The sequence below is a fragment of the Virgibacillus sp. LDC1 genome (assembly GCF_025792345.1).
GTDB classification, from domain to species: Bacteria; Bacillota; Bacilli; order Paenibacillales; family Paenibacillaceae; genus Paenibacillus_AQ; species Paenibacillus_AQ lautus.
In genome coordinates this window covers 403700-461370 of record NZ_JAOXLZ010000006.1, presented here as the reverse complement: position 1 = coordinate 461370, position 57671 = coordinate 403700, and the positions used below count along the sequence as shown (strand labels likewise).

Sequence of the window (57671 nt, the reverse complement as noted above, 5' to 3'; positions counted from 1 at the left end):
AACGAGAACATGATGATCTGGAGCCAGCGCATCCATTTCACCAGGAAGAAGAACAGGATCGCCGAGAATGCAACAAGCAGAATTGGGAATAACGGCTGCTCGGGATCCGCGTTACCCAGCTCTGCCTGACGCGTCAGCCAAAAACCGATGGCGAACTGAATCGGGAAAATCAGCCAAGCAAGCAAACCGGTTCCACGAAAGGCCGATCTTCTCTTTTGCAGCACCTCTTTGTATTCGAGGAGCTTCATCTCATATTCCAGTTGATTAAGCTCCTCCTCGGTCAATTCCCGGTCTTCCTCCTCATTCTCCTGTACCAAACGGTCCAGGTACGGCCGGAACTGCCGCTCCATATTGCCGTCAAATTCGGCACGCTCCAAATCCTCGTCCTCGCGAAGCAAAGACGCAACCGATTCATCGCTCAGATCTTGAATGATGATGGACGTCAGGTATAGGGGAATATCCCTTCTGCCGATAACCTCCAGCCAACGATTCGCCTCCATCGGATCCGTGAATGGAATGGCAACCGCCCGTTCCATCTGCCCTTCTCCAGCGACGAGGTACATAATGGGCATTAACTCCGCCATAGGCACGGATTCGGTCATTTTACTCTTCTTATAGGCATAACTGAATTGAAAGATATATCGCCCATAGTATATTTCCTTGATGTCACCGATCCTAAGGCTCCCCTTCAGGGAGTCTTTCGTTTCCGGGTCCCATCTCTCGTATTCAATATGATCTTCGTATAACAAATACTCGTCCAGATGCGTATTGTTCCAGATATGCCCTTTCAGGCTTCTGGACAGACGAATCATCATGAAGATACCGGCGGGTATAGCAGCCAAACTCATCCAGGTCCAGACATTGGTCCAGAGGTACAGCAAAATCAAGGGACCCAGTGTCAGCGCCAGGCCAAGCAGTATTCCCAGCACGTGCATTTCAAACGTAATCACCCAATAAAAAGGCTGCATTTTGGGCTTTCTCTGCTCATGAATCACCAGAGACATTCAGGCAACTCCCTCCTCATATTCTTTCGTTGTTTCTAAAGCTCTCATGAAAAAGACATTGGAGATCATATAAGGAGCAGTTCGCACGATCACCAAATAGTATGTTAGGCCAACGATAGAACGCGTCCGGCAGTGCGACAGAAGAGCGGTAATCGTAAGTCTTGCCGAGTGATGGAGCAGCGTCCTGCGTTCACTCGAAGTCTAACGGACTCAGGAGACCTTATTTCGCAGAAAATGGGTTTTGGAGCGAAACGAACGGACAGGAGATCCGTTATTCATCTGAAAAGGCGATATTTGGGCTGCTTCCAGGCTAAATAACGGCTGTGGTGTCCGTTGAACGATAAATGGACCCCCTAACAGGGAAATAACGTATCTGATGTCCGTTAGCTTCGGCGTTCGGCGGGGTTCTGGTCATCGTCATAGCCATTTCGTTGCACATAGATACCACTTCGTTGCACCTAGAATACCATTTCGTTGCACATAGATACCATTTCATTGCTCCTAGATTCCATTTCGTTGCATCTGGATTCCGAGGACGGGCGCGCACAAGCCGATCTAGATTGCATGTATATTATGTATAGAAATTTATATCCATCCCTACATCCTTACATCCTTATAAGTATGTTAATTACTACTCTTAAACCCAAAAATCCTTCCGCGGCAGGTCGGCCGGGAAGGATTTCCATCTCACGCTTTGCCTTATGGAGCCGTACGTTTCTGAGCCAGCTTCACAAGCAGATGAGCCAACTGATGCTGCTCCGCTTGGGTTCCAACCTTCCATAACTCCTGCAGAAGTTTCTCTTCGGAATTGCGGGGCTCCTCGTTTGCAGCCAAATAGCCAGCTACCTTCTCTGCTGCCTGCGCCAGCTGCTCTTCATTCAACCCAATGCTCTCGGCAAGCTGAATTCGCTTGTTCAAATAGGATTGGAAGGCATCAAAATCGGCCAGGATTCTCTCCTTCTCCCCATCATCAATCCGGTCCATTGCGTCACTGACCTTACTCACATCCAGCTCACCGTTCTTGTTCACTACATGATTATGTTCAGACATGGTAACGCCTCCTTGTCATTGACTGGGTAACGCTCTCTACTTAAACGGGATCTTCCGGCTTGAAACAGATGCTTTCCAAAAATCTCCTATACCTGCTAGCGGCTGCGGCCACCGCGCCGGCCACCACTCTGGCCTCTTGCACCGCGGCCTTCGGAAGATCGTGTACCGCCTTGTCCACCGCGACTGCCGTGATTCCCCCGACCCTCGGTTCTGGACTGTCCACGGCTGCTGCTGCCGCGTGTTCCGGCCTGTGACTGTCCACGGCCTTCGCCTGCACGCCCGCCGTCACGACTGCCGCTGCTGCGACCTCCAGCCGACGATGGTCCGCGTCCCTCGCCTGGACGGCCGTCACGGCTTCCCGTCCGTCCGGATCCACGCTCATCTCTGCGTGACGATCCGGCTCTTCCTCTACCCTGCTCGCTACCGCGGCTCCGCCCGGAACCCGTACCGCGATCTGCCCGGCTTCTGCCTTGACCACGTTCTTGATCAGATTCAAGCGAAGAGACGTTTCTTGCTTTTCCCGGTCTGCCCGTATCCCTGCCTGAGCCGCCGGTGCTTTCCCGAAGGCCTCCAGCACTGGAATCATAGCGCACGCGCTTCAAGCGAAGGGAGATTCCTTCCTCGATACGCTGTAGATCGTTAAGATCCTTACCGGCAGCGAACGTGATCGCCATTCCGTTCCCACCGGCCCGTCCGGTCCGTCCGATACGATGAATGTAACTATCAACATCATGAGGCATATCGTAGTTAAAGACATGGGTCACGCCTTCGACGTCAAGCCCTCTCGCGGCAACGTCCGTTGCCACCAGCAGCTGCAGCTTAGCTTCCCGGAATCGCTTCATTACCGCTTCCCGTTTTGCCTGGGACAGGTCCCCGTGCAGCTCGTCCGATTGATACCCATGGGCCAGCAGCGCCTCATTCAGAGTAGTTGCTCTGCGTTTCGTCCGGCAGAAGATAATCCCGAGAAAAGGGTTATGTTCCTCGATCATCGCTCGCAGGGCATCCTGCTTGGAGCGGTCCGTACACTCGACCACAACCTGCTGGATCTGCTCCAGCGGGATTGGGGAAGCCCCTTTGATGACGATATCGACAGGTTCATTCATATAATTGCCGGCAAGCTGCTTCACACCGGCAGGCATCGTGGCCGAGAAGAGCATCGTCTGGCGCCGATACGGAAGCGCGTGGATCAGTGCTTCGACCTCATCCAGAAAGCCCATGTGCAGCATCTGGTCGGCTTCATCCAGCACCAGCTGCTTCACGCCGCCCAGCTCAAGCGTGCCCCGGCGTAAATGATCCAGCAATCGGCCCGGTGTACCGATGATCAAATGCCGTCCGCCTTCGAGCTTTCGCAGCTGTTTCTCCACGTCCTGACCACCATAGACCGCCAGGATTTTGATCCCGTCCGGCTCTCCGGCTGTCAGCTTCTTGGCTTCTTCCGTAATCTGCAATGCCAATTCCCGCGTCGGCGCAATAATGAGCGCCTGCGGATACGCCCGCTTGGGATCGATATGCTGCAGAATCGGCAGCATGAACGCCAGCGTTTTACCTGTGCCGGTCTTTGCCCGGGCGATAACGTCCTTTCCTTGCAGCAGCAGCGGGATACTCTCTTGTTGTACCGGAGTCGGCACGGCAATCCCCTGCTCCTTCAGTTTCCGTACTCTTTGTTCGTCAATGCCCAGTTGTTGAAAGTTCGGCAAACGTTCCACCTCATTTAAATTATTTAGCATCTGTTGCGTCAAATCGATTGGATATAGCAAACCAACAAACTTACATAATAAGTCCGACAAAATGTCATTCGATTTCGTTCTAAGAAGAACGAACGTTTTCGTTGTATTTCTTTTCAACTGACAAAAGTCCCTGACTTTGGTAATGTCAATGATATAGATATCCAGTTTGCACCAGCGAAGGAGGTGTCCCCGATATGCATACCCTACAGATCATCCTGTCAGCACTTATCCTGATGATCCTGTTCGGCCTTATCAATCTGATGATGAATTATATTTCAAGACGCGACGGGGAGCCTATCGTCCCCTTCCGGAAGAAGCTGTGGCTTATCCCGCTGTTGTCGGCCTTTATCATTATACCGTTAGAGCTCTTTGCGATGTTATATGCAAGGTGGTTTCCCATGTCTGATCCATCAGGATCAGGTGAAATCCTGGCTTACGACGTTCAAGGCGCATGGCTCGGTTTCTCGCTCACGCTCCTGATTGGGCTCCTGATCTTCGAAGGTATCATTCATCCCTTGGTTATCGCCCTGCTAAGGCTGCTGCTTCGCAAGGATACCTCCATCTATATCAAACAGGCGGTTACAGTTGTAACCGACACGGTTCTGCTGTACATAGCGTCTCTGATTGTGCCCGGCATTCCTGTCGGCGGCTGGAAGCAAGCGCTTCTCATTGCCGTATTCTTTCACCTCATAGAATGGATCCTCATCGGAGTCCAGACCTGGGTACAGCAGCGCAAGCGGGCAAGAGGTGAGTCTACCGGCTAGAACCTGCCGGATTTGAAAATGGCATACAGCAGCCATGCAACCATGAGCAGGGCTACGATGAATCCGACTTCAATCACCGGGAAGCTCCATATCATCATCGGCTCCCGGCTGAGCGACGAACCGATAATCAGTCCCACCATGATGATGCTGAAAGCCAGAAGCACGATGCTGAAAGACAGCCGGTTACTGATCTGATCCATCTTGCGCATCAGCGTTTGCAGTTCTGGAACGCTGATCTCCACCCGCAGTTTCCCTTTGCTGATCAGAGCCGACAGCTGCCTGGCTTGTCCAGGCAGATCAAGCAAACTCTCGGCAAGCCCTGTTACCCCATCCAGCACCTTCCGGCTGATCCGGCGTGTATTATACCGCTTCTTCAGAAGCTTCCGTCCAAAAGGCTCCGCCATATCGATAATGCTCAGACTCGGGTCCAGCATCTCGATGACCCCTTCCAGGGTCAGCAATGATTTGCCTAGCAGCGTCATGTCCGGCGGCAGCATAATCCGGTGGCGCTGGGCAACGGCAAACAGATCGGTCAATGCTTTGCCGATGCGCACTTGAGCGAATGGCACGTCATAATACTCTCCCCGCAGACGGTCCATATCCGACCGCAGCGAATCCATATCGCAATCGTCCGGGATCAATCCCATTCTGGAAATCGCCCGGATCATCCCTTCCGAATTCCGCCGCATCAATGCAATAATGAGTCCGGACAGATGATCCTTCATATCTTCGCTGAGGTGACCCACCAGCCCGAAATCCAGAAAGACCAGCGTGCCGTCCTCCCTGACAAGCAAATTTCCCGGATGAGGGTCGGCATGAAAGAATCCCTCAATAAAGATCTGCTGCAGCATCCCATCGATCAAATGCTCGGCGATCGCCTTCAGATCATGTCCCTTGTCCACGATCTCCTGCCTCCGGCTTAAGGTGAGGCCATCGACATACTCCATCATCAGCACTTTGGATGACGTGTACTCCCAATAAATCAGCGGAACGCGGATAAATTCATGCTCCGGCATCTGGGAGGCAATCTTCTCTGCGTTTCGGGCTTCATGGCTGTAATCCAGCTCCGCCATCATCGCTCTGGCAAATTCGTCAACGATCCGGTCCACACGGTACTGCTTCACCCAGTCCCAGTGACGCTCAGCAATCGAGATTAAATCCCGCAATATCTCCAAGTCACGACCGATCATTCGGGCTACCCCAGGCCGCTGAACCTTGATCGCTACATGCTCTCCGGACTTGAGCTTCCCAGCATGGACCTGCCCGATCGAAGCGGCGGCCAACGGTTTATCTTCAAACTCACTCAACACTTCGTCGATCGGCATACCCCACTCTTGCTCAATCAGCTCCCTTGCACTCGCGGAAGAAAAAGGAGGCACCCGCTCCTGCAGCTTCACCAATTCCTGGATAATGTGGTCTGGCAGCAGATCCGATCTTGTACTCGCCAACTGTCCAAGCTTCACAAAGGCGGGGCCAAGATCCTCAAGCACTCGCCGAATGCGTTCCCCTAATGTAATCGTCTCCGGCTGTTCCCTGGAACTCCAGCGGACAGGCAGCGACAGAACATGGAACAGTCCCATCTCCTCCACCATATAGCCAAAGCCATGACGCATGAGCGCCATGGCGATTTCCCGGTAACGTCCGGCATGTCGGATTCGGACCGCCATCTATTCCTGCCGCGATCCTTCCAGTTCTACAACCTTCTTCTCCAGAGTAGCAATGCGCTGTTCCAGGCTGGCGACATCACTCTCTTTGGGAACATCCAGATCGGACAACACGCGCTGCACCTGCTCATAAATATATGTCTTGATCTGGGATTGCTCCTCTTCGCCGCGTTCGACAAGACGGTTCACCAGCGCTTTGGATTCCGCAGGAGCAAGCTCCCCGCGTTTGACCAGATCATCCACGATTTTCTCTACTTTTTCCTTGCTGACCACGGTAAGGCCCAATCCTAACGAGATGGCTTTCTTAAAAAGATCACTCATATATATCCCTCCCGGTCGTTGTCTGGTTCCATTATAACCTTTAACGCTGGTAAAAACATCTATCCTTGGACTTGCTTTCATAAGTATAGAGAAGCTCCCCTATCAATTTCCCCTGATTTCACATGAAATATGAGGGCAATCCGGAATCGGATAACAAGAAATTGCATTCCATCCATGCTTGTTATGTAAAATACAATGCAAAAAGCGAACAGGCGGGGAGAAAGTGATCCCGCCTGTTCGCTTATGATGCTATGCCATGCAGATGAAGAATGGCTTAGTCGTCATCCCCATCATGATCGTCTTGATCATCATGATCCCAATCATGATGGTCATCATCGTCATCATCATGGTCGTCGTATTTCTCAAACTCTGCCTTGATCACTTTCCCGCTGACCGCATGGACCTCAACATCGGATGATCCGTTTGCTGTCTTCACTTCGACGTCGTACACCCATCTGCCGTCATCTTGGTCCAGATCCACTTCCACAGCCGTCCCGCTCTTAACGTGTTTAACGGCAATAGCGGAGGCCTTGCCGGCACCGATCAGATTGCCTGGAAGGTTGTCACGATCATCATCGTCATCATCCCGGTCTACTCTTACGCCAAGGGATTTGCCTGTGTAGGCATCAATCCATACATCGACATCCCGGTTATTCTGCTGAATCTCCACATCGTAGACCAGCTTGCCCTTTTTGCGGTCGATATCCATGCTCTCCACTTTGCCGTTGGCAGCAGCCAGTGCCAATTGTTCGGCTTTTTCCATACCGATCAGCTGCTGCTGTTGCTTGGCCGCTCCCTGGGTTCCTGCTGCAGCTGTCTGTCCTGCTCCTGCCGCCTGTACGGCGTTATAGCCGTATACTCCACTTGCCGCGATAGCTACGGACAGTGCGCCTGCCCACCATATTTTCTTCTTCATCATCTTAGGCCTCCTCAATATTCTCTCCTGTTGATCTCTACAAACCCAATATACCCTCTCAACATGAGAGCTTTCGGAGAGAAAGATTAGAAAACGATGAGAAAACACGAACAAGACCTCTCATCTATTCATCGTCGTCCTCATCATCCCAAGTCACCGTCATGATCTTACCGGTAATCGCATGGACTTGAATGGTCGCTTCACGGCCGTCTTCCCGCTCAATCTCCACCAGGTAGTAACGGCTGCTCTTACTCTCGCGATATTCCACGTCTTCTACCGTTCCCGGTACCTTCTCTAAAGAAAGCTTGATCGCATACTCTTTGGTAATCATCGTTGCAGGCGGTTCCGAAGTTCCGCTTTCGCCATCGGTTGTTCCCTTCTCGCCATTCTCATTGGGCTTCGTGGGAGGCGTGCTCGGATCGTCAGTCGGCTCCTTGGTTTCGCCCGGCTCCGGCTCTGGCTTCACTGGCGCTTTGTCCAGCGGTTTGATGGACACGATATCCCCTTGACGGGCATCTACCGTCATTTCATACCTCCCGGAATCGGATTGCAGCTCCATCCGGTACATCTCACCTTCCAGCGTTGCCTTTGTAATCTCACCATCCGGATATTGTTTCAATACTCCACTAACGGCTTCCTCCTGCGACATCGCCTCCGTCGAACGGTTAAACGGACTCCATACCGCATTCACGATGATCATAACGGCGACCACGATGATGACACCCAGCAGCACACTCACTTTCTTACGCATTGAATCACCTCGCAAACACATTCTGTCTTTACCGTCAGTATAGCGCAGCATGGTTAGAATTCGATGAGAAAACAGTGGGCTGCTGCAGTTTATTTCGATTCTTTAAGCCGAATGGTGGCCGTTGTGCCCACGCCGGGCAGGCTGTCCAGCTCCAGATCAGCAGAGATGGCCTCTGCGATATCCTTCGCCAAGGACAAACCAAGGCCAGCGCCCCCGCCCCGGCGGGTACGAGCCTCATCCACCCGGTAGAAACGGTCGAAGACGTGCTCCAGCTCATCTTTGGCAATGCCGATTCCGCGGTCGATGACCCGAATATAAACCTCCGATGGCTTCCTGCCTACCTGGATGACGATATGTTCGTCACTGTATTTGCGCGCATTATCCAGCAGAATGAACAAAAGCTGCTTGAGCCTGCGGCTGTCCGTCCAGCCGAGAACCCCGCCATCGGCTTCGACCTCCACCGTGCGGTTATAAGCATCGCGAAATGCGCGTGCGGAAGACTCCGATAATGCCACGAGATCCACCTGCTCCAGTTCGACCTGCCATTGATCCTGATTGCGTGCTTGCAGCAGCAGCTGCTCCGTCATCTCCTTCATCCGGATCGCTTCCGAATGGATCGCTTCGACGGACTCCATGAATAGCTCCGGCCGGTCCAGACCCCGCCGCTTTAACAGACTTGCGTAGCTCTCGATGATGGTGAGCGGTGTCTTTAACTCATGGGAAGCATTGGACACGAATTGCTCCTGCCTCGCATGATTGCTCTCCAGCAGCGTGATCATGTCGTTGAACGCAGCCCCCATCTCTACCAGCTCATCCTTGGATTTTTCCTTCAGCTCGATTCGCCGGAATCGTCCGCTCTGCCGAATCTCCCGCATTGTACGGATTAAAGCCGTAATCGGCTGCACAATTAAACGCCCCAATATCCGCGTCGAAATGATGACCGGAACTAAAGCGATTGCGGTTACGGCGACCAGCACGATTCGCAGCACCTGCAGCGTCTCCATCGTGGCGGCAAGACTGCGGGAAATTTGGATGTTGTATACAGCCCCGTCGCTCCAAATGACCGGCAGTGAAACAAGCACATAACGCATTCCTTCATATAGGATCTGCTTTACCTGCTTATTCGTGTTATAAGGAAGCTTAAGCTCATCCATATCCTCACCGGAGGAGGTTACGTAAGGAGACTTCGCCTTGCTGTCAGCCGGGACGAATTGAATCTTTCCGTCAGCCGGGACATAACTTCGCAGCAGATCGTCAATGGGAATGGTCGCAGCAGAATGCGCGATACTTTTGACAATGCTTCCCGCCTCGGCTTCCGCTTGCTCCAGCTGGCTGTCCACCGTCATTTTGCTAAACACATAGTATACGGATAAGTTCATGACAATCAGAATGGCCGCCATCAGCACCGACGAATAGAGGTGGATTTTACTGCTCAGCTTCATGGGGTCTCTTTCAGCACGTAGCCGACACCGCGGACGGTGTGAATGAGCTCCGATGTGCTGTCATGATCGATTTTCTTGCGGACGTAACGTATATATACATCGACGACGTTGGTATCGCCGTAATAATCGTATCCCCATACGGCAGCGAGAATCTGCTCGCGGTTCAACACCTGCCGTTTGTTCTTCAGCAAATAGACAAGCAAATCAAATTCACGAGGCGTCAGATCGATCCTTCTGCCATCGCGAATGACTTCCCGCGTACCTTCGTTCAATTTCAAATCCGCTGCCGTAAGCCATTCTCCTGCCGCCGGCTCTTCCGGATCCTGCTTCCCCTGGAGCCGCAGCGCAGCACGAATCCGTGCCAGCAGCTCTTCGATCTGAAACGGCTTCGTGATGTAATCATTGGCTCCAAGATCAAGCCCCGATACTTTATCCTCAACGGAACTCTTGGCTGTCAGCAGCAGCACGGCTGTATGGGAATCATGGGCACGGATCCGCCGCAGCAGCTCAATTCCGCTCAAACCGGGGAGCATGACATCCAGCAGAATTAAATCCACGTCCTGACTGCGGTATGCCTCGAGCGCATCCAGCCCGTTATCCGCCTTGGTGACCTGATAGCCTTCACTCTCCAGCTCGATTTCAAGCAAACGGGATATTTTCGCTTCATCCTCAACAATTAGTATCTTCCCGCTCACGCGCGTCCCTCCTACCGATCATTTCGAAATGGCTGTTAACCCGGAACTCGCGCAGCCCACTTGGCCGCTTGCGTAATCATCAAACGCAGCTGGGGCTGGAGAAAGGACGGCTCGTGGTGACCCGGCATCAAGAAAACCACGCGTCCGATGCCATACGTATGGCACCAGGCGGCAGGCCACTGCTTACCTTCGTATTCATAATGCAGCAGCACCGTTTTTTCCGTAAACGGACTGAATATGAACCGGTAAGGCTCCTCATCCAGCACAAAAGGCTCCACGCCTTCCGTAATATCGTGTTCGGTCTCTCCCGGAACGAAATACAGCTTCTCCATGGGCGGGTGTCCGTCAAAACGGGCACCGATCAGCTGCGCCAGCTCATAACGATTGGCCAGCGTAACGCCGTTATGGATCACGAGCAAGCCGCCGCCTCCGCTTACATAGGACAGCAGACCTGCGGTCTGCCGTGGCGAGACTCGCTCGTCCCATAGGTCGCTGTAGGCGATGCAGAGTTCGTAAGGGTAGAGATTGCTTTCATGCAGCATTTTATGATTTTCCGTGCACTGCACGGTGAACATGTCGTTCAGCAGGTGTGTCACTTGTTTATCAATGCCTTGCAGCGGATGAAACTTCGGGTGGGTGTAGCTGCCAAGCAGCAATGCCTTTCTTTTATCCATCGGTCATCCTCCTATTTACTACTCAATATTTCACATGATCCTTAGGAACATGCATGAAGAAGCTGGTCTGGAATGAAATCTCCCCAACTTCATTACGTTATATCATGACATTATTCTTGATTTTGAGCAAAGTAGCGGCCAAGCGCCACCATCATGCTGCCCATTCGCTCTTCCTCGGGAACCACCATGCGTTCAATGCCTTCCTCGCGAAGCCCCTGAGCCGTAACCTTGCCGACAGCCGCTGCCAGGACAGGCCCGCGGAACGCCTCAAGCACAGCCTCCAGCTTGCCATGGGCACGTGCATAATCCGCAAGGAAACGAAACTGGGGCGCGCTTGTAAAAGCAACCGCGTCAACCTTGCCGCCAACAATTTCGTCAACGAGTTGCGAAACATCCTCCTCCAGCGGCTGAATGTGCTTATACGGCAGGATCTGCTCTACTATCGCCCCGCGACTCTCCAGCCACTCCACCAGCTTAGGGGCAGACTCGCCATGCAGCTGAAGAATGACACGTTTGCCCGACAAGTCATGCGGTTCCAAAGACCGGATCAGCCCCGACGTACTGCCGTCATCATCTCTGACGATCGGTGCCAGCCCGCGTTTTTTCAGCGCATTTGCCGTTTTGTACCCTCTTGCCGCAATCGAGGTGCTCTGCAGCGTTTCATTCAATGTATCCAAAAGGCCCATCTGTTCGGCCGTATCATAAATGGCCTCCAGGCCGATTCCCGTTGTAAAAATCGCCCACGGCGCAGGTGCTTTGAGCCAAGCTTCGATCGAACGGCGCAGTACTTCATCATCCAAAAATACGGTTCCCTGGGCCGGACGAAGCAGCGCAGTGCCTCCCATCTTCTCCACCAGCTTGGCCATGTCTGCCGCCTTGCGCGGACCAGCCAAAGCGACGATCCGATCTTTCATATGCTGTGCCATGTTATATGCCCCACTCTCATCATTTCTAGCTTGTTCATCGTTAATCTTACAGCTTCTAGCAGTTGACTCCAGTATAAAGGCCCGGCTCCTATAGATAAAGCCACTTTGGTCTTATTCTTCAAAAAGCCCCCCTTTCCTGCCACAAACCAAAAAGCAGCAAAGGAATATAAGTTCCTTTGCTGCTTCAACATGAAATATCAGGGCATACTGCACGCCATTGAATCTATTAAATCTAAATCTTAAAGCGTGTCACCATCTCCTGCAGTTCTTCGGCTAACCGGCTTAAATCTGCAGCAGACGCGCTCACTTCTTCCATGGAAGCCAGCTGTTCCTGAGAGGCTGCCGATATCGTCTGGGTCTGACTTGACGTTTGCTCCGACACCCCGCGGATATCCTCAACGGACTTTTTCGTGGAAGACGTATCTTGAGCCAATGCCTTAGCCGCCTTCGAAGTGGATCTTACCTGGTCGGACACCGTATTCACGGCCTTTTTGATCCGGGAGAAGGAGCGACCGGTCAGGTCCGCTGCATCAACGCCGTCCGACACCTTCTGCCTGGCGGCTTCCGTCACCTCGATGGTTCGTTCCACTTCTGCCAGTATCCCTGTAATCAGCCCCGATATGTAATCTGCCGAGCTTTCCGACCTTTGGGCAAGCTTGCGGATTTCCGCGGCTACAACCGCAAATCCTTTCCCCTGCTCCCCGGCTCTCGCAGCTTCGATAGAGGCATTCAGCGACAATAGACTCGTCTCCTTAGCAATGTCGGTAATGGCCGAGGCGATACCGCCGATCTCCTCAGTCCGCTCAGACAGCTGATGGATAACACCATTCAGATCGTTCATCGCATGATCGATATCCTGCATCGTCGCTGCTGCGGTAATCACCGTCTTGTTCCCTTCCTGGGCCAATTCCTCCGTCTGGTTCATGGCCGCTGTAACCTTCTCCAATACATCCGCAATATCGTCCGCATGCCGGGATACCTGAAGGATGCGCTTCAGAATCTCCTCCGCAGCGTTCAACTGGCGTTCGCTGCCGGCCGCAACCTCCTGAATGGAAGACGTGACATGCTCGACAGCGCTTATATTTTGTAGGGCGCTTGCGGACAATTGCTCGGAAGATGCGGAAACATTCTCCGTCATGGACTTGACCCCGTGAACCATGTCCCTGAGACTATCCACCATCTGCTGGAAGTGATCGGCCAGCTCTCCAATCTCATCACGCTTGAAGCCATTCAAACGAAGCGTCAGATCCCCCCCGCTAATGACTTCGGTCGCTTGGCGCATACGACGGATCGGTTTGATCACAGAGCTTACATTCCAAGTCACCAGGATTAAGGCGGCTAGCAGCGAAACGCTCATGACCACCATCAGCGTATGGCGGATGCCACTAACAGAGTCGTCGACTTCCTTAACGTACATGGTCCCGGCAATTTTCCAGCCGGTTCGTTCATTCGTAATGTAATTCAATTGTTTCTCGATACCGTTATGGACATAGTCAAAATGACCAGTCGGCTCCTCATACAGCTTGGAGATCCAGGTTTCTTCAGCCAACGCGTCCGTCCCCGCATCATAATCGGGGTGAAACAGATATTTGTGATTTTGATCCAGCACCATCGTATAGCCTTCTTTACCTACCTGCACTTCGACCAGGCTCCGGATGCTATGGAGGTTGAGATCAATGCCCACGACGCCTTTGCCATCAGGCAGCGTCTGGGATATCGTTACAACAATCAGTGAGCCTGCGTTCGATGCATAGGGGGCAGTAATAATCGGTTGGCCTGATGCATTCATTGCGTCTTGGAACCATCCGGTTTGTCTAGGATCATAGTCCGCCGGCAGCTTATCCCCCGATGCCTTGATAATTCCGCCCTGGTCTGTACCGATAAATACGTCCACTGTATCCGGATGTAGTCCCAAGTACTGCTTCAGTGCATTGATGGTTGACCCCGCTTGGGCTTCAAGTTCCTTGTCGATTTCCGCGGACTTCATCGTTGTACTTAAATAATTCAGATCATCGAACTTCGATTGCAGCGTGTGATTAATGATCTCATTCGCCGTATCGACGCTCTGCGATGCACTGCGCAGAATTTCATCCTCGACAGTTCCCTTGGCGTCACGATAGGTGATAATACCGATGGCGCAGCTGGGCACAAGAAGCACGAGGAGGAATGTGAGGATCAGGTTTCTTCTAATACGATTAGCTCTTTTTTTCTTCATGGGTTTCTTTCCTTTCTAAACTGCAGTGACTCTCGCCTGTCTTCTATAAAAATACTCCCTTCAACTTATCGGCATCTCTTGAACCATTCATTATGTAGTGCGTATAGGTAATTAATTCCATAAAAAGAGGGGCGCCCTTGTTAAAAAGGCACCCCTCTTGGCGGCGATCAGAGATCACCGTCTATATAAAGGCCATCCATCCTGCACAGCGGAAACAAAGATGGCTGGCTCTTATAGTTCTGATTACGTTACTTCGACTGATTGGAAGGTATGAATCCACTCAGGTCTACACCAAGCCCGGCAGCGAGTCTTGCGCCATATTCGGCGTCGGCACGGTAGAAATTGCATACGGCACGGAGCTGAATATCAGATTTGACCTGGCTCAGGTCGTCAACCAGATTGCGGAGCAGATGATCCTTCTCTTGCTCCGTAAACGAACGGTACAATTCCCCGGCTTGGGTGAAATCATCCGTTTTCTCGATGCGCTGGCGAACGACATGACCGGTCAGCGGAGCTTCGCTCTCATTAACGGACGGATCTTCCACAGGGCCCGTTGTATAGCTGTTCGGCTCATAGTTCACCGGCGACGGATCTTGATTCACATTCATCAAACCATCACGTTGATGATTACGCACAGGAGCATATGGACAGTTGATCGGGATCTGCAAATAATTGGCTCCCAGTCGATGACGCTGCGTATCCGGGTAAGAGAATAGCCGGCCTTGCAGCAATTTATCCTCGGACGGCTCAATCCCTGGTACCAATGCACTTGGGGAGAAAGCGACCTGCTCAACCTCTGCAAAGAAGTTCTGCGGGTTGCGATTCAAAGTCATGGTGCCGACCGTCACGAACGGGAAGCGATCCTCCGGCCAGGTCTTTGTAGGATCCAGCGGATCAAAGGATAACTCATCCATCTCCTCCGGGGACATCAGCTGCACCTGCAGCCGCCATTTCGGGAAATTCCCGTTTGCGATGTGCTCACGAAGATCACGGGTGGCGTGATTAAAATCCTTGCCCTGAACTTCGACTACTTCGTCTGCATTCAGCGTATTCACGCCCTGTGCGGATTCCCACTTATATTTGATGTAGGTTACTTTGCCTTCGCTATTCACCCACTTGAAGGCGTGGACGCTGAAGCCATCCAACTCCCGATAGTTCGCTGGTGTGCCATGATCGGAGAACACCCAGGTCATCATATGCGTGGATTCCGGAGACAGCGTCATGAAGTCCCAGTACCGGCCGGGCTCCTGAATGTTGGTCTCCGGCGAAGGTTTCAAGGAATGCACCATATCAGGGAATTTGATAGCATCCCGAATAAAGAAGACCGGAATATGGTTCCCTACAATGTCATAGTTGCCCTCCTCCGTATAGAACTTCACGGCAAATCCGCGCGGGTCGCGTGCCGTTTCGGGTGAGCCTGTTCCGTGAATCACCGTGGAGAAGCGAACAAACACAGGCGTTTCCTGACCGATTTCCTGCAGAAAGGCCGCTTTCGTATAAGGCTTCATGTCATTCTCCACAACAAATGTGCCGTGTGCACCTGCCCCGCGGGCATGAACGACGCGCTCCGGAATCCGTTCACGGTCGAAATGGGCGATTTTCTCGATCAGATGATAATCCTCAAGCAGCGTCGGTCCGCGGCGCCCTGCCGTTTTGGAATTTTGGTTATCTCCAACTGGAGCCCCTTGATTGGTTGTCATTCTATCCATATATGAACCCTCCATCATTTCTATAATTGATTTTAGACTGAATCTAAATTTATGAATTGATTGTATCATTGGAGAATCCATTGGATCATGATTGTCGCATGAGTGTTATATGACCCTTCTATGATCGTTATATGAAGTTCGGATGAATCCATTTTTGAGTTCGTGAATGGACAAAAAAAAGGAGGGGGATTAGTCCGCCAGGCGGTATCCCACTCCTCTAACCGTTGCAATGTATCGCGGGGCTCCCGCGTTGTCGCTCAGCTTTTTACGCAAGCTTTTGATATGGACGTCAACCACATTGCTGCCGCCCATAAAATCTGTATCCCAAATTTTGCACATCAGGTCCTCACGCGTGCATACGGCTCCTTCGCTGTCCAGCAGGAGCATCAGCAAATGATACTCTGTCTTGGTCAAATGAATAGGCGTGCTGCCCCGGTGGATGGTCATTTTATCCCGATCAATGGATAAATCTTTATAGACGAGGCCACGCATGACCTCTTCCCCACCCGACAATCCGGCAGCCGGAGAGAACAATCGAATGGTTCGCTGCACCTGATACATCATCGTATCTTTGGAACGGGCCGGCCATACCATAAGCTCTTCATTCAACAGGCTGGAGCCCGCTTTGCTCATGAGCTCCTCGCCAACCAGGTACAAGATCGGAATCGAGGAATGTTCCGGCAGCAGCAGCTCCTTCTCCTTATTGAACGCCGCCATGTTCCGGCAGCCCGTCATATCGGCGATAATCAGTCCCGTGTTCAGGGCTGACTGCAGACGCGGTTCCCATTTACGGAACATCATCACCTCGAAGCAGTTCTCCGTCAAGGTCATGAACATTTCGTTCACCCGTCCCGGGGAACGGCTGATCAATGCAGCCCGCAGCGTTGTGGGACAAGCATCCCCGATTGCCATCGGCGACTCCGGACGAACATACAGATTGCCGGATTGGAAATCCGGAAACGCATAGACCTTTCCCAGTTCCGTCATTTCTTCCGTTTGATTTGACATTCTGGACACACCCCCCCGAATACGACGTGAGCATGATGGATAACGTAGTTGGTTTCACCGGCTACCGTAGCAGCCCAATCCTCTGGCACCTCCGTCATGACCTCGTCCACTTTCCCGCAAACTTCACAAATAATATGTTGATGCTCGTCAGTACGGGCATCGTACCGACTCGCGCTCTCGCCCAGCTTCAATTCTCGGATCAGCTGCTTATCCGTCAAATAACGCAGGGAATTATAAACCGTCCCGTACGCCAAATTATAACCTTTCTCCACCAGTCGGTTCATGATATCCGCAGCAGTCGGATGATCATGCGATTCCCGAAGGACATCGTACACCGCTTGGCGTTGTGTCGTCAGATTTAAAGATTTCAAGGTATTCACCCTTTTAATTTATTTTTAGATCAAGTATAAATCCTATTCTCTCCAAGGTCAACAACCCGTGCCGAAATCGCTGCTGGTAATCTTTAAGATTTCTTTAGATTCAATTAAAAATTCCTTTAGCTTGTTTGGCTAGAATTAGAACATACATACACGATGAATTGTATAATCCGCCAAAGGAGGCGATCGAGCGCCATGGATTCCATAGCCAAGCATCCCCGTCAATTTCCGTCATCCCCTGATTTATCCCGGAAGCAAACCGGCACGCTTCGAACCAAACGAATACGCCGCAAGGGGCACGCACGTTTAAGTCTGCTCCTACTACTGTTTGTCGCCATTCTGTTGGTTGTGTTCATCGCAAGGATATTTATTCCGCCTCCCATCAAAGCCAGTTCGGCCATCCTGATTCATGCGGATACCGGCCGCGTGCTCTATGCGATGCATGCCGATCTCCCCTTACCTCCCGCGAGCATGTCCAAAATGATGACAGAGCTGCTGGTGCTGGACGCCGTCCAATCCGGGCAGCATGCTTGGGAAGAGAACGTACCGGTCAGCCGCTATGCGGCAGAGGTGCCCGGTTCAGGCATCGGTATGCATGAAGGCGAACGTTACACGCTGAAGCAGCTGTTCGAAGCACTCATTATCCATTCGGCCAATGATGCGGCCGTAGCTATTGCGGAGCATCTCAGCGGGTCGGAGGCCCGGTTCGCGGAGACCATGAATGAACGAGCGAAGGAAATCGGCCTTTCGGACCGCACCGTATTCGCCAATGCATCCGGTTTGCCTGCCGCTGACCTTCTTCCCTTTGCCGAAGCGGCCTCCGACGGCGATACCGTCATGACGGCCAGGGATTCAGCCATGCTGGCCAGATGGCTGGTCAACAAACATCCGGATCTGCTCGAGGTAACCAGCCAGCGCGATTTGCCTGTTCCGCAGAAGAAGCTTTCCCTGCATACCACCAATCTCATGCTACCCGGCGAACCGCATTCTTACGAAGGTAATGACGGATTTAAGACCGGATACACCCGCTCTGCCGGTTATTGCTTTACCGGGACTGCGTCGCGTGGCGGAAACCGGCTGATTTCCGTCGTGATGGGGACCGGGAATGCCGATCAGCGGTTTACGGAAACTCGGAAACTGATGGATTACGGATTTGAACGTCAAGGTATTCTTTCGAATCTCCTATCCGGCCTTTTTTAATCATCGTCATCATAGAACTCACGATTTTGAAGGCCAAGCTGCACTTTATGGGCTCCATTTAGGGTACACTGTTCGTAAGGAATGATCATTTCCAATGGGCGGATTTACTGGAGGATAATTTAATGAGAAGTATATTAATCGTAGATGATGATAAGGAAATTTCCGGGCTGATCTCCATCTATCTGGAGAATGAGGGTTACCGTGTGATCCAAGCCCATGACGGGGAGGAAGCACTGCTGGCCATGACCACCAATAACGGGACGGTGGATCTCGTAATCCTGGACGTCATGATGCCTAAGCTGAACGGGATTGACACCTGTCGCAGAATCCGGGAAACCTCGTCCATACCCATCCTGATGCTGAGCGCCAAGAGTGAGGACATGGATAAAATACTGGGGCTGATGACCGGCGCGGATGATTATATGATTAAACCGTTCAATCCGCTGGAGCTGACGACGCGCGTCAAAACACTGCTGCGACGCTCCACTCTGTACAATGCCGAACTGCATCGGGAGGACAGCGAGCGGATCGAGATTGATGGGCTCGACATAAACCGGACAACGCATGAAGTAACGGCCAATGGCAAAGCAATCTCTCTGACGGCAAGAGAATTCGAGATTCTGTATTTGCTTGCCCGCCAGCCGGGGAGAATCTTTAGCGCCGAGGATATCTTCCAGCAGGTCTGGAAGGAGAAATATTACGTATCCAATAATACAGTCATGGTTCACATCAGCAACCTGCGGGACAAGCTCGAGAGGGAGCTGGGTTATAAGCTCATTCAAACGGTATGGGGCGTCGGGTACAAAATCCATGCGTAAGCTGCAGTGGAAGATCATTACACTGTTCTTTGCCAGCGGAGCCCTGACCTTGGCCATACTGTTCATCGCGCAGCAGATCTTCCGATTGATCGGCCGGGAATACTGGAAGGAGCCCTGGGTAAACACCCTTTTCAGAGTTGATCGTACGTTGGAGGATTTCTTCGGTTTCCCCATCATCCCGACGATCATCGGCATCGTGCTGTTTATCTGTATGGTGCTCCTCCTGAGTCAAGGCACCATTCGTCAAATCAATCAGTTAATGGAGGGTACAAAGCGTTTGGCGAAGGGCGAATTGGATCAAGAGATTATCGTTAGCTCCAATGACGAACTGGGCCTGATGGCAACGCAAATCAATCAAATGGCCAAGCAGCTCAAGCTATCGCTGGCGGAGGAACGCATGGCCGTCCAGTCCAAGAACGAGCTTATCAGCAACGTATCGCATGATCTGCGGACCCCCCTCACCTCCATCATCGGGTACTTGCGACTGGTCAATGAAGACCATTACAAGGATGAGGTCGAGCTCCGGTATTATACCGATATCGCGTACGATAAGTCGCTGCGCCTAGGCGGACTCGTGAACGATTTGTTTGAATACACACGGATGGGATACTCCCCGATGAACCGGGTTGACATTAATTTGGTGGAGCTGCTCGCACAGTTGGCCGTAGACTTTTCACTAACCGGGCAGCAAGAAGGAGTTCAGGTCGTCTTCACACCTGAAACGGAGAAAATCATGATCTCCTCGGACGGGGATAAACTGATGCGCACCTTCGAGAATCTGCTGTCTAATGCGGTACGGCACGGACGGGAGGCCGGGCGGGTGGATTTGAAAGTATCTCAGGACCCGAAGTTTGCCATCGTACAGGTCATCAATTACGGTCCTCCGATCCCTCAGCACGCAATCCCCCATCTGTTCGAGCGGTTCTACCGGGCGGATGAATCGCGCACTGATCAAACCGGGGGCTCCGGGCTTGGCTTGGCTATCGTAAAAACCATCGTGGATGCCCATCACGGCACGATTCAAGTGACCAGTACTACGGAGCTGACGATGTTCGAGGTTCGTCTACCTTTAGAGGCGCCTGAGAATTAACAAAATAAAACATTTAATATTCGACATACAATTCCATTTTCCGATAAAATAGGGGGTGAATGTCTTCATCGCCTTGCCGCCCTTGCGCAAGGTACATGAAAGGAATGATCCCCCATGACCAATATACTTTTTACCAACTTTTGTATATTTGTGACTTTCTTATACTTATCCGGACTGCTGTCCAAAAAATATGTAGCAGGTGTTGTGACGCCGTCCATCCACGTTAAGATCAACGCCGGCCTCCTCTTTGGCATTTACGGGATCATCTTGATGTACTATTCTTTTCCGATTGACCCGCGGTTTTTTGCGGACTTGCGGCATCTAGCCATTGTCGTGATCGCCAGCTACTTAGGCTGGCTTCCCTCCCTGATTGCCGGCGTGCTGATTGCACTCGGGCGGCTGATCCTGTTCGGCATGTCAACTTCCTCTGCCATTGCGGGAGCCGGCATGCTGCTGATCGGCATCATCTGCGGGATGCTTTCTCGTATGCATTGGGAACGTTTAGGCAAAATGCTGCTCATGAGTATGTCGAGCATGCTGGTGCTCCTATGTATTATGTGGATGAATATCCCGGACCACCACAAGGTGTATACCGTCTTCACGCAGCACCTCATCATATCCATGCTCGCCACGGTGGTCATCTACATGCTGACCGAGTATATCAACACATCCAATCAACTATTTCTGCAGATGAAGAAAAATGCGGAGACGGATTACTTGACCAGTCTTCACAATCTGCGCCAGTTCGAGCAGCTGTTATCGGAACGTTTTCTCGAAGCCCAGCATTTCAGCGAACGGCTGGGTGTTCTTGTCGTGGACATCGATCATTTCAAAAAAATAAACGACACCTACGGCCATGCGGCCGGAGATGCCGTTTTGCAGCAGCTCAGCAAAGTGCTGAGGGAGCATTCCCGTTCTTTTGACGAAGTGTCCCGCAACGGCGGGGAAGAATTCTCGGTGCTGGTCCCGGAAGCGACCATCGACGAGACTGCCGCTATTGCAGAGCGAATTCGGGCGGCCGTAGCGGATCATATCTTTGTTTTGGAAGACGGAACCAAGATTCAGATCACGGTGTCGATCGGAGCTGCTGTGCACCCCGATACGATCCGGTCGAAAAATGCCAAGGAGCTGCTGCAACAAGCGGACCGCGAGCTGTACCGAGCCAAGGACAGCGGGCGTAACCGCGTATGCTCCGCCCCCGAGATCCATGATCTGATTCTTTCTTAATTCGGATCCGCCTTCAGTATTTCTTCAATGGCAGTCAGCGTATCCGGAGACAGCTTCATACCGGAGGCCTTCACATTCTCTTCCACTTGCTCCGGACGGCTGGCACCCACCAGCGCACTGGCTACATTGTTCTGACGCAGAATCCAGGCCAAGGCCAGTTGGCCGACGGTCATACCCAACTCGCTTGCAACGAGGCCCAGTGCCTGCACCTTCTGAATGCGGTCTTCACTCATTTTGAGCCGGTCGGCTCCAATCTTCGATGCGCGGCTGTTCTCCGGCACGGCTTGCTTGGAGGCGTACTTGCCAGTCAGAAGTCCTTGAGCAAGAGGAGAATAGACCACTTGACCAATGCCCTTCTTCTCGCCTAACGGGATAATTTCCTCTTCGATCTTGCGCTCGAACATGTTGTACAGCGGCTGATTCACCACGATGCGATCCAGCAAATAGCGATCCGCAACGGCCAGTGCCGCTTCCATCTGGGCAGCGGTCCACATACTGACTCCTATATAGAGCACCTTGCCTTGGCGGACAAGGTCATCCAGCGCCCGCAGCGTTTCCTCTAGCGGGGTTTCTTCATGATATCGATGACAGTAATAGATGTCGACGTAATCGGTACCCAGCCGCTTCAGACTCGCATCGCACTGCTCTCTAATATGTTTGCGGGAAAGTCCCTGATCATTGGGTCCGTCCCCCATCTTGCCGAATACCTTCGTGGCCAGGACATAGGATTCCCTTGGGAAGGCTCTTAAGGTTTCCCCGACAACCACTTCAGCCGCCCCCTGGGCATACACATTCGCCGTATCAAAAAAATTAACGCCGAGTCCATATGCGGTTTGAATCGATTTCACCGCATTCTCCCGTTCCACATATCCCCCGTACGTCAGCCAGCTCCCGAGACTGATATCGCTAACCTTCAATCCGCTACCGCCCACTCTTCTAAACTCCATATGTGAAACCTCCTTCATACAAGATAGATGCTTATTCTTTATTGTAACATCTTCCAGTACGATAGACAGTTGTGCCTTGTTTAACGTTTATAACCGGTCGACTTTATTTTAAACTTGACCGATACATTAAACTTGGCATGGGGATAAATGGTGCGCCACTCCTCCATCTCCGTCTGGTTGTTCCAGTGCGTACCTCCATACCGAAGGCCGAAACCTAACGGGTCCAGACCCGTTTTCTGAATTTTCTCCAACACGTTTTTCACAGCTTGCGATAGTTCCTTGCTAAACTGCTCTTCGATCTTACGCAGATCCTTCGGATCTAATTGCGCAGGGTTTTCTTTCTCTTCCAAAATCGCGGTTATCCGAATCTTGTAATCAATGGTTTCCTCCCCCGGTTTATCCGTTACGATCTTGTATCTTGCTCGGGTTCTATCCGTGTTGACTTCAAGCAATTGGCCGTCAATTTTCGTCCCGAAATTCGTGCTTAGATTACGACGATCCAACAGGTTAAACAGCCTGGTTTCATCCCGCGTCAGAATCACCTTCACCTTGTTCTTATCCATCAAGGCTAATTTGTCGATATTCAGGATCTTGTCAGCGGTAGTTTCCACAACGGGCAGGACCGGATCTTCCCCTTCCTCTAACATTCGGCGGGACAAATCGAAGGAGTATGCCTTAATAATGAAGGGAGATTCCGTCCCCTCCTCGCTGAGCGCCAGAAATATTGCGTTTCCGGCAATCCGCTCCGTTGGAGGATCCGTCTTTAATACGGCTTCTGCCGTAGGTACTGCGACGGCTGGATACATTAAGAGCTGCATGTCCCGCCTCCGAACGGTCCAGTCCTGGATTTTGCTGATATTTTTCCGTGCATAGGCCTCGCCGTACATGACCCCTTTGCAATGACCAAAGTCCAGCTCCTTATCCACCTTGGATTTGACCTCCCTGATCGCTTCCGCAATACTTGTCGATTCCTGCGTAATAAGCAGTGATTTTTTATCCCCGGTTTTCGGGTCTCCCGAAGGAATCGCCATTTTGAAGGTAAATCGGTTCATATCGGGACTTTTCTCAGAGACGTCAATACCGATGGACACAACAAAAAGCCTCAGATCGATATCCCTAAAATCACATCCCGACACCAACAGAAAAGAGCAGCACATGAGCCAGACCAGCCAGCGTTTTAGGTCTTTCATGCCTTCTTCCTCCTTTTCCTCCATACCGCATAGAATAACAGGGCAATGAGCAGAAATTCACCCGCGAACCGGACGTCCAGAAAGACAATCGCCATATCATTTAATATGTATTGATTCACGATAAACGACGTGCCAAAGGTAATCAGGGAAAAGAGGAGCAGCACCCACCATTCGATTTTCCTCCGTTTAGACATCGCTTCCCCCTTATCGACCTTTAATCCGAAGCTTCCCAGAATGAGTTCCTTACCCACATGCCAGTGGATGATGGAATTCACGAGGGAGAGACACATATACACCACGTAGAAGACATATATCATCCGTTCAATGATGAAATAACGAATCCGCAGCGAGTCCACCGTCGAGAAGGCAGGGTACACGTGTCCTCCTGCACCCGCAGCGCCTAATATGCCAATGGGTGCAAAGATCGAAACCAGAAGGGTAATTATACTGACCCCCACAATTGCCCAAACATGGCGCACTCTGAATCGGTGAAAGATCCGATTGAATACCACCATGTTCACGTAGCCCGTAAAAATAAAGGTTGCGGCCGCCACCGTTTCGTAATTGGGCATATTCCATGCATAGGTAATGATCTGCCTTACGGCATCCCAGCTGAAATAGGGGTTGCTGAAGATACGCCATGACATGTAGGCGATAACAGGAACACAGATGTACAGAATCATCTCCAGGGCATATATAATGGACTCGGAGTCAAGTCTGGCACTAAGTCCAACCACCACCAGAAATCCGATCAGAACGATATAGGGAGACACATCCGGACTAATGTAGCGAGAGGTAATATCAACGAAGCTTACCAAGGTAATGACGCTGGAGAAAAACCACGCGAGTCCGTATAAAAAAAGCAGAATACCCGATGTCCACTTGGACATAACCGAGCGAAAAATCTCCGGCAGCCCTTGCCCCGGAAATTTCTGAATCAGTTTCACGAAGGTAAACATCAGCAGCGTCCCAATCGGAATGGACACGAGAATCGACATCAGCGCACCGTCAAAGCGGTCCGTAATTAAAATCCGGGGGACATAATTAATCAGATTGATGGTTGCATTGAGCAGGAAGAGGTAATAAAAATATTTATTTCTAACCACTTCGCTGATCTCCTTTCTTCTTCCAATCCATAGCAAACATCTTTAAGTAGGGTTTGCCGAAGGATCGGAGGCTCGTAAGGTACATAATCATCGCCACCATGCCCAAAACGATGCCGACCAAGCCAAAGAAGGTGGCCAGGACAATGAACAAATACTTCGTGACGCGGATGCCGGAGCTCATCATCGTAATCGGGATCACGAAATTCGTTATCGCGACGGCGGAAACCAGAATGATCATGATGTTGCTGACTAATCCCGCCTCTGTTGCAGCGGTCCCCAGAATGAGACCCCCTACCGTCGTTGCGGTCTGACCAATCGCTTTGGGCAGACGGACACTTGCTTCCGTCAGAAATTCCATCGCCAGCAGCATGAAGATCACTTCGAAAAAGGATGGGTACGGCACCGTAGCCCGGCTTCCCGCAATAAGCAGCGTAACCTGCATCCTCAATATTTCCGGATTATACGACGTGAATGCCACGTACAGACTCGGCATAAGTACGGTCGTAAACAAGGCGATATACCGGATCCCCTTGAGAAACCAGCCGATCGGGGGAAGCTGTATTTTGTCATCCATCGCCGTAAAGAAATCATTGAAAATGGCTGGCAATAGAAGGGCATACCCCGTTGAATCCATCAACACGGCAATTTTTCCTTGATTTATATTCAATACGGCCCGGTCAGGACGCTCGGTCAGCATGAGTGTTGGATACAGACGAAATTTAGGATGCATCGTATGTCTCTCGATTTCGGCAGCCGATTGCACGATGTCCGCTTTGAGCTCGGACAATCGCTTTCTAAGCTCCTGCAATACCGTTTCTTCCACTTTGCAGGCATCATACATAATGATGATTCGGGTCTGCGATATTTTCCCGACGGTCATGAATTCCGTCTTCAAATTCGCAGTTTGGTAACGATGGCGGATCAGGTTCAGGTTCACCTCGATATTTTCCGTAAACGAATCATCGGGACCCTGAATGACGTTCTCTGTACTGGCGGGTTGAATGGGGCCTGCATTAACCAGTACGGCGTCAAACAGGAGCACGTTTTCCCCAATGAATATGGCTACGCAGCCCCTAAGCATATTACGAAGCAATTCCTGCTCATCTTTCGGCTCCAGGCTTGAGGGAAAGGATCGGATGAATTGGTCGTATAAGTCCAAGGAGTTCAGCTCATAGAAACGGTTAATCAAATTATCGTTAATCATGATAGGGTCACACATGCTTTTAAAATAAATCAGTAACGCATGGCCACCTTCATTTTTCAGCTCTCGATGTTCTATATCCCCGATATCATGGAAATGTTCTTGCAGACATTTCTTGGCCTGATCCGCATTTAGATGCTGTTCGCTGGTCATGATATACCACCCCTCTTTTTCACATAATCCCAAATCTCCGCGGTTTCTTTAGATTCTGCACAAATGTCCCAAAATATTTACAATCCTCCAGGAAACTTATGAATACCGAATGGAATTCTGCTCGTTTCTAATCATTCCCAAGTGGTAATAATGAAGACAAGAGTCTGTGTTTAAGGGCAACGCCCGTAGAAACTGAGGAGGAATCGTGAATGAACCCAACCAATTCATCGCATCAAGAACTACCGCAATATCCGGAGTCGCTGTGGAGAGGGACAACCGAACTGCCCGCTTTCCCCCGCTTAGCCGAGGATATTGAGACGGATGTAGCCATCGTCGGAGCCGGCATAACCGGCATTACGACCGCTTATCTACTTGCCAAGGCTGGTAAGGATGTCGTGCTGATCGAAGCAGGGCAAATCCTGAACGGAACCACCGGTCATACAACAGCTAAGGTTACGGCACAGCATGGGCTGATCTATCATGAGTTCATGAATCATTTTGGAGAGGAGAAAACGAGGCTCTACTACGAAGGAAATCGGGAAGCGATTGAATTCATTAGAGATATTATTGGCGGAGACGAAGAGAAATTTGGGCTGAAGCTGGAGGATGCCCATATTTACGCTCAGCAGGAGGACAAGTATCTCTCGAAGCTGGAAGACGAAATCAAGGCCTATGAGAAACTCGGCATTCCGGGAGAATGGCAGGAAAGCCTTCCCCTCCCTATGTCGATTCGGGGAGCCATTAAGATGCCCGGGCAGTATCGGTTCCATCCTCTGCAGTATTTGAAGCATCTGACAGAAGAGTTCCTAAGGCTTGGAGGACGGATTTACGAGAACACGACCATGGACGAAAAGGCCGAAACCGATGGACCGATCACGCTACTGACCAAACGGGGCGGTCACCGGATTACTTGCAATCACGCAGTATCCGCGTCTCATTTTCCGTTCATTGACGCCAAAGGATTGTTCTTCACGCGGCTGCATGTGGAACGCTCCTATGCCATTGCAGTCAAACCCGAAACCGCTTATCCGGGAGGAATGTACCTAAGCGTGGATCAGCCTACACGTTCCTTGCGGTCAGCATCTTATAACGGGCAGGAGTTGGTTATCGTCGGGGGCGAGAATCATCCGACGGGCCGCAGCATCTGTACCCACCAGCATTACGAAAACCTGGAGCTTTTTGCAGGAAATCTATTGGGCGCTTCCGCGATTCCTTACCGCTGGTCGGCCCAGGACCTGATTACATTGGACAATATGCCTTACATCGGGCCGATCACGTCCAATCAGGACCGGATCTTTGTTGCGACAGGCTTCCGGAAATGGGGCATGACAACAGGAACATTGGCCGCGAACATCATCGCGGATCAAATCTTGGAGAAGGATAACCGTTACGCCGACGTCTTCGACCCCTCCCGCTTCCACGCAGACCCGAGCATCAAAACGTTTGTCGTGCAAAATGCTTTGGTTGCCAAAGATTTCGTTGCCGGTAAGGTGGAGATGTCCCACGCCGATATAACCGAGCTGAAGGCCGGCGAAGGCGCCGTCGTCCGCCATAACGGTCAGCGTGCCGGAGCTTACAAGGATGATCAAGGGAATCTCCATCTCGTGGATACGACCTGTACCCACCTCGGCTGCGAAGTGGAATGGAATGAGGGCGAACGTTCATGGGATTGCCCGTGTCACGGATCACGCTACCGCTATAATGGCGAAGTGATCGAAGGGCCGGCCATTGAACCATTGAAGCAGTTGGATCCGGAGAGCTAAGCGGACGCAATCGCTCCCTCAGTGTCCCTAACCTAAAAAGAAGTGAAGCCCATGCGAGCTTCACTTCTTTTTTTATAGTATGGGACTCCATACCAGTTGCAGCCTAAATTCAACCAGAAATAACATATTTCTGGTATAATAAGCTTACAAATCGTTACGGGAGGGATAACCATGGTTCTAGGCCCTGAGTATTTGGATCGAATTAAAGAGGACGTCTCGGAGAAAAAAGCACAGGAGAAGCTGCGCGGTATCCGGCAACAGAGCCTGCTTACCGATTGTTTAATGACCCTTGCTGCTGCAGGTGCCTTCATTGTGGTGGCTGCCATCTTTGGTTTTATCTTGTATCACATACGATATTAGAAGCCATCTCCATGCCTCCCCCGATGGGAAGTCTCTGAAGTTTATCCTTTCTTACAATTTCAAAAAGGCACCCTGACGGGTGCCTGTGTCATGTTATGACCTGGGACTGGATTGCCTTTGTATGCCTAGGCGATTTCCGGTGCCGGCTCCTCGCGGTATGCCGCAAGCGACTGATCCACGATCACCTGTATGAAATCGGGATCGATATCCTGGATCCAAGGTATGGCGTTGTTCCAAGCATTTTCCTCAATTTGAAGCGCGATCTGCCTCTGATCCCATTCATCCATCGTTCGATCCATCCGGTCGCACAGCTCTGTCAGGGTCATGTCCATCGAATGGCCCAGCTCATGTGCAAATACCACCGCAAAATAGGCATGGAACGGCTCAAGCGTGCCAAACAGCTGCAAACACTGCTGGCGTATGACTTCGGTATACATCGTCACGCTGTGCGAATGCATGACATATTTTCCGCCGATTAACCGGCCCCCTGGAAAATACGCCTCCATCTCCACGGTGACACTGCTGCCCGACCGACGTAGAAGCTCTTGCGTAATTCGGTTCAGTTCGGACTTATTCAATAATGATCATGGCTCCCTTTAAAGATATAAACATAAACATCATTATAAAAGAACCATATGAAAATGCAATATCAAATATGCCTGCCAGCTTACTCTCAACCTACCAAAAACCCTTCATTAATCTAAGAAAATCTAAAAAAAGAAGACCCACTCCGCACTCGAATGGGTCTTCTTGTGATGACAATCCTCGCCTCGCTATCCAGCCTCATGCTGGTCGCTGAATTGACTGTTATACAGGTCCGCATAGAAGCCGCCCTGAGACAGCAGCTCTTCATGGGTCCCCTTCTCGATAATGCTGCCCTTATTCATGACCAGAATCAGGTCCGCATCCCGGATCGTGGACAACCGATGGGCAATGACAAAGCTGGTCCGGTCCCTCATCAGCTCATTCATCGCTTTCTGGATATAGAGCTCCGTCCGCGTATCCACGCTGCTGGTTGCCTCATCGAGGATCAGAATCGATGGATCGGCCAGAATGGCGCGCGCAATCGTAAGAAGCTGCTTCTGTCCTTGCGATATGTTGGAGGCCTCCTCGTTCAGAACGGTATCGTAGCCCTCCGGTAATGTCCGGATGAAGTGATCCGCGTGAGCCGCTTCCGCCGCCCGGATGATCTCTTGCTCCGTGGCGCCTTCGCGCCCATACCCGATATTCTCCCGGATTGTCCCGTTAAAGAGCCATGTATCCTGCAGCACCATCCCGAACAGGCTGCGGAGTTCACCGCGCCGAAGAGCGGTAATATCGGTGCCGTCAATCGTAATCTTGCCCTTATTCAGCTCATAAAACCGCATCAGCAGATTAATGAGCGTTGTTTTCCCTGCGCCGGTCGGTCCGACGATGGCGACCGTTTGCCCGTGCTTCACGTCCACATTCATATCCTCGATCAGAAGCTGGTCCGCTTTATAGCCGAAACTCACATTCTCGAATGACACATCGCCAAGCGGCTTCTTGAGCGCTGCCGGAGCTGTATGCTCCGACACTTCTTCTTCCTCATCGAGCACTTCAAATACGCGCTCTGCCGATGCTATGGTGGATTGAATGACGTTCGCGATATTCGCAAGCTGGGTAATCGGCTGCGTGAATTGGCGTGAATATTGGATGAATGCCTGAATATCCCCGATCTCAATCGCTCTGCGGGTAACCAACACACCGCCGACAACACTGACGATCACATAACCGATATTTCCGACAAAACCCATCAGCGGCATAATGGTACCCGATATAAACTGGGCTCTCCACCCCGCATCATAGAGCTTGTCGTTGACCTCATCAAATTGCTCCATGGACTGTCGTTCCCGGCCAAAGGCCTTCACGACTTTATGGCCCGTGTACATTTCTTCCACATGTCCGTTCAGCTCACCCAAATGCTTCTGCTGCGCCACAAAATGCTTCTGCGAGCGCTTGGCGACCACAATCGTGACCACCACGCTAAGCGGCAGGGTCAGAATAACCACCAACGTCAGCAGCGGACTGATCGTGAGCATCATCACGATGACGCCGACCAGCGTGACCACGGAGGTAATCATTTGCGTCAAGCTCTGCTGAAGCGTGCTGCTGATATTGTCCATATCGTTGGTCACCCGGCTCAGCGTTTCCCCATGCGTCCGGGCGTCGAAATATTTAAGCGGCAATCGGCCGAGCTTGTTGTAAACATCTTTTCGCAAATCATACACGGTACGCTGGGCCACACCGGCCATAACATATTGCTGGATGTAAGCAAACAGCGAGCTTAAGAGATATAGCCCTGCAAGCCAGAGCATGATCGTCCGAATAGCGTCAAAATCGATGCCGGCCCCCGGCACGCCCTGCATCTTGGCCAGGAAGCCTTTGAACAGGATCGTGGTCGCATCCCCCAATATTTTCGGGCTCACGATGCTGAATATCGTACTGAGAATAGCTGCGATCAAGACGATCAGCAGCTTGCCGGTATGCGGTTTGAGATATCGTGTTAACCGGCGAAAAGTGCCTTTGAAATCCTTGGCTTTCTCCCCCGCCATTCCAGGTCCGTGCGGGCCGCCGCCAAAGGGACCGCCCGGTCCCCGAGGATGTCCTCCCCGTTTCTTCTCACTCATGCGATCTCCTCCTCTGACAGCTGCGAAGTGACGATTTCACGGTACACATCGCTGGAAGTCATAAGCTCCTCATGCGTGCCGATGCCGGCAATGCGTCCCTCATCCAGCACGATAATCCGATCAGCGTCCATGACAGTGCTTACCCGCTGAGCGACAATCAGAACGGTAGCTTCCGTCGTTTCCTCGCGGAGCGCTGCGCGAAGATTGGCATCCGTCTTGAAATCAAGCGCCGAGAAGCTGTCGTCAAACACATAAATCTCGGGTCTCCGAACCAGCGCCCTTGCAATCGAGAGCCGCTGCTTCTGACCTCCGGATACGTTGCTGCCGCCCTGCGAAATCTCGGCATCGTACCCGCCCTCCATGGACGAGATGAAATCGGCCGCCTGGGCAACCTTCGCTGCATGCCGGATCTCCTCGTCTGTTGCATCCTCTTTACCATAGCGGATATTCTCCGCGATGGTACCGGTGAAGAGCAGCGCCTTCTGCGGTACGAATCCGATTCGGCTGCGCAGCTGCTCCTGAAGCATGTCCCGAATATCCGTACCATTGACAAGAATCCGTCCCGAGGTTACGTCATAGAAACGAGGGATCAGGCTGATGAGCGTTGATTTTCCTGAGCCGGTTCCGCCGATAATCGCGGTGATTTCACCCGGCCCGGCACGGAAGGAAATATCGGATATGGCCGGCTCCTCTGCACCCGGATAATAGAAGGTTACATCCTGAAATTCAATCGAGCCGTGCTCCACGCCGGTTTCGCCCGGCTGCTTCGGATCATGGATCTCCGGCATCATGTTCAATACCTCATTGATCCGAACCGCCGATGCCTGTGCACGCGGAATCATGACAAACATGACGGATAACATGATGAGGGAGAACATGATCATCATCGCGTATTGGAGAAATGCCATAAGGTCACCGACCTTCATATGCCCGCCCTCTATGCGATGGGCTCCGAACCAAACAATCGCCAGTGTCGCAAAATTCATGACCAGCATCATGACAGGCATCATCGCACCCATGATTTTATTCACTTTGATGGAGGTGGCAGTCAAATCCTCGTTCGCATCATTAAAGCGGGCGGTTTCATGATTCATCCGGTTAAATGAACGAATGACCCGGATTCCTGTCAGATTCTCCCTCAGCACGCGGCTCAGCGTATCGATCTTCACCTGGATCGCTTTGAAGAGCGGAATCCCCTTTTTGGCGATGAGGAAAATGGCCAGCGCCAGAATAGGCAGGACGATCAGCAGCACCGTGGTCAGTCCCGGGTCTCTCGACACGGCCATCACAATGCCCCCGATACACATCATCGGCGCAATCGCCATCATGCGAAGGATCATGATCGTGACCTGCTGTACCTGCGTGATATCGTTCGTTGTACGGGTAATCAGGGATGCCGTACCGATCTTGTCAAATTCCTGCAGCGTGAAATTCTCGACATGGGAGAAGACGCGGCCCCGAACAATCTTCCCGAATCCCGTAGCTGATTTGGATGCCAAATAACTAGCGGCAATGGAGCACACCATGCCCCCTGCTGCTACGAGGAGCATAAAGCCGCCCACACGCCAAATGTAAGGCACATCTCCCTCAACGATGCCATAATCCACGATGTCTGCCATCAAGGTCGGCAGGTAAAGATCAGACAGACACTGGAAAAATGTGAACAGCAGGACAAAAATGACCGCTGTCCGGTACGGCTTCATGTAGTGAAACAGTTTTAACAAATCCCCCACCCCTACTCGTTGTCTGATGTCGTTTCGCTTCGTTTGCGTTTTTGCTCGTGAAAATGATACACCTTCGTTAACAGCTCGGTCAGTTTGACGCTGTCCTCTTCTCCCAGAAAATCCACCAGTTCGTTAAAGTTGTTCCTGACGTTCTGGTAGGTTTCCTGGACAACGCGGTTCCCTTCCTCGGTAAGCTGTACGCGCACCGCACGTCGATCCCGTGCATCCATCACCCGTTCCACCAAACCTTTGCTCTCCAGAGCGTTGATAAATTGGGTGATCGTCGGTGACGTAACATTCATCATGCTGCTGATTTCGGACACTTTCATGCCGGGACCATCAGGCTCGATATGATGTTTGATTCCCATCAGAACGCGAATCTCGCCGGGCGTGTAGCCGGAAATCAAGTGCTGATCCCATTCCTGCTTGTGGAACATGCGAATGCTGTACAAGAGCCTGCCGGCGACGCTATCTTCTCGCCTGCCGCCCTTCATGCACAGCCCTTCTCGCGAAGCCCTTTCCTCTGACCGGTTGTTCTCTTTATGTAAATCTGGATGTATATCCTCTTCCATGGTCCACCTCTTTTCTGCAACCTCTCGAATAAATAGATAGTCTGCCAATTTAATTGGTTACCTAACTATATACCCGGAGAAGACCGAAGTCAAATCGACTTCGGACCTCCGTAACATTCATTATTCGTCATCGTACAGAAGCTGCTGGTACGTCCCTTTGCGGTCTCTGTCGCTCTTACGCGAGGACTTGCCTGAGCTCTTATTCTGGCGGCGGGTGCTGACCTTCTCTTTACGGGCGATATGGGCCAGCTCCCGCTCCGTCTTCTTGTAATTCGCATATCGTTTCGCATCCAGGGTTCCGTCCTGCAGCGCTTCCTGAACTGCACAGCCGGCCTCCGTCTCATGGCGGCAATCATGGAACCGGCACTGCTGGGCGAGCGTGGCAATGTCCGCAAAGGTCGCCTCGAACCCTTCTTCCGAATCCCACAGCTGCAGCTCCCGCATGCCCGGCGTATCCACCATAATCGCGCCGCCCGGCAGCACGAAGAGCTCCCGGTGCGTCGTGGTATGCCGTCCCCTTGCATCCTCTTCGCGTATCCCTTGAACTCGCTGCATCTCCTGGCCCGACAACCAGTTCAGCAGGGTGGATTTACCCGCCCCGGAGGTACCCGTAATGGCAACCGTCTTCCCTTGCACCAAATAAGCCTGCAGCTGCTCCTTCCCTTGATCCATCAAGGAGCTTACCGCATGGACCGGCACACCTGGAGCAACCGCCTCTACCTCCGCGACGTACGCTTCCGGCGATTCACATAAGTCCGCCTTGGTAAGGAGCACGACCGGTGCGGCTCCGCTCTCCCAGACCGCAATCAGATAGCGTTCTATTCGGCGAACATTAAAATCCTTATTGAGCGCGTTAATGATAAACACGGTATCCATATTTGCGGCAATGATCTGCTCATCCGGCACGCTTCCTGCTTCCTTGCGCGTCACCGCCGACTTTCGGGGGAGCAGCTTATGAATGACGGCACGGGATTCCCCTTGCAGCGGCTCCACCATGACCCAATCGCCAACAGCGGGAAAGTCGCTTTTGCTGGCTGCTTCGTATTCGTATTTGCCCGTGACAATCGCGGACTGCTCTCCCTCTTGCGTAATAATGCGGTACTGCTTCGAGAATTGAGCCGTGATGCGTGCGGGTACCAGCGCTTTATCGTGCTGGGGCATCTGCTCTGCCATCAAACTCCATTCTTCATTCCATCCATAGGCTTGTAGCATGGTCATGTCTTGTTTAGTCAAATTCGTTATATCCCCTTATCGTTATTGGATTGGTTGTTATCAAACACAAAAAAAACCGCAGATTTGTATCTGCGGCTGATCTGAATCTACGCAAGAAGAAGGCATTAATCCCCATCAGCCAAGCCGATCATGGTCATACCACGCCCCTTGCATAGACACAAAAAACCCGCAGGATACCAAACACGGTCTCCTGCGGGTTCTTAGGTATAGAGATAAAGACACGTAAGGTCACATGCCTTACACCTCTGCTACCATTAGAATTTCCCGTCCAAAGAGACCAACGTCAATGCGACCCATCCACTATGCATCATAACCATCTGACATCAGCCTCCTTCAGCTTATTAATATATCCGTATTATAGAGTTCGTATTTCCAAGTGTCAACATCTCAAGAAAAAATTAGATGCGCCTGTAGTGCCTCCACTCCTCCGGCAGCAGCATCCCGTACTGGCGATTCAGAAAGCGGTCATCCACGAGCGTCAGCGTCCCGCTGTCCTGCTCCGATCGGATCAAGCGACCACCGGCCTGCAGCACTTTGTTCATGCCCGGGTACACATAGGCATAATCGTATCCCCTCTTGCCGGTGCGATCAAAATAATCCTTGATGATATCATTCTCGAAGGATAGCTGCGGTAATCCAACGCCGATGACCACAACGCTCGAAAGCCGTTCTCCTTTCAGATCGATGCCTTCGGAGAAAATACCGCCCATCACGGCAAAGCCGATCAGCGGATCTTCCGCATCCGCCTGGAAAGCATTCAGGAATGCCTCCCGCTCCTCCTCGCTCATCCCATGCCCCTGAAGCAAGGTACGCGCTCCCGGATTCATTCGGGCAAACGACTCATGAATATCCTGCATGTAGGGATAGGACGGCAGGAAGATCAAGGTATTGACCGGCTTCTCCTGAACCAGTGCACTCAGCATCCGGACGATGGCCTCGCTATTGCGCTCCCGATCCTTAAAGCGCGTCGATAACGGCAAAATTCGAACATCCAATTGCTCGGAAGAGAAGGGAGAAGGAATCGAGAGGCTGTAGTCCTCTTCCTCCGCTCCCAGCATGTCGCGATAATATCCGAGCGGCATGAGTGTTGCCGAGAAGAAGACGCTGGAGCGGTAGTTTTTTCCCGCTTGCTGGAGCAAATAAGAAGGGTCCAGACAAAACAGCTTGAGAAACACCTCGCTCTGACTCATCTCCGCATACGTGACAAAGCGGTCGTCATACAGCTTGGAGATGCGCAGATACCCCTGCACGGCAAAATAGCATTCCAGAAGCGCATCGGCCTCATCCCCGCTCTTGCCGGTCATCAGCTCGGCCTCTGCCTGGAGCGAGAAATCCTCCAGCAGCTCAACCATCATCTCCGGCTGCTGGGACCCGACAATCCGCTCTTCCTCCTCACTGACCTTGCGCAGCACTTTAAAGCGGTTATTCACCCGCTTCGCCGCGTTGTAAAGCGCGGGATTACTCTCCTTGTATGCTCGTTGCAGTTCCAGAAAAGCCGATTTATTCAGCTCGGCCGAGAACATTCCCCGCGCACGGTCTACCAGATTGTGGGCCTCATCAATGAGCAGCACACTGCGTTTCTTCAGATCCTCCGGCATCCGCTTGAAGGATACGCGCGGATCAAACACATAGTTATAATCGCAGATGACGGCATCGGCTGCGTACGCGGCATCCAGCGAGAACTCAAACGGGCACACCGTATGCTTCCGGGCGTACTCTTCAATAACGGGCCTCGTGATCATCGTTTCATTTGAGAGCAGATCCAGTATGGCGCCATTAATCCGGTCATAGTAACCCTCTGAGAACACGCAGCCCATCTGACCGCAGCCCTCGGCTTCACTGAAACAAATCTTGTCCTTCGCCGTCAGCGTGACCGTATGCATGCAGAGTCCTTGACGCTCCATACGCGCCACGGCTTCTTCCGCGGTCGTTCGGGTGATCGTCTTGGCCGTCAGATAAAAAATCCGCGATAACAGGCCTTCGCCGATCGCTTTAACCGAAGGAAACAGCGTGGATATGGTCTTGCCTATGCCCGTCGGCGCTTTGGCAAACAATCTTCGGCCTTCACCGATGCTTTTATACACGGCTCCGGCCAGCTTGCGCTGCCCCTCCCGGTAGGCGGGAAACGGAAACTTCAGTTCGCGGATGCTCCGATCCCTCCGCTCGCCATGCTCCCGCAGCAGGTTGGCATAAGGCGCATACGCCGCCACGACATCCAATACGAAGGATTCCAGCTGAGCGAAGCTCCATTCCTGTACGAACTGCTTCCGCTCTCCGCTCGGGACCTGGAAGTAGGTCAATCTCACCGCCATCGTCGGTATCTCATGCAGCTTCGCGTACATATAGGCATACATTTTGGCCTGCGCCCAATGAACCGGGTACGTGTGCTCCGTAATCTCGCCCAAATCGCCGGAGGTCGACTTGATCTCGTCAATCATGATCCGCTCTTCCTCTTGAATCAGACCGTCGCAGCGGCCTTCCACCACAAACAGCAGATCTTCGTAAGGAACCTCTACTTCAAGCTGAACTTCCTTCTGATCGTTCTCACCATAATCACGCTGTACCTGTTGATGCGCTCGGGTCCCCTCAGTAAGGGATGTCGCCGTGCGAAAACCTGAGGTAATGCTGCCGCTGCGAAAGACGTATTCCACCAGCGGCCTGACGGATATTTGAATAGTATGAGGCATGATGGTCTCCTTCGTTCATGTTCTATGAAGGATATTATACCAAACATTCGTTCCTGAAAGCGAAGCATCCAACTTCATTCAGCAACAAAAAGCGTGCAGAAGGCATCCTGACAGGATGGCGTTCTGCACGCTGTACGCGTAAGCAGCATGTGCTTACGGGGCTTTCTTCTGCATCTGATCCAAACTCTTGAACTCATAGCCCCGGTTCCTGGCTTCGTCAATGATCCGCCCAAGCGCCTCAGTGTTGTCCTTGGAGATCGAGTGCAGCAGGATCACAGCGCCCGGGTGAAGCTGCGCGGTTACCTTATCATAAGCATACTGCGCACCACGCTGGGACTTCACGTCCCAATCCATATACGCGAGCGACCAGAAGACATTGGTATAGCCCAATTGTTTGCTGGTCGCCAGCGACCGCTCATCGAAAATGCCGCGCGGCGTACGTAAATATTTCATATCCGGCTGGCCGGTTATGCGCATAACCTCTTTCTTCACCCGCTCCAGTTCCTCGGTCAGCTTCTCTGCCGAGATCGTGGTCACATCCGGATGATTCCAGGAATGGTTGCCGATAATATGGCCTTCCGCCGTCATCCGCTTCAGCAGATCTTCCTGTGTCTTTACGTAGTGTCCGGTCACGAAAAAGGTGGCGGGCACCTTCTTCTCTTTGAGCGTATCCAGGATACGGGAGGTATATCCGTTCTCGTATCCGTTATCAAACGTAAGATACAGCTCCTTCTGCTCGGCATCGCCCATAAAGATCGCGTCGTATTTTTGCAGGAGCTCCTTAAAACCCTCCTCGTTGATGGAGGGCAGCTGGCCATTGACGCTTTTTTTGAATCCAAAATGAAACGGACCGCTTCCTACCGCCAAAGCCGCCCCCGATATGGACAGCATCACCGCTAAGCACACCAGAAGCGATAAGGCCGGCCGAAGGATATCACGTTTCTTCATATCCGTTCTCTCCTTCTTTGTTGTGATATGGATTGATTCCCCCTCATGAAAAACGTACAAGGGTTGCATCACCTAATATCCCACAATTCGGAGTAAACTATGTGTTAATCAACGACGACCCGGGGACCAGATGCAGCGGCTTTTACGTAATCTTGATCAATCGGCCCTTCTGATAACTCTGCAGTGCATACTCAATCATGCGGATGACATTACGGGCTTCTTCAGGCTGAACGGGTAACGGGCCATCCTTAAGAATCGCTTCGGCCAACCCCTGATAAAAGGCCTGATAGCGTCCCGGCAGCGTCTCAATCTCGCCCTGAACCGCCAGCCCGCTCAGCTCGGTAGCAAGCTCCCCGTACTGGTCCGGCTGGTCTTCGCCCCAGCCCGCATCCCCCGGGTGCATTCCCTGCTTCAGCTGGCCTTCCTGAGGGTCTGTTCCATATTTCAGGAAGCTTCCTTTATCCCCGTGCAGCTCGAATTTCGGGCCGGCTTGCCGTACCAGCGAACCGGAATGCAGAATAACGCGAAACGTTTTGTAACCCAGCACCAGATGAAAATAATCATGGGTTTTGGACCCTTTGCGCTCCGTTCTCAAATCCGCCCACAGCGTCTCCGGCAGACCGAACAGGAACAGCGCCTGATCAAGCAGATGCGAACCCAAATCATACAGGATGCCGGACCCGGGAATTCCCTGCTCCCTCCACCGCTCCGATTGCACTTCCGGACGGTAGCGGCTGAACTGCGACTGATAAATCGAAAGCTTGCCGAGCGCTCCCGTCTCCAGCAGATTGCGGACCGTCAGAAAATCATTGTCCCAGCGGCGGTTGTGATATACCGTCAGCAGCACGCCCTTCTGCTTGGCCAGATCAATCAGCTGGTCTGCTTCTGCGGATGTTACGGTAAACGGCTTCTCGACGACCACATGCTTACCGGCCTCGATGGCTAACCGGGTATATTCGTAATGTGTTGCATTCGGACTCGTAATGATGACAACATCAATATCCGGATTAGACAAAAGCTCATCCACGCTATCGACAACCGCCGTATCCGGCAAATCCTTGTGAACCTTGTCCGGATCTGATGATACAATCGTGTGGACTTCGTAATCCGGCACGCTTCTCAGGATAGGTGCATGAAACACCGACCCGGACAGGCCGTAGCCGATGATTCCCGCTTGTATTGCCATAAAGCAAGCCTCCTCTTCCCATGGTTCTATGTTGATTCGATATGTATCGCTTGGTTTCCTTGCAACATCTTAACATTCCGCAAATATTTTACAACCTCAAATGGTAAAGCCGCCTGCACGTCCATCGCTGTGCAGGCGGCTTTCTTCTTGCCATTGCAAAAAATAACCTGGAGACCTCTTTCGACCTGGAAGATTTTAGTAAGGATCCGCCTCATGGCCCATGCGGTTTGCATCCTCTACCGCCTGCTCCCGGACCGTCTCGTTCGAGCCCTTTCTGGCCTGCTCGAGTCCTTCCCGCACGCGGCGTCCATAATCCTCATCCGCATTCGTAAAATATTCCACCATCTTGTCTTGAATCCGGATATCGCATTGGATGAGCGCACCCACCAGATTGCTAATCAGGTCGTTTCGCTCCCAGTCCTCAAAGGCTCTGTACGTATCCCCTGCCTGCTTGAAGTCCAGCGTACGGTCCAGCTTCTGCCGGACGAGGTTGGCATCATAATGGGGCTGATGCGGCTTCGCTGTCTGCGCGGCTTCCACCAGACCGTCGGTCATGGATGGCTCGTAATCCACATGCGGGCTTTGGCCTGGTGCCTTATCCACGTAATACGACATCTGTCCGCCGCGCTGGTTGGTAGCGACCCGCTTCTTCGGCGCATTGATCGGCAGCTGCAGATAGTTGGTGCCTACCCGATGCCGCTGGGTATCCGAATAAGAAAATGTGCGACCTTGGAGCATCTTGTCGTCCGAGAAATCGAGTCCATCCACCAGTACGCCCGTACCGAAGGCCGCTTGCTCCACTTCGTTATAGTAGTTCTCCGGATTGCGGTTCAGCACCATTTTGCCTACCTTCAGGAACGGGAATTGATCTGCCGGCCACAGCTTGGTTGCATCAAGCGGATCGAATTCCAGCTCCGGATGCTCATCATCGCTCATAATCTGAACGCATAGCTCCCATTCCGGATAATCCCCGCGTTCAATGGCCTCATATAAATCCTGTGTTGCATGGCTGTCATTCATAGCCTGGATCTTGCTTGCTTCTTCCTGCGTAAGGTTCTTAATGCCTTGCTTGAGCGGCTCCCAATGGTACTTGATCAGCACACTATCGCCATCTGCATTGACCCATTTGTATGTATTCACACCAGAGCCCTGCATTTGGCGGTAGTTAGCCGGAATGCCCCATGGGGAGAACACAAACGTGATCATATGCGTCGCTTCCGGGGAACGGGATACAAAGTCAAACATGCCGACAGGCCCCGGAACGTTGGATACCGGATCCGGTTTGAACGCATGGACCATGTCCGGAAATTTGAGCGGATCGCGGATAAAAAATATTTTCAGGTTATTGCCGACCAGATCCCAGTTGCCTTCTTCGGTGTAAAACTTCACGGCAAACCCGCGCGGATCCCGAAGCGTTTCCGGTGAGCCGGAACCGTGGATGACGGTTGAGAACCGGACAAACACCGGCGTGCGTTTGCCTTCAACCTGAAACAGCTTGGCCCGGGTATATTTCGAAACAGGCTCATCTCCCACTTTTCCGTAAGCTTCAAAGTAACCGTGAGCTCCAGCACCCCTAGCATGCACGACGCGCTCCGGAATGCGTTCCCGGTCAAAATGCGTGATTTTCTCCAGATAATGATAATTCTCCAAGGTCATCGGTCCCCGATTCCCTACCGTTCTCACATTCTGATTATCCGAAATAGGATGTCCCTGGCGGTTCGTCAGCGTATCCTCCCGCTCCGTTTCGCCGCGATTCTTGGCAAAATCCTCCCGTCCTGGGCTCGTTCCATTATTACCATCATGTTCTTGGTTACTCACGAATGTCATTCCTCCTTGGATATAAGGCTTGTAAAATGGGTTCTCTTACTATGGATATTATGTCCAAGTCGTGAAAATGTATGAAATGTCCATTCGTTTAAAACAAACTTAATCCTGCTCACCCAGCAGGGCGCGGGTAAAGCTGATCCATTCCCTGACGGCAAAGGACAGGTACCGGTCCTTCCTCCAGATCATTCCAAGCTGCCAGGGGATCGAGGGATTATCCAGTGGCAGTATCGTCACGCGAGAAGAATCGATTTCCTTACAGATCGTCTCCGGGAGCAGTGCAATACCCAGATTGGCGGCCACCATGCCGCTGATGAGATCCCACTGTGAGCTTTCATAGACCACCCTTGGCTCAAAGCCGGCGCTGACGCATTCGCGGATAATCCGGTCATGCAGCGTAAAGTCCTCTCGAAACAACACAAATGCCTCGTCGGCAAGCTCATTCAGGTGTACATGCTCTCTTCCTGCCAGCCGATGGGACGGATGCAGAAGCAGATTCAGCTTCTCTCTCACAAAGGAATAATAGTGGAATACGTCTTCATTGACCGGCAGCACCGCGACGCCGATATCCGTCTGACCGCTTTCCACATCCGCTTCGACCTTCTTGGCACCATCCTCAATCAGCTGAATGGTAATCTTCGGATATTCCCGGTGGAACTGCCCGATCACCTCAGGAAAAAAGCTTGAACCTACCATGGGCGGAAGCCCGATACGGAGGTGGCCGCGCTTCAGGTTCATGAGATCCTCCAGCTCGGCCGATACCCGCTGAAAGGAATCCACCATCTGCTGCGCCTGCTGATACATGATATGACCCGCATCCGTCAGCTCAATCTGCTTGCCCTGCCGGTAAAACAAGGTTACGCCCCACTCGTCCTCCATGTTGCGAATCGTTTTGCTGATCGTTGGCTGCGTAATATACAGCTTCTCGGCGGCTTTGGTGAAGCTTTGGTTCCTCGCTACCTCAAGAAAATACTCCAGGTGCCGTATATCCATCCGATACTCCTCCGGTTTCTTGTATGTATAGATAAATGGAATGCATATCATTCGATATATGCATTTTACCTATGAAAATTATCGTTGTAAAATTTCAATACCAATGAAAATAAAGGAGGCCGGTCATGATCAACATGCTGAAAGGAACGCTCCAAGTGGCCGGTTTCATGCTTCTCTCCTTAGGGATGGATCAACTGGCCGCTTGGCTGAATATAGGGATTCCGGGCAGCATTCTCGGAATCGTTGTTGTGTTTATACTTCTCGAAACCAAAGTCCTCCGCCTGGAGTGGATCGAGCTTGGCGCCAATTGGCTGCTCGCCGAATTGCTGCTGTTCTTCATCCCTGCTGCGGTTGGCATCATGAAATATTTCCCGATGCTGGAGGCCGAAGGGCTCCAGATTCTGGCCGTGGTTTTGTTCAGCACCGTCATTGTGATGGTCAGCTCTGGACTGACTGCCGGCTTCATCTCATCCAGAAAGGAGCGAAAAACACCATGAACATCCTGTTGACGGTCATTATCGGCTTGTTATTGACGGTCGGGATTTACGGGGGAGCCAAAAAACTGTATCGCCGTCTGCCAAAGGTCTATTTATCGCCGCTCCTTATCACCCCTGTACTGATTGTCGTGATATTGACACAAACGGGGATATCCTATGAATCATACAATGAAGGGGCGCAGTGGATCAGCAAGCTGCTCGGACCGGCTACGATCGCTTTCGCCGTGCCTTTGTACAAAAACTTCCAAACCCTTAAAAAGCATGCAGCCGAAATTATGCTCAGCGTGCTGACCGGATCGGTACTGGCGATGTTATCCTCTGCAGTCCTCGCCAAATGGATGCATCTGAACAGCTCGCTGGCCACCAGCCTCGTGCCGCGCTCCATAACAACCCCCATTGCCATGAATGTCTCCGAGGTCATTGGGGGCGTGCCGAACATGACGGCCGTCTTTGTCATTATGACCGGGATTCTGGGGTCCATGATCGGACCGGCGGTCATGCGAATTTTCCGGATTCGGGGCGATATCGCAAGAGGCGTGCTGTTTGGGACCAGCGCCCATGGAACCGGCACCTCCAAGGCATTTGAATTCAGCTCCCTTTCGGGGACAATCTCCAGCATTTCGATGATCGTCGCCGCTCTCTTCACCCTTGGAACCGCACCGCTGATCATGTCTTTTCTTTATTAATATGCTAAGGCCCTGACAAAACCGGCGATGGCCGGTTTTTTCGCTGTCTTTTTCATGTTGTTATAAGAAGCTTAAGGACTTACTTTAACTCTTTGACAACCTCCTCCGAAGAGGTCATAATAGTTCTGTTCATTCATTTTGTAAAATAAATGGTATACGGAATGTATATCAACAGTAAGAATAACGTCTATCGATTCTTAAATAACGGATCGCCGCTGCAGTTCTCAAAAATGGTGTACGGCGGCATTGAAAGGAAGGCGATACAGGTGTTCTCCACCTCGCGGTTTCGGTTAACGATTACGAAGCCTTTTATATTTTTCTCTGTCATTATGCTGCTCAAAAGCTACGTAGCCTGGATGGTCATTTTTGATGATGTCATGCCATGGAAACCGCTCATTACGGAAATTCCTTTTATTTGGCTTGTGTTCAGCTTGATCGAATGGTTCGCTTCCAAGCGAAAGCTCGCTGCCTATATGAGTGTTAACTTATTGCTGACCGCCATATTCTTTGCAGCCATTATGTATTATAAATATTACGGTGTCATTGTTACGTATCATGCGCTGGAGCAGGTCAATCAGGTAACCGCGGTAAGCAATAGCGTGTTCTCCTTGATGGACCCTTACTATCTGCTGATCTTCACGGATATCATCGGTATGTTTTTTCTATTATGGCGCAGTGACCGCGTTAAAAAATGGAAGATTCGGCATGCCAAGAAAGAAAAGCGCAAGATTATTCCTATCGTTTTTGTCGTTTCTTTAATGCTGTGCCTGTTCCAGATTATGCCGAACCGCGCCAGCATGAACGAAATCGTGAAGGCTCAGGAAATGGGCATTCTTAACTACGAAGCCTACACGATTTTCCAGCAGGAGAACAAAGAGCTCGTGGATGCCAAGACCATCACGCAGGATAAAGTCAATGAATTGAAGGGCCTCGGAGCGGCTGATCAGGAAGCCTTGCTCTCGGGTGCAGCCAAAGGGAAAAACCTGATTATCATCCAGATGGAGTCCTTCCAGAAGTTCTTAATCGGTTTGAACATTGATGGTAAAGAAATTACGCCTAACTTGAACAAACTCGCCAAAGAGAGCTTATACTTCCCGAACTTCTACCAGAATGTCGGTCAAGGGAATACCTCGGATGCCGAGTTTGTGGTGAATACGTCATTCTACATTCCGCCACGTGGTGCGGCAACGCAGCATTATGCAGACAGAGTTCTGCCAAGCCTGCCAAGACTGCTGCAAGTGGAAGGTTATGATACGGCCACTTTCCACACCAATGTAGTGGAATTCTGGAATCGCGGAGAGCTGTACAAGGCCCTCGGTTTCAACCGTTATTACGATAAAGCGTTCTTCGGTGATGAAGATAAACTGTTCTTCGGTGCCTCGGACGATGCCCTGTATTCCAAAACGGCGGCCGAGCTGAAAAAGATGGACGAAGCCGATAAACCGTTCTATACCCAAGTCATCTCCATGTCGGCTCACCATCCGTTTACGATTCCCGAAGATAAATATCGGATGACGCTGCCGGAGCGATATGAAGGCACCTTCGTCGGCGACTACATCCGCTCGCAGAATTATGCCGATGATGCGCTTGGTAAATTCATTGAGCAGCTGAAGAAAGACGGCGTGTGGGATAACAGCCTGGTTGTTCTCTACGGCGACCACCTCGGACTGCCGATTTATTCCTTGGACAACAAGGATAAAGAGCTGATGCACGAAATTTATGGCCGTGATTATAACTCCGGAGATATGATCAATATCCCGCTTATGATCCATGGAGAAGGTCTTCAGCCGGAAGTGAAGGAGCAAGTCGGCGGGCAGATCGACCTCTTGCCGACGGTGGCCAACCTCCTCGGCGTATCGATGGACCATCAGCTTCATTTCGGTCAGGATCTGTTAAACCACACCGATAATAACTTGCTGCCGGAACGGTACTACCTTCCATCCGGTACATTTATCAACAATACGACCCTGTACATTCCGGGAATCGGCTTTGAGGATGGGACCAAGCATCCGCTTCCGAACGCGGACGAGAAGAAGACCCAGGCGACCAAGGAAGAATTCGAACGCGCGCTGCAGCTGCTTCATCTGTCGGACAGCTATATCAGACAGCTGCCATACCATAAATAGCCCGTTGCTTAATAGGACAACTCTTTCGGATAATCGGAGGGTTGTCCTATTTTCACTTGGTAAAGTATCGCCGGAATCCCTTGATGTATAAGGGTTTATACAGCCGAAGGCAACGGTTATTTGACATAGTGGCTTACTTTTTCTTATGATTAATAAAATAGCCCCACAAAGTGGAGCCTTTGCTTCGATGCTTATTCCAAATACTTTGCGGGGACCCCAAAACTATAAATGCGATTAAAGAGTTACTTACGCTTCGCTGAAACTTGTAAATTTTATCATCTTAACAATATACCTTGTTTTGAAACCCGCATTCGTGGTGAAATTACGTACAACAACTCGAAAGACTTCATACTCATACGCTGACAATTAAGCCATATATTTTTTATGAACAAATCGATTATGAATTGTAGGAGTGACGATCCGACTTGGACCCCATACGAAGGATAAACAGAATTATATGTTCAACACTTGGCCTTCTTCTGATTGCTTTATTTACGCATGTTCCTCTGGTGGACATCACGGATTCCGCTGCCGCTATGCAGGGAATGGAAGCGTCTGAAGGGACTCTTCCATCGCCAACGCCGGTACCCAAGAGCCCGGAACCTGTTCGGTTGATGCCGGAGTCAAAACGCCATGTGTCTCTGCTTTCCTTGCATATCGTTACTTTCCGCACGGATACCGGTATGTTTCTGCTCCTCAAGCACATGATGCTAGACCCTTTAAAATTCCGGTCGAATTATGTTAGCAGCCATGCATAGTAAGTGATGGTTATTAAAAAACTAATTCGGATCAGATAAAAAAGGATGTGTTTTGTTTGGAAGACAGTATAGGCTTAAATTTATTCTTAGTCGCTGTGCTTATCGCAGCTACCGCTTTTTTCGTTATGACGGAATTTGCTATTATAAGACTTCGTCCCAGCCGGGTAGACCAATTGGTAATGGAAGGTCGCAAAGGCGCGCTTGCCGTCAAAAAGGTAACTTCGAATCTGGATGGATACCTGTCTGCGTGTCAGCTGGGAATTACCATCACGGCACTCGGTCTTGGTTGGCTCGGGGAACCGACCATCGAGAAAATTCTTCACCCGGTGTTTGATAGCTTTTCCATTCCTGCTGCTATCGCATCGCTCATCTCATTTTTGCTTGCATTCATTATCATGACTTATATTCACGTCGTTATCGGTGAACTTGCACCGAAGACGATTGCTATTAATAAAGCGGAAGCCGTGTCGTTCATCTGTGCGACACCTATTATCTGGTTTAACCGGATCATGTACCCGTTCATCTGGTTGCTGAACGGATCCGCCAACAAGATCGTTCGTCTGTTCGGCATGCATCCTGCCAGTGAGCACGAAGAAGCTCACTCGGAAGAAGAACTCCGCATGATTCTGAGCGACAGCTATGAGAGCGGAAAGATCAACCAAGCCGAATACGGTTATGTAAGCCGAATTTTTGCTTTTGATGATATGCTTGCCAAGGAGATTATGGTACCCCGTACCGATATGATCTGCCTGTATGTGGATAAGCCGCTTGCCGCCAATCTGCAGATCATCAAGCGCGAGCAGTACACCCGTTTTCCGGTTGTACGCGGTGACAAGGACCAGATCGTCGGTATGGTGAACACCAAGCAGTTCTTCCTGGAGTTCGATGACAATTCCAACATCGACTTGACCAAGCTGATTCATCCGGCCATGACGGTATCCGAAGCGATTCCGATCAAGAAATTGCTTCGCAAAATGCAGCAGGAAGGCACGCATATGGCCATCCTGATCGATGAATATGGCGGCACTTCCGGGATGATCACCATCGAGGATATTCTGGAGGAGATCGTCGGGGAGATCCGCGACGAATTCGACGAGGATGAAGAACGCGAGTTGACTCAACCTGAGCCGAACCGGATTATTGCCGACGGCAAGGTATCCATCAACCGGATCAACGACCTGCTTCATACCGACCTGAGCACCGATGACCTGGATACGATCGGCGGCTGGTTGTACGGACATAACTCCGAGCTTGCCAAAGGCGATACATGGAGTTACGGTGACCTGACATTTACCGTGATCGAGAAGAAGACTCACCGCTACACGAAGCTGCAAATCGTTAAAGAAACACCCGAAACAGCAGCGGAAGAAGCAGCTGCCGTCGCGGCCGCAAGCGAAAACAACGAATAGATACCAAATAGCCAAGCCGCCATGCAACCCTTACCAGGTTATGCATGGCGGCTTTTCGCATAACGGCAAAACATTTTAACACTTTAACAAGTTATAACTCTGCTGTAATATAGAAATAATCTAATTTCATACATATGGGGGGCTGCAAGTCATGAATCGTCAAATCGCTATCATTGGAAGCAGCGGCGGCAATCTGTACAATCTCGGCGGCAAAGACCCGCGCAAGCTGCTGGATGAGATATTGATGCAGTTGGAGAGCGCAGGCCTGTCCTGTGGGGCACTGCAGTTTATCGCTGCCCAGGTCTCCATGGATGCAGCTAAGGATACAACGCCTGCTGCTCTTTACAGCTGGAGCATTTCTCAAGGGGAGCCGGTCATTATCGCGGAAGGTACGCTTCGGCAGGTCAATCAAGCGGCTGAACGTCTGGACTTAGAGATTGCCGAGCAGATTGAACTCGGCGAAATTGACGGCATTATCGTCATGAGTGCCGACCCTGAGGGCAGCAACCGGCACGCCATTGAGGCTGCTGCTAAATTCCGACTGCCAGTGACCGGTACCGGCGGAACTTCCATGGCCATCATACAGACCAAAGGCGCGCATGTCATCGCCGCCTCGGGTACAACCGGAACAACCAACCGAACCCGCGCGGTCACCTTTGTTACTTCCCTCAGCAAGCATTGGCGGCTTACGTACCGGCCGGTCATCGGAAATGCAACCGCGAACCTTCACGGGGCGCCAGGAAGCTCGTCGCCATGGCGGAGAATCAATATTCGGGGCATTATGATGGCATCCCTCCCCGGTTTCATCGGCATGGCCCTGATCCTGGCAGTCAGCAAAATTCCGGGGTTATCCTCGCTGACCGAGGTGTTTGATCTATTGATCAAGGCGCTGCCGGTTATCGTCGCTGTTATCGCAGCCAAGCAGGTGTCCGAACTGGACGAGGTATCCATCGTGGCAGGCATCGTGGCAGGTGTCCTCTCCGTGGAAGGGGGCATTATCGGAGGCATCATTGGCGGAATTGGCGCAGGGATCATCGTCCATTACGTGTTCCGTCAATGCGTGGAGTGGCGTTTCCCCGCAACCACGGTCAACATCGTGGCAGGCGGTATATCCGGACTGATTGCCGGGTTGCTGGTTTACTTCCTTATTGCGCCGATTGCGCTGAGTGCAGGACAAGGCATCCGCTTCCTGATCGAAACGCTTGTTTCTTGGAGCCCGGCCATAGCCGGATTGATTGCAGGCCTGCTGATCTGGCCCGCGATCATTGGCGGCGTCTATCATGCGGCCATCCTGCCGATTGTACTGCTGGAGATGGAGACGACAAGCAACAGCTTCCTCGGGGCAGTCGATATGGTTGGTCTGGTGATGGTGTCCGCAGGCATCACGCTGGCCAACATTATCGCCCCTCGGGATAAGGGAGAGGCGGCCGTAGCGGCTCCCGGGTTTGCCATCAATATGGGTTTTGGCACCTTCGTTGAAGCCGCCTATCCCTTCATGTTTTCGAACAAGCTTGTGTTCGCTGGAGCGATTGCTTCCGCAGGTATTGGCGGCATGCTCGTCGGTTTATTCGGCGTTCGGGGAACCGCCTACGTGCCTTCCTTCATCGGTCCCATCACATCGAATAACACCATTGGCTTCCTGATCTCCATGGCAGCCAGCATGCTCTGCTCGTTCCTTATTACGTTCTTCGTAAACAAACTGTCCGGTTATCGAGATGCGAAGAACTCCGTCAGTATGTAGTACATGGTCAGTTCCAATATGCAGGATTTTAGCTAACCAATTGGCCTGAAAAAGAGTTTATATTATAGATAGGCTCCTGAATTCGATGCCTATACCTATTCGAAATAACGGAAGGAGGTTATTATGATCGTGAAATTCAGAAGAATATCGCTGTTCGCGCTGACAGGTGTCCTGCTAGCCGCTTCGCTAATCTGGAACAGCGAACAAGCAGCCGCTAACGACGCGGAAGACTATTCCGTGAAGGCGGCAGGCACCCTCATGACGGACGTGCAAGTTCACAAAGGCAAGGCGTACGTTCCGCTCAAGTCCTTAGCCGATGCAGTAGGGTATGAAATCTCTTATACGCTGAAGAAGGAGTTGGACAACTTTCATCAGTATGACTTGAAGGCTGCGAACAATCCCCCGGTATCGGTATGGGGCAACGACAGATGGGGATATACGATCGTCCGGCGTGCAACGCAAGAGATGAATGTGAACGATATCGACATTTATAAGCCGGCCAAGCTATGCCCTGAAGAATCGGACCATTGCAAGCTCGATGAGAGTAAGTACGACGGGCCCCTCTTCATAAAGAACACCCTCTACGTACCTGTCCGAGACATGGCTACAGCCTTAAATCTGAAGCTGACCATGACGCAGACCCAGAAAGGGCGCACCATTCACCTGTCCCTGCGCTGAAGCCCCCCATATATCTACTCCCCTTACGAATACTTAAAAAGCCAGGCAGAGTCACAAACTCCGCCTGGCTTTTAATCTGATTGGAGGCAATCCAATCTTTCAATCTTTCAAAACCTTCACATTCTTCATTCCAGTCCTCTGATTTCAATGTCATCCGTGGACGTGATTTTCGAAATATCAAACTCTCTGAAAATATGGGTGCTCTGTTTCCCGTTCATATCCAAATCCTGCTCTAGCTTCTTCACACGGTCCGGCGTCTTCAAATCCGCCCCATAATATTCAATGTGAAGGTCCGTCTCCCCCGGCACCGTCACCGAAGGCAGCCGCTGAATCAGCTCCAGCACCCGTTCCTTCTCCTGCGCCAAGTTATTCGCCGTCAAATCCGCGAATACGATTAAACGGATATTCTGACTTACATTTCCACCGGCATTTGCGAGTTGGTTATAATCACGTTCAACCGTGTCGATATCGGCGTTGACAAAGGCATCCGCAAACGCCTGGTCCGGATAAAGCTCAACCAGCAGAGGTTTCAACTCGTCTTTCAGCTGTTGCCCCCACAGCAGGTTCAGATATATATCATTCGATATGGTTGGGGGGCTGCTATCATTACTGTTAAGAGTGAACACCAGCTCAGGCTCCTGTTCCGGATGGGCTCGAAGTTGATACGAGCTGGTGGCCCAGGTATAGTCCACGTCCGTTACCTTAAAGGGTTCGTTGTACTTCTGCTCCAGATAGGACTCTGCCGCTTCTTGAACCACCCGTTTCTCAGCAGCCGTCTTCATAAACGGAGCAGATCCCCAGGTGTACCCCGCGTATACGGCCCCGCCGAACAAGGCCAGTCCGATCACCGTCCGCACGATGATTTTCCAAGGGGAGGATAGTTGGCGCCGCCGCTTCTCGTCGAACATCGGTTTCTTGGGCGATCGGTAGTTGAAGTAAATAACCGGTATAATCAGACCTATAATATGAAGCCCAATAGCTATTGGACCAATCAGCATGCCCAAAAATCCCAATGTCATGAAAAAAATAAACAAAGCCGCTCCCTGAAGCGCCATAAGCAGCGTTCCGCCTATCATCATGCCCGGCGTCCCGATATAAAACATCCCGAGCCCGGTGCAGATCAGAGAGAGCAGCGTGGCAATCCATTGATGTTTCCTCAAGTTATCATCCGTCCTTCATGCATATGGTTTGTGAATCATGGTCAAATCCTGACACCCTATTATAACCGCTGTGGAGCTTGGGAGAAGAAAAATTTCTATCGATGTTCTCTCACAGAAGGCAGACCGCGTTTAGAATAAGGTTGCCCTGTGATTATCAAATATGGTTCAGCTTCCCTGAAACCTTATCATTCTATCATCTAAAAACCAAAACCCACTTCACCGTGGTGAAATGGGCTGGGGGTTCAACCGAGGCCTGTTTTCCGATCAAGCTCTAAACATTGGGCCTTACTCCTTCGGATGGATCATTTCTTCCGGACGAACGATCCGGTCAAAATCCTCTCCGCTCAATAAACCGCTTGCCAGAGCGGCTTCGCGAAGCGTTGTCCCTTCTTTATGTGCCTTTTTCGCGATGGCCGCGGCATTCTCATATCCGATATGCGGATTCAGCGCCGTCACCAGCATCAGCGACCGCTCCATGTTTGCACGGAGAACGTCTAGGTTGGCTTCGATGCCGACCGCACAATTCTGGTCGAAAGAGTCCATGGCATCCGACAGCAGGCGTACGGACTGCAAGAAGTTATAGATGATGACCGGTTTGAATACGTTTAGCTCAAAATTACCCTGGCTTGCTGCAAAACCGATCGTGGCATCGTTGCCCATCACTTGGCAGACCACCATCGTGAGTGCCTCGCTCTGGGTTGGGTTCACTTTCCCCGGCATGATGGAGCTGCCCGGTTCATTGGCAGGGATCGAGATTTCACCAATCCCGGAACGCGGACCGCTTGCCAGCCAGCGAACGTCGTTGGCGATTTTCATCAAGTCGGCAGCCAGCGCCTTCAGCGCCCCATGGGCAAATACAATCTCGTCATGGCTGGTCAGCGAATGGAACTTGTTGCTGGCGGACGTGTAGCTTTTTCCGATTTGCATGCTGATTTCGGCAGCCGTCATTTCTCCGAATTTCGGATGAGCGTTAATGCCGGTACCGACGGCAGTACCGCCAATAGCCAGCTCACGCAGCGGTTCTACGGCGGAAGCCAGCATCAATTCACACTTCTCGAGCATCCGGTGCCAGCCGCTGATTTCCTGTCCTAGGGTCAGCGGTGTGGCGTCCTGAAGATGCGTACGGCCGATTTTGATCAGGTCCTTATATTCATCGCTTTTCTTCTCGAGCGTTTTCTTCAAGCGGCGCAGCGCGGGCAGCACATGATCTTCCACGGCCACAACCGCGGCCATGTGCATCGCTGTCGGAAACGTATCGTTAGAGCTTTGGGATTTGTTAACGTCGTCGTTGGGATGAACGCGCAGCGCGCTGTCTTTTTGCTCAAGCAGTTGATTCGCACGGTTCGCAATGACTTCGTTCACGTTCATATTGGACTGTGTGCCGCTGCCGGTCTGCCAAACCACCAACGGAAAGTGCTCATCCCACTTGCCGGCCACAATCTCGTCGGCGGCAGTCGTAATCGCATTCACTTTGTCTGCATTCAGCTTGCCGAGCTTGCCATTCACAATGGCTGCGCTTTTCTTCAATATCGCAAACGCCCGAATGATTTCCTTCGGCATCGTTTCGGTTCCAATCCGGAAATTCTCGGAACTGCGCTGTGTCTGCGCTGCCCATAGCTTATCCGCAGGCACTTTAATCTCACCCAGGGTATCCTTCTCAATACGATAATCCATCCCAACTTCCTCCTTTGGCTTCCTTGAATTTAAGCGCTTAATATTCCATCTCCCCTATTATGACATAGACTTGCCCAAGAAAAAAACAGACGGGATGAACAGCTGCGACTTCCATGCTTAAAGCCTTGGCTCGGCTGCCTCCTGGGCTCGCTTACTCACCGCCGCCTCGCTTGAAACAGCAGAGGTATCACACGATTCGCCGTGATTATTCAAGCTACGGCAATATTCCCGCTTCACAACAGCCACTCAAACCAGCGAGCATGCCCATCCGTCCGGGCGACCGTAAACTCGCTTCGCACGCCCCCGAGGATATAGTCCGCATGGAGATCTTCATCCTGCATATTGTTGTAGACATGCACGATATCGCGGACGCTTCCGATTTCATTTAAGTGATGCCGCAGTGTTTGCTTGGACGCCTCCGGAATCTGATTAGCCACATGCGTATGAAATACGCAAATGACGGCCTCCTCCGGGATGCCCTTCACGATATCGGGAAGCAGCGCGGTCCCATCCCCTTCCCGGAACTGGATCCCGGACTGCTGCTTCAGCACCTCCGCCGCATGCTCCAGCATGGATACCCTGTCGTGATTACCCGGCCAGATTAAAGACCGCAGCCACAACAAATGCTCCGGGTTTCGCACATCATTCACATGCAGATCGATCCCCATCCGATAGACGACCGGAGGACTGGAAGCCAGCAGGAACGGCGTGCGCCCTCCCTTGATCTCCGATGTGATATGAACCTTCGACCCCGCAAGGCCGTAACTCGCCGCGTCTCCATAGGAATAGCTGTATCGATCCCACAGCAGCTGCAAGCCGGCGCTGGTTCCAAGCTCCACCAAGGCAAGCGGCTTACGGACCTTGTCATAGATCGAGCAGAACACCGGATACAAATACGCACAGCGGCGGACTTCATTCGTCTGTACCCGCTTGCTCTCCAGTATTCCGATAATAGCCGTCTCATGCCTCAGTACAAATGAACGAAAATGGGGATAACAGGAGCTCATTTCCTTCGGATGCTCCACAAGGCCGGGGTAATATGCCCTCAGCTCCGCTCCCTCACCCTGGAGCAGCAAATATTGAACGGCGCCAAATAGCATATTGGGTACAGGCTGGCCTGCAGGAACAAAAGCAGCGACTTGCAGCACCTCTTCATCATCGGCTATATGGCGCGCCAAATACTCATAGAACACACTGGAGCCCGGACATTCCCGTTCAGCAAAATGACGAAACACGTTGACCATCCGCTTATGAACCACCATACATCACACCCCTAAAGTTGTAATTAACCCTTTATCCTGCTTAAGACTAATGTTACATCTTTCCAGGATGCGCGTGGATTTTGATCTTTTATCGGGCTGATTAAGAAAAATAAGATGGAGACAAAAAAAGAAGAACCGACCCCAAAGGCCGGTTCTTCTACTAAAAGATGCTGTTGTTGTCTAGATTGCCGGACGATCCAGCAGGTACAAGTTCCGATACCGCGGATAGTGCTCCATCAGCTCATCGTGCGTACCCCGCATAACGATCTGACCGTGCTCCATGAATAGGATCTCATCCATGCGCTCCACGCCAACCAGATGATGGGTTACCCAGATCAGAGTCCGGTCCTGCAAACTGGCGAACATGGTGGATAACAGTTCCCGCTCGGTTTTGGGATCCAGTCCGACCGTCGGTTCATCCAAAATGACGACCGGCGTCTTCTGCAGCAGGATCCGGGCCAAAGCCACGCGCTGGCGCTCTCCTCCGGAGAAACGCTGTCCGGCTTCCTGCATACGGGTGAGTAGCCCTTCCGGAAGGGCTGCCACCAACGGCTCCAGCCGTGCCCGGGCAACCGCATCCCGTATTTCGGCCTCCGTGGCATCCGGCTGTCCGAGCCGGATGTTGTTGGCTAGCGTCGTATCAAACAAGTGCGGACTCTGATTCAATACCGAAATAACGGAAGAAATCTCATCGCCAAACCGCGCAGAATCCACTCCGCCTAGGGTAAGACTTCCCCCTGAAGGTGCCAGCACACCCTGAATCAGCTGCAGCAGGGTGGATTTACCGGCACCGGAACGCCCTATAATGGCTACCTTAGCCCCAGGAGGAATATCCAGGGATACATCCATTAATGTAGAACCATCCCTATTCACACCGGATCGGTCCAGCCCGGATTCGCCGCCTGGGGCCTGATCATAACGGAAGCAGACGCCATCCGCCTTCACATGAACACCGCTGTTTATGACAGATTCGATCTCTCCCTTATTCAGCTGTTGCCCCCGTTTCTGCTTCCCTTCAGACGTTTCGGGGCTTTCGATCGCCTGAAGTCTCGCGACCGATTGGCCGTACTGCGGAATCCGCTCCACGGCTTCGGATACCGGCAGGAATGCGTCCATTAACGGGAACACAACCAGTACAAAAGCCGCGATCAGCGTAACATCGATCGAGCCGTCCGCATACTGCCGTCCTGACCAATACACCATCGATACCACCGTCACGACAACCACGCATTGACCGATAAAAGCCCGAAGACGCGACCAGCGCTTGAGCGAGCGGTCGGTCCGGTCGACCTCGGCTTCATCCGCCTCATAACCGGTCAGGAATTCCGTCTGCCGGCCGCTGACGTACCATTCATGAATGCCAAGTACCGCGTCGGTCAGCTTCTGGTAGAGGTTGCTGCGGGCCTGCTTCATCTCCCGGTTCTTCCGTTTGGTGAGCAGCAGGGAAACCAGCGGCAGTACCAGAATCAGCACCGCTACATACAGCGCAAGCAGAAGGGCAAATGTCGGGTCAAACAGGCCGACGGCCAGAATAACACCGGCGTATAACACAAGCGCAACAATCGATGGAAAGACCGTACGGATATAGACGTCCTGCAAATACTCGATATCATCGGAGAGCACGCCAAGCAGATCCCCGGTGCGGTACCGGGAGGACAAGCGGAGGGCTTGCGGTTCCAGAATTCGGTACAGCCGCAGGCGCATCTGGGACAGGATGCGAAGAATCGTGTCATGCCCCACCAGACGCTCCACGTAATGGATGACCGCACGTCCGATGCCGAAGGTACGAACCCCTACGGTCGGCACGTATACCATTAGGATATTTTCCGGTCGCAGGGCAGACTTGGAGATCAGATACCCGGAGGTGAACATCAGCATCCCGGCGAACAGGATCGTGAGCACGCCAAGCATCACAATTAGCAGAAAACGCCAGAAGTTTGCCGTTACGTAAGGCCGAAACCACGATTCCTGCTTCATTGTAATCCCTCCATCTGCGATGTAATTAACCCGTAATAGACGCCCTGCAAGGCCATAAGCTCCTCATGGGTTCCCGTTTCTGCCACCCGCCCCTGATGCAGAACGAGGATGTAATCCATATCCTGCATCCAGTGCAGTCTGTGCGTCGCGAGGAATACCCACTTATCTTGAAACAGGGACAGCATCGTCTCCTTCAGCTCGTATTCCGTCTCAATATCCAAATGGGCCGTTGGCTCATCCAGCAGCAGAACCCGCCGGCCGCCGAGCAAAGCTCTGGCTAAGGCCACGCGCTGTGCCTGACCGCCGCTTAAAGCGCGTCCGCCGCCGCCGATCATCTCCGCGAGTCCGCCGGGCAAGCTCTTCACCAGATCCGACAGACCCGCCGCTTCGACCGCTGCTTCGACTTGCGCTGTTGACGCCTCCGGCGCATAAAAGCGCACATTATCTGCCAGGGTAGTACCGAATAAATACGGCTGCTGCGGCATATAGGTGACCTCGGTTCGCCACGCCCGTCGGTTCCAGTCCTCCAGCTTCACGCCGTTCAGCTCCATCATTCCCGATGTTGGCGCCATGAATCCGCCTAATAGCTCGATGAGCGTGGATTTGCCGGCCCCGCTCTCCCCCACGATACCGATTTTGCGTTGACCCGGTATCCGGAAGCTGACATTCTCCAAGGAAGCCGGCCCTAACTCTTCATGCCTGAGGCCAATTCCGGACAGTTCCAGTACACTGTGGTTATCCCATTGGAATCGCGGCTGCGGCGGATTGAGCTCTGGCGAATTATCTTTAATTTTAAATGTTATATCGCCGGAACGCCCTTTCCGGGCCTCCAGAATTATCGATTGCATCGCTTCCCCTGCCTGCTTACCGTCCAGCGTGGCATGAAAGTCCGCCCCGACCATGCGCACCGGCAGGAAATACTCCGGTGCCAGGATCAGGATAAGCAGTGCGGGCAGAAGCTCCAGGCTGCCGTTAATGAGACGCAAGCCCAGATTTACCGCAACAGATGCCACGGACAGCATCGTAAAGAAATCCAGCGCGAAGGACGACAGAAACGCCACGCGCAGCGTCCGCATGGTAGCTGCACGATACCCCTCGCTGACCCGCTGTATGCTCTCGCTGTGCTTGCGGCTCTGTCCCAGAAACTTCAGGGTAGTCAGACCTCTCAGCGAATCTACAAAATGATTGGACAGCATCCGGTAGGAATCCAGCTGCCGCTCGGTTTGCTTTTTCGCGGCAAGTCCCACGAGGATGAGAAAGACGATCAGGATCGGCATGGTCACCAGCAGAATAATGCCCGAAATCCGGTCCGTCATGAACACGTACAGCCATATCAGAGCCGGGGTAATGCCCGCCCCCATCATGCGCGGTATGGTCAGCTCCGCATATTTGCGGAACTTGCCGATGCCCTCCAGCACAAGCGTAACCACATTGCCTGTTCCTTCCGACCGGACAAAGGACGGCCCGTTCCGAAACAGCTCATCCAGCAGCTGCTTCCTCAGGCTCGTGCCCGTCTCCTCGGCAAAGCGCTGTGCGATTCCTTGCTGCACGGCCGAGATGCCGTGGCGTGCCAGAAATGCAAGCAGGAAC

The 57671-nt window shown here is 51.9% G+C and carries 47 protein-coding genes (2 of these 47 running past the window's edge); 13 read left to right on the top strand and 34 right to left on the bottom strand.

Annotated elements, in window-relative coordinates:
* From OHJ21_RS29925 to OHJ21_RS29915, 3 genes are all read right to left on the bottom strand, one after another.
* On the bottom strand, window positions 1-1004 hold the 5' portion of the coding sequence (locus OHJ21_RS29925) for a PH domain-containing protein (protein WP_100541006.1). Its footprint begins 250 nt before the window's first position; only the first 1004 of its 1254 coding nucleotides appear in the window; the start codon lies at window positions 1002-1004; its stop codon lies off the left edge, out of view.
* Window positions 1005-1703: 699 nt separating this feature from the next.
* Window positions 1704-2054: a DUF3243 domain-containing protein gene (locus OHJ21_RS29920; RefSeq protein WP_076323927.1), complete on the bottom strand. Its 351-nt coding sequence runs from the start codon at window positions 2052-2054 to the stop codon at window positions 1704-1706.
* Window positions 2055-2149: 95 nt separating this feature from the next.
* Window positions 2150-3781: a DEAD/DEAH box helicase gene (locus tag OHJ21_RS29915; protein ID WP_100541354.1), complete on the bottom strand. Its 1632-nt coding sequence runs from the start codon at window positions 3779-3781 to the stop codon at window positions 2150-2152.
* A 194-nt stretch (window positions 3782-3975) separates the two neighbouring features.
* On the opposite strand from OHJ21_RS29915, the gene OHJ21_RS29910 reads away from it, so the two are divergent.
* A complete protein-coding gene (locus OHJ21_RS29910; protein ID WP_100541007.1) occupies window positions 3976-4545 on the top strand; it encodes a hypothetical protein in 570 nt (189 codons plus the stop codon).
* Here OHJ21_RS29910 and OHJ21_RS29905 read toward each other — a convergent pair.
* The 12 genes from OHJ21_RS29905 to OHJ21_RS29850 all read right to left on the bottom strand — a co-directional run bounded on the left by OHJ21_RS29905 (window position 4542) and on the right by OHJ21_RS29850 (window position 17237).
* On the bottom strand, window positions 4542-6212 hold the full coding sequence (locus OHJ21_RS29905) for an ABC1 kinase family protein (RefSeq protein ID WP_100541008.1): 1671 nt from the start codon (window positions 6210-6212) through the stop codon (window positions 4542-4544). The two genes, OHJ21_RS29910 and OHJ21_RS29905, sit on opposite strands and share 4 nt — an antisense overlap.
* A complete protein-coding gene (locus tag OHJ21_RS29900; protein ID WP_076323924.1) occupies window positions 6213-6530 on the bottom strand; it encodes a phasin family protein in 318 nt (105 codons plus the stop codon). It abuts the gene before it with no gap.
* A 274-nt stretch (window positions 6531-6804) separates the two neighbouring features.
* Complete coding sequence (locus OHJ21_RS29895; protein WP_100541355.1) at window positions 6805-7446, bottom strand: PepSY domain-containing protein; 642 nt, start codon at window positions 7444-7446, stop codon at window positions 6805-6807.
* Between the two features lie 124 nt (window positions 7447-7570).
* Window positions 7571-8197, bottom strand: a complete 627-nt coding sequence (locus tag OHJ21_RS29890; RefSeq protein ID WP_100541009.1) for a PepSY domain-containing protein — start codon at window positions 8195-8197, stop codon at window positions 7571-7573.
* Window positions 8198-8286: 89 nt separating this feature from the next.
* On the bottom strand, window positions 8287-9639 hold the full coding sequence (locus tag OHJ21_RS29885) for a sensor histidine kinase (RefSeq protein WP_486022012.1): 1353 nt from the start codon (window positions 9637-9639) through the stop codon (window positions 8287-8289).
* A complete protein-coding gene (locus OHJ21_RS29880; RefSeq protein ID WP_127594376.1) occupies window positions 9636-10334 on the bottom strand; it encodes a response regulator transcription factor in 699 nt (232 codons plus the stop codon). Before OHJ21_RS29880 ends, OHJ21_RS29885 begins: the two co-directional genes overlap by 4 nt.
* A 35-nt stretch (window positions 10335-10369) precedes the next feature.
* Entirely contained in the window at window positions 10370-11008 is a 639-nt protein-coding gene (locus tag OHJ21_RS29875; protein WP_100541012.1) for a ThuA domain-containing protein, read from the bottom strand.
* 110 nt (window positions 11009-11118) lie between these two features.
* A complete protein-coding gene (locus OHJ21_RS29870; protein ID WP_100541013.1) occupies window positions 11119-11934 on the bottom strand; it encodes a uroporphyrinogen-III synthase in 816 nt (271 codons plus the stop codon).
* Between the two features lie 232 nt (window positions 11935-12166).
* The gene (locus OHJ21_RS29865; protein ID WP_486022009.1) at window positions 12167-14149 is read right to left on the bottom strand and encodes a methyl-accepting chemotaxis protein; all 1983 of its coding nucleotides are present in this window, start codon (window positions 14147-14149) and stop codon (window positions 12167-12169) included.
* Window positions 14150-14397: 248 nt separating this feature from the next.
* On the bottom strand, window positions 14398-15858 hold the full coding sequence (locus tag OHJ21_RS29860; RefSeq protein ID WP_486022007.1) for a catalase: 1461 nt from the start codon (window positions 15856-15858) through the stop codon (window positions 14398-14400).
* Between the two features lie 189 nt (window positions 15859-16047).
* Window positions 16048-16866, bottom strand: coding sequence for a winged helix family transcriptional regulator (locus OHJ21_RS29855; protein ID WP_100541016.1), 819 nt, complete (start codon window positions 16864-16866; stop codon window positions 16048-16050).
* A complete protein-coding gene (locus tag OHJ21_RS29850) occupies window positions 16842-17237 on the bottom strand; it encodes a Fur family transcriptional regulator (protein WP_009590342.1) in 396 nt (131 codons plus the stop codon). Before OHJ21_RS29850 ends, OHJ21_RS29855 begins: the two co-directional genes overlap by 25 nt.
* A gap of 201 nt (window positions 17238-17438) precedes the next feature.
* On the opposite strand from OHJ21_RS29850, the gene OHJ21_RS29845 reads away from it, so the two are divergent.
* The 4 genes from OHJ21_RS29845 (at window position 17439) to OHJ21_RS29830 (ending at window position 21578) form a co-directional block, all read left to right on the top strand.
* Complete coding sequence (locus tag OHJ21_RS29845) at window positions 17439-18443, top strand: D-alanyl-D-alanine carboxypeptidase family protein (RefSeq protein ID WP_100541017.1); 1005 nt, start codon at window positions 17439-17441, stop codon at window positions 18441-18443.
* A gap of 122 nt (window positions 18444-18565) precedes the next feature.
* Entirely contained in the window at window positions 18566-19261 is a 696-nt protein-coding gene (locus OHJ21_RS29840; RefSeq protein ID WP_100541018.1) for a response regulator transcription factor, read from the top strand.
* Entirely contained in the window at window positions 19254-20351 is a 1098-nt protein-coding gene (locus tag OHJ21_RS29835) for a sensor histidine kinase (RefSeq protein WP_486022004.1), read from the top strand. Before OHJ21_RS29840 ends, OHJ21_RS29835 begins: the two co-directional genes overlap by 8 nt.
* A gap of 114 nt (window positions 20352-20465) precedes the next feature.
* Window positions 20466-21578 (top strand): diguanylate cyclase, encoded by a 1113-nt coding sequence (locus OHJ21_RS29830; RefSeq protein ID WP_100541020.1) that lies wholly within the window; start codon window positions 20466-20468, stop codon window positions 21576-21578.
* On the opposite strand, the gene OHJ21_RS29825 is transcribed toward OHJ21_RS29830, so the two are convergent.
* The 4 genes from OHJ21_RS29825 to OHJ21_RS29810 all read right to left on the bottom strand — a co-directional run bounded on the left by OHJ21_RS29825 (window position 21575) and on the right by OHJ21_RS29810 (window position 26175).
* Window positions 21575-22525 (bottom strand): aldo/keto reductase family protein, encoded by a 951-nt coding sequence (locus OHJ21_RS29825; protein ID WP_100541021.1) that lies wholly within the window; start codon window positions 22523-22525, stop codon window positions 21575-21577. The genes OHJ21_RS29830 and OHJ21_RS29825 overlap by 4 nt on opposite strands.
* Before the next feature lie 80 nt (window positions 22526-22605).
* Window positions 22606-23715: a Ger(x)C family spore germination protein gene (locus OHJ21_RS29820; protein ID WP_100541022.1), complete on the bottom strand. Its 1110-nt coding sequence runs from the start codon at window positions 23713-23715 to the stop codon at window positions 22606-22608.
* Window positions 23712-24821: a GerAB/ArcD/ProY family transporter gene (locus tag OHJ21_RS29815; RefSeq protein ID WP_486022002.1), complete on the bottom strand. Its 1110-nt coding sequence runs from the start codon at window positions 24819-24821 to the stop codon at window positions 23712-23714. Before OHJ21_RS29815 ends, OHJ21_RS29820 begins: the two co-directional genes overlap by 4 nt.
* Window positions 24814-26175 (bottom strand): spore germination protein, encoded by a 1362-nt coding sequence (locus OHJ21_RS29810; RefSeq protein ID WP_394059438.1) that lies wholly within the window; start codon window positions 26173-26175, stop codon window positions 24814-24816. Before OHJ21_RS29810 ends, OHJ21_RS29815 begins: the two co-directional genes overlap by 8 nt.
* Window positions 26176-26384: 209 nt before the next feature.
* On the opposite strand from OHJ21_RS29810, the gene OHJ21_RS29805 reads away from it, so the two are divergent.
* Together OHJ21_RS29805 and OHJ21_RS29800 are read left to right on the top strand one after the other, a co-directional pair.
* Window positions 26385-27938, top strand: a complete 1554-nt coding sequence (locus OHJ21_RS29805) for an FAD-dependent oxidoreductase (RefSeq protein WP_100541025.1) — start codon at window positions 26385-26387, stop codon at window positions 27936-27938.
* A gap of 171 nt (window positions 27939-28109) precedes the next feature.
* Entirely contained in the window at window positions 28110-28298 is a 189-nt protein-coding gene (locus OHJ21_RS29800) for a hypothetical protein (protein WP_326120002.1), read from the top strand.
* Between the two features lie 125 nt (window positions 28299-28423).
* Here OHJ21_RS29800 and OHJ21_RS29795 read toward each other — a convergent pair whose 3' ends face one another.
* The 10 genes from OHJ21_RS29795 to cidR form a co-directional block, all read right to left on the bottom strand.
* Window positions 28424-28876, bottom strand: coding sequence for a hypothetical protein (locus OHJ21_RS29795; protein ID WP_100541027.1), 453 nt, complete (start codon window positions 28874-28876; stop codon window positions 28424-28426).
* Between the two features lie 195 nt (window positions 28877-29071).
* The gene (locus OHJ21_RS29790) at window positions 29072-30946 is read right to left on the bottom strand and encodes an ABC transporter ATP-binding protein (RefSeq protein WP_486022000.1); all 1875 of its coding nucleotides are present in this window, start codon (window positions 30944-30946) and stop codon (window positions 29072-29074) included.
* A complete protein-coding gene (locus tag OHJ21_RS29785) occupies window positions 30943-32670 on the bottom strand; it encodes an ABC transporter ATP-binding protein (protein WP_100541029.1) in 1728 nt (575 codons plus the stop codon). Before OHJ21_RS29785 ends, OHJ21_RS29790 begins: the two co-directional genes overlap by 4 nt.
* Window positions 32671-32681: 11 nt before the next feature.
* Entirely contained in the window at window positions 32682-33242 is a 561-nt protein-coding gene (locus OHJ21_RS29780) for a MarR family winged helix-turn-helix transcriptional regulator (protein ID WP_100541030.1), read from the bottom strand.
* A gap of 120 nt (window positions 33243-33362) precedes the next feature.
* Window positions 33363-34460, bottom strand: coding sequence for a ribosome small subunit-dependent GTPase A (rsgA, locus tag OHJ21_RS29775; protein ID WP_486021997.1), 1098 nt, complete (start codon window positions 34458-34460; stop codon window positions 33363-33365).
* A 413-nt stretch (window positions 34461-34873) separates the two neighbouring features.
* Complete coding sequence (locus tag OHJ21_RS29770) at window positions 34874-37162, bottom strand: ATP-dependent DNA helicase (RefSeq protein ID WP_486021996.1); 2289 nt, start codon at window positions 37160-37162, stop codon at window positions 34874-34876.
* Between the two features lie 153 nt (window positions 37163-37315).
* Window positions 37316-38110: a delta-lactam-biosynthetic de-N-acetylase gene (gene pdaA / locus OHJ21_RS29765; protein WP_100541033.1), complete on the bottom strand. Its 795-nt coding sequence runs from the start codon at window positions 38108-38110 to the stop codon at window positions 37316-37318.
* Between the two features lie 142 nt (window positions 38111-38252).
* Entirely contained in the window at window positions 38253-39296 is a 1044-nt protein-coding gene (locus OHJ21_RS29760) for an oxidoreductase (RefSeq protein ID WP_486021994.1), read from the bottom strand.
* 195 nt (window positions 39297-39491) lie between these two features.
* Window positions 39492-41123, bottom strand: coding sequence for a catalase (locus OHJ21_RS29755; protein WP_486021993.1), 1632 nt, complete (start codon window positions 41121-41123; stop codon window positions 39492-39494).
* Between the two features lie 99 nt (window positions 41124-41222).
* Window positions 41223-42113, bottom strand: coding sequence for a cidABC operon transcriptional activator CidR (gene cidR, locus OHJ21_RS29750; protein WP_486021991.1), 891 nt, complete (start codon window positions 42111-42113; stop codon window positions 41223-41225).
* A gap of 125 nt (window positions 42114-42238) precedes the next feature.
* Between cidR and OHJ21_RS29745 the strand changes: the two genes are divergently transcribed.
* The 6 genes from OHJ21_RS29745 to OHJ21_RS29720 all read left to right on the top strand — a co-directional run bounded on the left by OHJ21_RS29745 (window position 42239) and on the right by OHJ21_RS29720 (window position 50008).
* The gene (locus OHJ21_RS29745) at window positions 42239-42610 is read left to right on the top strand and encodes a CidA/LrgA family protein (RefSeq protein ID WP_100541038.1); all 372 of its coding nucleotides are present in this window, start codon (window positions 42239-42241) and stop codon (window positions 42608-42610) included.
* Window positions 42607-43296: a CidB/LrgB family autolysis modulator gene (locus tag OHJ21_RS29740; protein WP_486021989.1), complete on the top strand. Its 690-nt coding sequence runs from the start codon at window positions 42607-42609 to the stop codon at window positions 43294-43296. Before OHJ21_RS29745 ends, OHJ21_RS29740 begins: the two co-directional genes overlap by 4 nt.
* 266 nt (window positions 43297-43562) lie before the next feature.
* Complete coding sequence (locus OHJ21_RS29735) at window positions 43563-45422, top strand: LTA synthase family protein (protein WP_486022073.1); 1860 nt, start codon at window positions 43563-43565, stop codon at window positions 45420-45422.
* Window positions 45423-46236: 814 nt separating this feature from the next.
* A complete protein-coding gene (locus OHJ21_RS29730) occupies window positions 46237-47589 on the top strand; it encodes a hemolysin family protein (RefSeq protein ID WP_100541041.1) in 1353 nt (450 codons plus the stop codon).
* 151 nt (window positions 47590-47740) lie between these two features.
* Window positions 47741-49330 (top strand): PTS sugar transporter, encoded by a 1590-nt coding sequence (locus OHJ21_RS29725; protein WP_486021987.1) that lies wholly within the window; start codon window positions 47741-47743, stop codon window positions 49328-49330.
* A gap of 123 nt (window positions 49331-49453) precedes the next feature.
* Window positions 49454-50008 (top strand): hypothetical protein, encoded by a 555-nt coding sequence (locus OHJ21_RS29720; protein WP_486021986.1) that lies wholly within the window; start codon window positions 49454-49456, stop codon window positions 50006-50008.
* A 125-nt stretch (window positions 50009-50133) separates the two neighbouring features.
* On the opposite strand, the gene OHJ21_RS29715 is transcribed toward OHJ21_RS29720, so the two are convergent.
* The 5 genes from OHJ21_RS29715 to cydD form a co-directional block, all read right to left on the bottom strand.
* Complete coding sequence (locus OHJ21_RS29715; protein ID WP_486021984.1) at window positions 50134-51168, bottom strand: hypothetical protein; 1035 nt, start codon at window positions 51166-51168, stop codon at window positions 50134-50136.
* Between the two features lie 285 nt (window positions 51169-51453).
* Window positions 51454-52842 carry a class II fumarate hydratase gene (fumC, locus tag OHJ21_RS29710; protein WP_486021983.1) on the bottom strand — a complete coding sequence of 463 codons (1389 nt, stop codon included), beginning with the start codon at window positions 52840-52842 and terminating at the stop codon, window positions 51454-51456.
* A gap of 233 nt (window positions 52843-53075) precedes the next feature.
* Window positions 53076-54104, bottom strand: a complete 1029-nt coding sequence (locus OHJ21_RS29705; protein ID WP_326111035.1) for a DUF2332 domain-containing protein — start codon at window positions 54102-54104, stop codon at window positions 53076-53078.
* Window positions 54105-54284: 180 nt separating this feature from the next.
* A complete protein-coding gene (gene cydC / locus OHJ21_RS29700; protein ID WP_486021981.1) occupies window positions 54285-56081 on the bottom strand; it encodes a thiol reductant ABC exporter subunit CydC in 1797 nt (598 codons plus the stop codon).
* Window positions 56078-57671, bottom strand: the 3' portion of a protein-coding gene (gene cydD / locus OHJ21_RS29695) for a thiol reductant ABC exporter subunit CydD (RefSeq protein WP_486021980.1). It continues 173 nt past the right edge of the window; the window shows 1594 of its 1767 coding nt (coding positions 174-1767); the start codon falls outside the window, past its right edge; its stop codon occupies window positions 56078-56080. The genes cydC and cydD overlap by 4 nt, the downstream gene beginning before the upstream one ends.

Excerpts from the sequence above, each read along its gene's own strand:
- OHJ21_RS29845 (WP_100541017.1), top strand. The coding sequence starts at position 17,439 with ATGGATTCCATAGCCAAGCATCCCCGTCAATTTCCGTCATCCCCTGAT.
- fumC (WP_486021983.1), bottom strand. The coding sequence starts at position 52,842 with ATGGATTATCGTATTGAGAAGGATACCCTGGGTGAGATTAAAGTGCCT.
- OHJ21_RS29895 (WP_100541355.1), bottom strand. The coding sequence starts at position 7,446 with ATGAAGAAGAAAATATGGTGGGCAGGCGCACTGTCCGTAGCTATCGCG.
- OHJ21_RS29740 (WP_486021989.1), top strand. The coding sequence starts at position 42,607 with ATGAACATCCTGTTGACGGTCATTATCGGCTTGTTATTGACGGTCGGG.
- OHJ21_RS29890 (WP_100541009.1), bottom strand. The coding sequence starts at position 8,197 with ATGCGTAAGAAAGTGAGTGTGCTGCTGGGTGTCATCATCGTGGTCGCC.
- OHJ21_RS29805 (WP_100541025.1), top strand. The coding sequence starts at position 26,385 with ATGAACCCAACCAATTCATCGCATCAAGAACTACCGCAATATCCGGAG.
- OHJ21_RS29820 (WP_100541022.1), bottom strand. The coding sequence starts at position 23,715 with ATGAAAGACCTAAAACGCTGGCTGGTCTGGCTCATGTGCTGCTCTTTT.
- OHJ21_RS29780 (WP_100541030.1), bottom strand. The coding sequence starts at position 33,242 with ATGGAAGAGGATATACATCCAGATTTACATAAAGAGAACAACCGGTCA.
- OHJ21_RS29855 (WP_100541016.1), bottom strand. The coding sequence starts at position 16,866 with ATGTCAAATCAAACGGAAGAAATGACGGAACTGGGAAAGGTCTATGCG.
- OHJ21_RS29760 (WP_486021994.1), bottom strand. The coding sequence starts at position 39,296 with ATGGCAATACAAGCGGGAATCATCGGCTACGGCCTGTCCGGGTCGGTG.
- rsgA (WP_486021997.1), bottom strand. The coding sequence starts at position 34,460 with ATGACCATGCTACAAGCCTATGGATGGAATGAAGAATGGAGTTTGATG.
- OHJ21_RS29835 (WP_486022004.1), top strand. The coding sequence starts at position 19,254 with ATGCGTAAGCTGCAGTGGAAGATCATTACACTGTTCTTTGCCAGCGGA.
- OHJ21_RS29870 (WP_100541013.1), bottom strand. The coding sequence starts at position 11,934 with ATGGCACAGCATATGAAAGATCGGATCGTCGCTTTGGCTGGTCCGCGC.
- cydC (WP_486021981.1), bottom strand. The coding sequence starts at position 56,081 with ATGAAGCAGGAATCGTGGTTTCGGCCTTACGTAACGGCAAACTTCTGG.
- OHJ21_RS29755 (WP_486021993.1), bottom strand. The coding sequence starts at position 41,123 with ATGACATTCGTGAGTAACCAAGAACATGATGGTAATAATGGAACGAGC.
- OHJ21_RS29860 (WP_486022007.1), bottom strand. The coding sequence starts at position 15,858 with ATGGATAGAATGACAACCAATCAAGGGGCTCCAGTTGGAGATAACCAA.
- OHJ21_RS29920 (WP_076323927.1), bottom strand. The coding sequence starts at position 2,054 with ATGTCTGAACATAATCATGTAGTGAACAAGAACGGTGAGCTGGATGTG.
- OHJ21_RS29910 (WP_100541007.1), top strand. The coding sequence starts at position 3,976 with ATGCATACCCTACAGATCATCCTGTCAGCACTTATCCTGATGATCCTG.
- OHJ21_RS29875 (WP_100541012.1), bottom strand. The coding sequence starts at position 11,008 with ATGGATAAAAGAAAGGCATTGCTGCTTGGCAGCTACACCCACCCGAAG.
- OHJ21_RS29705 (WP_326111035.1), bottom strand. The coding sequence starts at position 54,104 with ATGGTGGTTCATAAGCGGATGGTCAACGTGTTTCGTCATTTTGCTGAA.
- OHJ21_RS29810 (WP_394059438.1), bottom strand. The coding sequence starts at position 26,175 with ATGACCAGCGAACAGCATCTAAATGCGGATCAGGCCAAGAAATGTCTG.
- OHJ21_RS29830 (WP_100541020.1), top strand. The coding sequence starts at position 20,466 with ATGACCAATATACTTTTTACCAACTTTTGTATATTTGTGACTTTCTTA.
- OHJ21_RS29720 (WP_486021986.1), top strand. The coding sequence starts at position 49,454 with ATGATCGTGAAATTCAGAAGAATATCGCTGTTCGCGCTGACAGGTGTC.
- OHJ21_RS29725 (WP_486021987.1), top strand. The coding sequence starts at position 47,741 with ATGAATCGTCAAATCGCTATCATTGGAAGCAGCGGCGGCAATCTGTAC.
- OHJ21_RS29885 (WP_486022012.1), bottom strand. The coding sequence starts at position 9,639 with ATGAAGCTGAGCAGTAAAATCCACCTCTATTCGTCGGTGCTGATGGCG.
- pdaA (WP_100541033.1), bottom strand. The coding sequence starts at position 38,110 with ATGAAGAAACGTGATATCCTTCGGCCGGCCTTATCGCTTCTGGTGTGC.
- OHJ21_RS29825 (WP_100541021.1), bottom strand. The coding sequence starts at position 22,525 with ATGGAGTTTAGAAGAGTGGGCGGTAGCGGATTGAAGGTTAGCGATATC.
- OHJ21_RS29745 (WP_100541038.1), top strand. The coding sequence starts at position 42,239 with ATGATCAACATGCTGAAAGGAACGCTCCAAGTGGCCGGTTTCATGCTT.
- OHJ21_RS29900 (WP_076323924.1), bottom strand. The coding sequence starts at position 6,530 with ATGAGTGATCTTTTTAAGAAAGCCATCTCGTTAGGATTGGGCCTTACC.
- OHJ21_RS29770 (WP_486021996.1), bottom strand. The coding sequence starts at position 37,162 with ATGCCTCATACTATTCAAATATCCGTCAGGCCGCTGGTGGAATACGTC.
- OHJ21_RS29790 (WP_486022000.1), bottom strand. The coding sequence starts at position 30,946 with ATGAGTGAGAAGAAACGGGGAGGACATCCTCGGGGACCGGGCGGTCCC.
- cidR (WP_486021991.1), bottom strand. The coding sequence starts at position 42,113 with ATGGATATACGGCACCTGGAGTATTTTCTTGAGGTAGCGAGGAACCAA.
- OHJ21_RS29905 (WP_100541008.1), bottom strand. The coding sequence starts at position 6,212 with ATGGCGGTCCGAATCCGACATGCCGGACGTTACCGGGAAATCGCCATG.
- OHJ21_RS29915 (WP_100541354.1), bottom strand. The coding sequence starts at position 3,781 with ATGCTAAATAATTTAAATGAGGTGGAACGTTTGCCGAACTTTCAACAA.
- OHJ21_RS29840 (WP_100541018.1), top strand. The coding sequence starts at position 18,566 with ATGAGAAGTATATTAATCGTAGATGATGATAAGGAAATTTCCGGGCTG.
- OHJ21_RS29800 (WP_326120002.1), top strand. The coding sequence starts at position 28,110 with ATGGTTCTAGGCCCTGAGTATTTGGATCGAATTAAAGAGGACGTCTCG.
- OHJ21_RS29865 (WP_486022009.1), bottom strand. The coding sequence starts at position 14,149 with ATGAAGAAAAAAAGAGCTAATCGTATTAGAAGAAACCTGATCCTCACA.